This is a genomic window from Bacteroides sp. 3_2_5 (genome assembly GCF_000159855.2).
GTDB lineage: Bacteria > Bacteroidota > Bacteroidia > Bacteroidales > Bacteroidaceae > Bacteroides > Bacteroides fragilis.
The window spans coordinates 1,533,044-1,590,714 of sequence record NZ_JH636044.1; the positions used below are offsets into that span (position 1 = coordinate 1,533,044).

Consider the following 57,671-nt stretch of genomic DNA (forward strand, 5'->3'; position numbering starts at 1 on the left):
CAGTCCAGTTTTCCAGTTCATTGCCGCCGGCATCAAGTGCCACAAAGTTCATTCCGTTCGGATGGAAAGGAAGAAAGATTTTGGGTTGCCATATAATATCTACCGGTGCAGTAGGTTTCAGTGTGTCAATGATGGCTACATCCGTCATGTGTCCTTTTCCTGTCGCCGCCAGGCTTCCGTAGAGGGTCACTTTGAACGATGCTGCTTCAGGATGTCGTGTGAGGAACATTTCTGCTGCCTTGCGAGGTCCCATGGTGTGACTGCTCGAAGGTCCGGTTCCAATGCGATAGAGTTCTTTTATTGATTTCATATTAGCTAATTAGGTTGTTGCGCAAAGGTAATTGTTTTTTCAAAATTTTTGGTAACTTAATACCATTTCTTCTTTCGGAAAAACCAGTATACGGCTCCGCCCACCAGGAGCATCAATATCCAGGCATATACATATCCATATCGCCAGTCTAATTCGGGCATAATCTTGAAGTTCATTCCCCACACTCCGACAAGAAAAGTCAACGGAATAAAGATGGTGGAAACAATGGTGAGGCGCTTCATGATATCATTCATCCGCAAGTCATTGTTGGATATGTAAAGATCAACCAGGGACGATAGGGTTTCCCGGCATATTTCGATGGTTTGCAATACGAATTGCAGATGGTCGTTGACATCATTGAAGAAAGCACGGTTCACTTTGTGCATCAGGGAGTTTTCCGCCCTCAGGAGTTTCACGTATTGTTCCTTTAATGGAAGAATGGCTTTCTTCATCAGCATGTACTGCCGGCGGAGTGCCTGTATCTGGATGCCGATATCGTTACCGTCACTGATGGTGAGCAATTCTTCTTCCAGGTCTTCCAGGGAGTCGTCGATAGTAGATACGGTGGCGATGTAATTCCCCATTATGCTGTTTAGTAAGACACTGAGCAGGTAGTCGCTTTGTCTACCCCGTATTTTTAGTACATCATTGTGAAGGGCGGAGGTGACATCGTCAAAGAAGTCGGTTTCGTTTTCCAGGAAGGTGAGTACAAAGTTGCTTCCTTGGATGATGCATACTTGTTGCTGTTCCAGTTCATCCAGTTCATCTTCCGGGCTTTTCTCTTCTTTGTTGTTGAAGCGGAATAGCTTCATGATAAGCACCGTGTACTTGTCATGCTCCTCTATTTTAGTGGGATGCTCGGCATTCAGAATATCCTGAAGGATAAGAAAGTCTATTTCAAAGTGACTGCATATTTCCCGGATGACTTCGGTGTTCTGAAGTCCGTGCACCTGCAGCCAGTTGATCTGCTCGCGGTTGAGAGAATTGGCGACAGTCTGGAAATTGACACCTGAAACCTCCTGCATCACAAGAGCGTTGTAAGTACATAAATGCAGGTGGGTGGGAGTCTGGCTCTCACCATTATAAACTAATCTTTCACTTAACAGGTTATTCTTCATATTCTTCTTTTTTTATGCCAAATCGACTACCGTGATACCTGCACCTCCCAATTGGATATGTTCGTCGGCAAAATGGCGGACTCCCGGTATGGTTTGCAAATATTGGCGGATAAGGGTACGCAGGATACCCGTACCGGTCCCATGTAGGATGCGTACCCGGCTCATACCGACCAGGATGGCGTCGTCTACAAAGTAGGTTACAGCTTGTAGAGCTTCGTCTCCCCGCATTCCCCGTACATCGATATCTTGCTTGAAGTTCAGCTTTTTTTCGTACATGCTGTCCTGAGTCTGGTTGCTGACAAAAGAACTTTTGGCAGACTCTTGTTTTTGGGGGATTGCGTTGCTGCGTTCCAGCCGCTCCGTCTTTACAGTTGTCTTGATGCTGCCGAAGGCTACCACGGCATTCTTCCCGTTGATTTCAAGTACTTCTCCGACCGAACTTTGTCCTTTGATACGTACCGGACACCCTTCGGTGATGGGAGTTGCTTTGGGAGTTTGTTGAACTGCCGGCTGTTCTTTGGTGCCGTTTTGCTTTTTCTCCTTCTTGCGGTTTTGCTTCTCTTTCAGCTTCTCCATCTTTCGGGCTATCTTATCTTCCTGTTCCTTGGAAGTCAGGTTGTCTATCGATTCACGGAAGTCCGCCAGTTCCTGGCGTACCAGACGTGTTTTTTCTTTTTCAGCCTGTGCCTCTTTTATGGTACGGATGGTGTTCTCGATACGTGCATTTGATTCTTGCAACAACCTCTCCGCCTCCTCTTTTGCCTGACGGATGATCTCTTTTCTCGACTTTTGTAATTCTTCCATCTCAGCCTGATAGCGGGCAATGGTTTCTTCCATATGCTTTTCGCGCTGGCGGATAGTCTGACGCTTTCCTTCCCAATAACGTTTGTCACGTACGATATCCTGCAAATACTTGTCGGCATTGATATATTCACTTCCCACAATCTCAGAAGCATCTGCGATCACATCTTCCGGTAATCCGATTTTACGAGCGATTTCTACAGCGAATGAACTGCCCGGATTACCGATCTGAAGTTGGAAAAGTGCCTGCATCAGATGACGGTCATATAGCATGGCACCGTTTACTACACCTTCGTGATCCTCTGCAAAATGTTTTAGATTCTGGTAGTGTGTAGTTATAACACCGAAAGTACCCTTTATGTTGAATCGTTTCAGTACAGCTTCGGCAATAGCTCCGCCGATCTGGGGTTCTGTACCTCCACCGAATTCGTCAATTAAAATCAGACTTCGTTCGTTGCAGTTCTTCATCATGATTTTCATATTGGTCAAGTGTGAAGAATAGGTACTCAAATCGTCTTCAATGGATTGTTCATCACCGATGTCGATGAAGATACTGCCAAACAGGCCTACATGACTTCGTTCGTGCATGGGTACGAGCATGCCGCATTGCAGCATATATTGTAGTAACCCGACTGTTTTCAGACATACGGATTTACCTCCGGCGTTGGGACCGGATATAATAAGGATACGCTGTTTGAGGTTCAGTTCTATGTCCAATGGCACTACTTTCTTTCCATGTTTGGCAAGCGAAAGTTGTAATAGTGGGTGGACGGCCATTGTCCAGTCCAATAATTGCTCGTTCTCCAGGCTGGGTTTGATACTGTTTGTTTGGATGGCGAAGTGACTTTTGGCACGAATGAAGTCTATCTCGGCAAGAAATTCATACGATTGCAGTATTTCCGGGATAGAAGGACGCAGGGTGTTAGAGAACTCAGTCAGGATACGGATGATCTCCCGGCGTTCATCCCCTTCCAGTTCACGGATACGGTTGTTGGCTTCCACTACTTCCGCTGGTTCGATAAATACAGTTTTTCCGCTGGCCGATTCATCGTGGACGATTCCTTTGATTTTACGTTTTAATCCCGGAGCCACCGGAATAACCAATCGACCGTCGCGCATGGTTGGTGCCACGTCTTTGTCCACATAGCCTTCGGATTGTGCGTTTCGGAGTATGCTGTTAAGCGAACGTGAGATACTTCCCATCGTGTTAGCCAGTTCCCGTCGGATGCGTGACAGTTCGGTCGAAGCATTATCCTTGATTTTGCCATATTTATTTAAAATGCCATCAATCTTGGTGATAAGTTGTGGAAAGACAGTTATGTCACCGGCCAGTTTTTTCAGGCTGGGGTAGGGACAATCCGATTCTTCTTCATCATTGCGCTGCAGGAAACGGATGATGTCCCGGATGGTCTCCAACGAACGTCGTAGATCAAACAATTCTTGTTCGTCCATGTACATTCCTTCTATTCGGATTCGTTTCAAAGAGGGACGGACATCGAAAAAAAATTGGTCGGGAAAGTTATCTTCCTCTTGTATGATGCGAACAAACTCTGCAACCTGATTCAGCAGTTCATCAACTTCTTCAAAGTGATCGGAAAAATTCATTTCATTCACTCTCTCTTCTCCTAATGTGCTGAGACATTTGTCTTTTAATAATTGTCTGATTTGGTCGAATCCTATTTTCTGCTCAAAATTCTGGGGATATATCATGGATTATCTAATTTATCTATATAACAGTTTCAATTGAATTGTTCCGCAAAAATACGATTATTCCACGAAAAAAATGGCAAAATGTTTGTGGATTTAAAAATGATTCGTACCTTTGCATCGCTTTAAGAGAAAAGCACTACTTAACCGTAGTTTTGGAGAGGTGGCAGAGTGGTCGATTGCGGCGGTCTTGAAAACCGTTGTACTGCGAGGTACCCGGGGTTCGAATCCCTGTCTCTCCGCAATAAACGCTGATAATCAGCAATTTACAAGAATGACGCCCGATTTTACACCCTAAAAAGTAGAATTGGGTGTTTTTGCTTTATTTAATACTTTATTCTTTTATTACTTGTTTGGCTTTGCGCTGTCTTTGGTTGCTTAACTATTATTTATTGTATAATTTGAAAAGGGGATATTGTGTTGTTGATGACATTGTTATACTAATATTTATTTAAATCATTTTCTTTTTTTAACTTTTTTAGAGTAGGGAGTCTCCCGAATAATTCTGTCTTTGTTTACAGCTCTTGTATGTTATACTTTTATTTTCATGCTTTGGGCATAATAATGAAATTGAATGGTTATTTGTAATAAAATACCAATTAATTGGTATTTTATTGTACGGGAAAAATCTTTTAATTTGCAAAAAAACTAAACTGTATTAATATGAAAAGAATATTCATTCTTCTATTCGTTTCCTTAGCATTATTTTCCTGTGAAAAAGAAGAAAATAATAAAATTCTTGAATATCAGGTGTTACCAAGTGAGAACGTATCTAAACCATTTAATTGTCTGGGGGAGAAACGTACTATTACTTTTACAATTATTCAAAAAACATTGATAGATGATGTTTTAGATTCAGAGGTTCCGATTATTCCCAAGGATGTTTCGATAGAATTTGATAAAACTCTTTTTTCTGATATAGAGACAAAAGTAAAGGGTGATCAAGTTGTATTAAATATAACCTCAAATATTAATAAGGAAGATAAAATTTTGAATGGTGATTTACAGATTTCTTATTCTACTATTAATGGCATAAAAGTAGAAAAAATTCCACTGATTATAGATAAAGGGGAGTTGACATTTATGTATAAAATCCATTCGGAACAAAATCCCTTTATTCTACCAGCTGAAGGTGGCAAGTTTGAGTTGCCTTTTACGTGTAAAAAACAGACATATTTGAATGGGCAGTTTATAGAGGAAAGGTATTCTGCATTGAAAGGATTAAGATTTAAAACGATAAGTACTGGTAATATCTGGTTTCTTACGGTCAGAAAAGACGGGGAAAAAATCGGTTTCTACAAATTTACTTTTGTGGGAGAAGGGCCATATAACCAAAAGAGAGAACCCGAATGCTATTTTAACATATATATCCATGATGCAGATGTGGTAGCAGATAATCCTCCAGAAATATTCAGACAAGATTTTATGCAGCCCCAAACCCCAGGTGAGGATTATTATATCCCTTCCCGGGCCTCTTATAAGCATGGGACTTTCGATTTCTAACATATTCAGTATTAACCTTAATTATATTAATTATGAAACAGTATGTATGTTGTTGATTTTGCCAATTATGTTTTTAATTTTATGTTCCGATGATACAGTTGAAGAAATAGGAGGCTCTAATCATGTTCTTTTTGAGAGATACCTTCAAGAAGTGATAAATATTTCAATGGATAATCTGGAAAGGGTGCGCTTGGTGGTGCAGGAGTTGGTACTGTCACACTACCTGTTATCGGTACAGTATCGGGAACCGCTTTAGGTGGGTAGAGCGGCGCCTTAGTAGGAGTTGCTACTTTTTGCTAAAACATGAAAAAAAGCACTCTGATAATGATCTTTTGTCTATCAACATTCATTATAATCCCACTGCTTGTTGATTTATTCGAACAGGAATATTATACAAAATGCTTCGTAATAGTTTTTCTGTTTATATTATCTGTTAAAGGATTATGTAAAAAATCGTGCAAAAATCCTGATTGTTCATTTAAATAAATATCGCAGAAATGTAAATTGACAGTGGATTTATTTACAGCCCTTGTGTATGATGCTTTTATTTTCATGCTTTGGGCATAATGATGAAAATCAATATGTATAGAAAGGTGACTACATTAATTAGTTTTGCAGCATTTATTTTGTTTTGGATCATCATGTGTCCTCTTGGGATGTATGGTCAAGAATCGAAGTGGGTTGATATGAATCCTGTGGGAAAACGGTATTTGCGTTTTCACAAAGATTTTGCAGTTGATTCGGTTAAATATCCTATTTGGGAATATCAAAATTCTGTTATTTTTGCAAATTCTGGTGTTACTCTTCAATTCAAGAAGGGTGGGCCGTTTTTTTACACAGACCAAAGTCCTTTACATAAAGGGGAATATAATGTGTCGGGGGTAATAGCCCCATTGTGGAATGGTCACGTTTACGGCATGGGACGCCAAATGAATTTAATTGGTATTGGTGTTTTTAACTATGCTGCTATTGGATATAACAAATCATTGTCAGATAATTTATTTGCTGATGTTGCATTGCATGCAATGAAGTTGAGTACTCCTCGCCATGTGGATGAAACATTTGGTATATCGGGTAAACTTTCTTATTCCTTTAATTCCCGAATGAGTTTGCATGTATTTGGCGGTTTTTTATTTACTCCTGTTACTTCATTCAGCCGTAATGACTACGGAGGCAGTGTTGCTTTCGATATAACGGATTCTTTTGGAACGGAATTAGGTATAAGGGGGTATCGTGAATATCCTTTTGAACGTGGGGGAGTTACTCCTATCTTAATGCCTTACTATAAATTTAAAAAGCATAAAGTGGAAATGGATTTTGGTGGATTGTTACAAGAAATAATATATGGATTGTTTAAATAAAAAATATCATTTATGAAGAAAATAGTATTTGTATTGTTCGGATGTTTGATCATCTTTCAAAGTTGTAGTAATGTGTTTTATAACCATGCTAATAAAACGGAAAAGGTTACTGTTAAGGTAAAGCCTTTTAAATAAAATAATTGTTTAATACAAAATCATACACTATGAAAATTGAAAAGATTTTTGGTTGTATTTTGAGTGCATGCATGATTGTAAGCTTGTTATCTTGCAATAGCGAAAATGAATTTATCGGTTCTGCACAAGAAACCATACCGGATGTTGAGGTTTCGACAATGGATATGTGGGTAAAAGAAACGAGAAGTGTTAGTGAGTACTTGAATATGCCAGTTCTTCATTTTAAAGATGAACAGGTGTATAGCGAGACGCTCCGGCAGCTTAAAAACATGACAGAAAATGAAAGATTTACTTATTTTCAGCAGTTGGGCTTTGAAGGGGCGTATATTTTATGGGAGCAGGCAGATAGGGAGCTCGATAAAATATTTGATATGGAAAGTGATGATTCTCACTTAATACAAGAGATGATAAATACGTACAAGGATAAATATTCAGATATTTTTTCTTTTAATACAGTTGACTTATTCGACGTTACCCCTTATTTTACATTCACTGATAATGATTTGTCCTTACTCGGTAATATAAAAGGTTACGTTGTAATCGGTAATAGTCTAAGAGGGCCTAAATATGATTATCCTACTTATGATTTGGATGAAGTTGTTTCAGCTACACGGGCAGCAGAGCCAACTCCGATTGAGCCAGGTTTTAAGGGATTTAAAGATGCTTCATTAACAATCAAGAATGGAAAATATAAAAGCACAATGACTATTGGGCGTATCGTTAATGGTAATTCTTTTGCTGTGGAATTTAAAACTAAAAAGAAACAACTTTTTTGGAAAAAGAGTGTTAAGGCCGGTTATTCGGCTATGTTAACAATGAAAAGCTCAAAGTTTAATTATAAGAATACAGTCTTTTGTCCTTATGGAAAAGAAGTTTTGATTTTAAATCTACCCATAGAACGAGTTGGAAATGTCTTTGATGCAGTTGTGGAAAACTTTAAATCTTCAAGGGGAGATGCAAAAGGAAACCAATCATTTCATAACATACGTGTAATATAGTCAACAGTAAAGATAGCAATATAATGAGCGTATATAAATCAAAGTTTCAGCCGATAATGGAGCGCTGGTCTCTGGTGTTAAAGATTGTCTTATTAACTACTGGACTTATGTTTCTATTAAGAACTTTTATGCTACAATCTTTGCAGGATCAAATCGCAAGCCTGTTATTGGGTATCATTCTTGTATCTATATACATATACATGCTGATAGTGATTCCTTCATTTATTTGTTTGGAAAAGGATCAACTCGTTATAAAAAGAGTGTTTGGTAAGAAATGTATTCCGTATTCTTGTATTAAGAACGCTTTTGTTTATGACGGTGTTCAAAATGATGTCCGTTATTTTGGAAGTAATGGCTTTTTGGGGTATATAGGTGTAATGGGGAGTACCCATTATGGGAAATATTATTCCTATGTAAAGAATCCCAATCAACAAATTTTTATATTAACAGAAAAAAAGAATTACCTCTTAAGCTGTGAGAACAGAGATATGTTTATAAAAGATTTGTTGATTCACTTATAATATGCTGAATATTAATATGGTCTGTTGGAAAATATAGTTATGATATTACTTGACGGGAAGAATATGTTTTTTATTCTTCCCGTTAGTTTTTTAGAGAACTAATAATTAATACCCCTTCTCTGCTATTAAGTAATTATATTTTCAATCCTTTTCGCTGCTTGTTTTCAACAGGTGTGTTTAGCCCTAACTTTTCTTTAATTTCCTGAAATTTCTTCCTGAACCAATCGAGTATGGGTACTCCGTCAATGCACAGCCTGAATTTTCCTTTCTCCTGCGGGTCCCTCTCCACTGTTGCCGTTGAGTGCTCCGTCCTGAACTTCTCCTTGTACTCCTTTGAATAGAGCCTTCCCTTGAACTCCACGGGTTGCAGGCTGACAATTCGTCTTGTCAGTTCTTCGGTGAAGCCCACTTCCCGGCATTGTTCTGCTATGGGTATCAGTTCCTTTACAATAGGAAAGTAGGTGTCTATCAGTTCCAGCCGATTGTCGTATTCTGCGATTTTCTGCCGGTAGCTCCGGTCAACTCTGTTTATCTCGCTGCTGTGACGGTTTTCCATTTTTGTCTGCTCCCTCTGTTCGGCTTGCACCTGCTTTTGCAGATTCACAATGTTCCGTTTCAAATTTTCATTCTCTGCTTCCAGCTTCTTAACTTTGCTGCCGCCGAAAAGTGAGCTCACCCCGTCCGCTATGGCTGTGGTGGCGTTCACCGCCGCTCCCTTCATTTTCTGCACGTTGATTTCCCCCTTTACCTGCTTCAGCTTTTTCATTGCTTCCTCTTCCAGCCCCAGCAGGTTTTCTATGTTCTCTTGCAGGCTGTCCTGCTGCTCCACCAGCTGCTTGTAGTATTGCATGGTGGAAATATGCCTTGCCAATGAGCCGTCCACGCCTCTCTGCAAGCCGTACTTGTTCATGGCTTGGGCATAAGTGTCCTGATAGTGTTTTAGCCTGTGCCTCGCCATTACATCATCTGCGCAGAGTCTCACGTCCTGCGGGTTCTTCTTTCTGTACTTTTTCTTCCCGTTCTGTTCTTCCTGTCCGGCTTTCCTTCGCTCTCCGGTCACTATCGGTATGACTGTGGCGTGTATGTGCGGTGTCTTCTCGTCCATATGCAGGACTGCCGATACGAGGTTCTGTTCCCCGTATGTTTCCCGGAGCCATTGCAGGCTGTCGTTGCACCAATCGTCAAGTCGTCCGTCCGCCTCTATTTGTTTCATGTCCCTGTTGCTTCCGGTGAGCAGTACCCGGATAGCCCTTACTTGGTTGGTACCTACCTTGCGTCTGATACCTGCCGTTTCCACCCGGTGTGCTATCGCCTGCGTGCGGTTTCTCACCCCTTCGGGAAACTGTACGAGCTCCCGGTTCAGGTGCGTGCGTGTTCTGTCCGCATTCTTCGGGTGAACGGTGCGCTCTATGTGTGCGGACATCCTGCTGTCCGTCCCTTTTGCCTTTTCCAGATGCAAAACTGCATATCCCATAACTGTCAATAATTTCAGGTTAATACTTCCCCTGCCTTGCCTTTATGCCGCATGGCAGACGGGGTTTCCAAAGGGGCGGCGCCCCTATGGCTCGTTGGGGCTTTTTTAGCAATGTGTGCATTGCGTTAAGAAAAAGCCCTAATGAGCTATGGCTTTTTTCAAAGCCTTCCGGTGGCTGTGCGGCTACATCCTGATCCCTTTGCCTTTCTTCTTCGGCTGCTCTGTCTGGCTTTGCCTTTTTTCCGCTTCCGGTTTCTCTTGCTGCCGTTGCGCCTGTCCTGACCTTTTATCCCGCAGGAAGTCGTTCAGATCGTTGTACCCTTCGTATATGTGCGATGCGTCCCGTATGCGCAGTCCGTACTCTTTTTGCAACTCCTGAACGGCCTCCATTCCCGCCTTGTCGTTGTCAAGGAAACAATGGATGCTTTCATAACCGCCCAACGGTCGGATTGCTTTGGAAAGGTCGGAAGTCGAGTTCAGTACGATGTAGTCCTGCCCGTCAAGTTCGGGACGGTCGGGACACCTTTCCAGCCGCAGGGTGAGGAAAGAGAGGTAGTCCATGAATCCCTCGAAGATGTAGCATGCCTCCTTCGACTCCGATTGTCGTATATGGGTGATGTCCTTCGGTGCTATGCATCCCTTGAAATGCTTGTTGCGTATCTCGTATCCTCCCGAACGGTTGGGGAAGCCTATAGCATAGTATGGGGTTTCCCCGGTCAGATAGCGGACCTCCCTGCATTCTCTTTTTGCCAGTTCCGTATTTATTCCCCTTTGCCGCAGGTAGGTATACAGGGCGGGAGAGGAGAGCGGTACTACCTCCAACTGCCGGAAACTCGGCTTTGACAAGGGTTGCTTGCCAAAAGAGAAAGAGACCGGGCGCACGTTTTGTGCCTGCTCCCTTATCCTTTCCAAGAGGTAGGGCAGACTGTCGGATGCGTATAGCTCCTGTGCCAGTGCGATGATATTACCACCTTTGCCTGCGCCAAAATCATACCATAGGTTGCGTTCGGTGTTCACCTTGAAGGAGGGTTCCTGTTCGTCCCTGAACGGTGAGTTGTACCATAGACTACCACCCTGTTGCCTTACCGGACTGTATCCAAGACTGTGCAGATATTCCTCTATGCGTATCTGCTTCGCTTCATTCATATTCATCATATTTCTGTTTTAAGTAGATATTGTTTTTTTGGGGGGGGACCCGTACCCTTTCATGTGTTACGGGCTGCATCCGCTTTACTTTATTTTGCTATATATATGCCCCCAGACTAAAGTAAAGCGGTTTCCGGTCTGTGCCGTCATGGTGGAGGCCTGGTATGAGACCATACCCTTTTCCGTACTGTCATACCGTTGTTCTTGTCAGGTGTGAATATTATTATTTCTTTTCGCCCGTATCTTTTTGTATATTACGGGCTATATCCACTTTACTTTACTTCCGTATATATATGGTACGGGACTAAAGTAAAGTGGTTCCCATACAATACCGCTAATAGTGAAAATCGGGTTTGAAGGTGTATTTCCTGCCGTTCTCCTGTACTATCATCCGTTTGTTTTTCAGTACTGTAATGAGGTCTGTCAGCCTGTTTCCCCCAAGCATGACACCGACAGAGGCGTAGGTTTTCCTCAATTCTTCCGCAAGCTCCTTGTAGCCGTATTCATCTTTGAGTGTGAATGCCGCTTCCAGTGCGATGCGGTGCTGCTTCTCTGTGATGTCCTTGTAGGGGTCGAACTTCTCCTTTTTCCCTTTTCCCGGATCCTTGTGTTTGAACAGGTATTCGTCCAGCAGTTCGGGCAATGCCTCCCCGTTGATGCGGAATGCGAACGGTTCGAAGTTCATCGCCCTGATATGTGCTGCCTTGACCGTACTGATGTCGGGGTCCTTCTCGTCCTTCTCCACTTGCAGCACTGTTTCGGCCTTGTTGCTAAGCTCCGTTCCGATGTGTCCCCTTGCGTTCTCGTCCCCCTTGTTCTGATGCAGTATGGTGTGTATGTGTATGTGTCTTTCCCCCGTCCATGTCATCAGCAGGGAGATTACCTTCGTGGACTCGCTGGGGCTGTTGATGTCGTACACCATATCCCGTATTCCGTCAATGACTACCAGCCCTACATTTTCGGTGCGGTAAATGGCCTCCCTCACGATTGCTATTCGTTCCTCGGGCGTGTACTTCCTTAGGACAAGGAATTCAAGGTCTTTATGGTTCCTGCCTGTCGGCAGTCCCGCCATGCGTAATATTCTTTTTGCCACTTTCGCACAGTGGTAGGAACTTTGTTCGGTATCCACATAGAGTATTTTCCTCCTGTTTTCGGGCAGTTCCGCCGTGTAGCTTAGCACTGTCCCGTTTTTCAGTGCAGCCGCCACGATTGCGGAAACATTGAACGTTTTCTTGCTCTTTGCTTTTCCGATTGATGCGCTGAAGTTCCCCAGCGTGCCTATGACGGAACCGTGTACTTTCAGTATTTCGGGTGCCCTCTCGTAGTCTTCCGAAAGGTCGAGCCGTGAGGCTTGCCACAGTATCACCGCCGCTTCGGGCGTGACTTCTTTTCTTTCTCTGTACTCCATGTCCGTACCTCCTTATCTGCGTCCCCCGCTTTTGTGTCCTGCCAGTTCGAGTGCCATGTCCGCATCTACGATGATTTTGCGTCCTATCTGCGTAATGGCTCTGTCTATCTTCCCACTTTTCTTGATGCGGTTTGCTGTGGGCATACTGCACCCGAACAGGCGTGCTATGCCGCCTATCCCGTACACGTATTTCTTTTCCGTATCGGCTGCGGGCTGTGCTGCTCTCGCTTCCCTTTCCTGCAGGGCGTGTCGGTTCAGTAATATAAATTCCTCTCCCGTCATCTGCCATACGGGCTTTGATAAAAGTTCTCTGATTTCCATGTTGGAATGAATTTAACGTTTGTACTGTAAGCCCTGCGCACGGGCTTTTTTGTTTCGTTCGAACAGTGCAAAGTTAATCCCGGATACGGGTGGTAAGGATGTGGATAGCGTGAATGGGGTATCACGCTATCTCACTAAATATCAGAAGATAATAAAGAGTGGTGAAAAATATTTCGGGTGGTAAAAGTGGTTGTTTCGTGGAATGTCGTGGCGTATCGCTGACTATCGGAATATTGACTGCATTTCCTTCGCAAATATCTGATTGCTGTCACTGGGAAAATCGGAAACGGGTTCTTTGTATTTTGATTTATAGTATGTGTCGTCTATTCCCAGCAGGTTCATGATGTCCTTTCTCCATTTTTCTCTGTCTGGTTTGTGCAGTGTTTCACCCATAAGGAAAATAAGATAACATACACGAGCCTTTTCCCTCGGTCTTATTATCAGTTTGCCTTCGCACGGTTGCAGGTTCATGCTGGCGTAAAAGTCCAGTTCGGAAATGGCTTCGAACTGTTCACCGTTACATTTTTCGTAAACGGCTGACAAGAGTTTCATGGGAAAATAGGTGGGTGAGGGTGTCGGTGTGGCGGCCTCTTTTTCTTCCCCTTCCTTTTTCTTTTGGCCGGTCATGTATTTTTCGAGGATTGCCAGCAGCGATCCGTCCAGCCTGTATATGTCTCCGCAGCGGTTTTTCAGGTATTGTAGGGCTTCCCGCCTTGCCTGTTCCTTCTGTGCATATAGTTCATCCAGCTTGGCTTTCTCCCTGTCGTATTCCCGTTTGCACTGCCCGTATCTTTTTTCCAACCTTTCCTCTTCCTGACGATCATGTTCCCTGAAACCGACTGCCTCCAAAGATCCGTTAGCTTCCATAAGTTCCCGGTAATATTCGTTTGTGATTTGCATTTGTCTTTCGATGTCCCGGTCATGACATCTTTCATGCTGCCGGCAGATATGTTCAATATCGAGACGGTCGAAAAGCTCCTTGCAGGTATTATACATTGAGATATTGTTTTCAATCTCCCGTTTCAGGCTGTTCAGCAATATGGAAAAGTGCGTACCCTCCGTTTCAAGCATGAGGCTGATAAGTGCCTTTTCAAAGGTCTGTGTGTCTTCATACTCTTTGTAAAAGTCATGAATGAACTTCTGCTTCTCAAAAGAGAGGCCGTCACCGGATGTTATTTCCGTATATGTCTTGTTGAGTTTCCCGTAGCGGGGTATCATTGAGGTTATTCTTTCTTCCATGCTATTGTTGTGTTTACAGTTGGTTGAATTTGTTCATCGCATTGGCCTTGATGTCATCGGCAACGTCTATGTATGGTTTCATCGCCTTGTAGTCGCTGTGTCCCGTCCACTTCATCACCACTTGTGCGGGAATACCCAATGCCAAAGCGTTGCAGATGAATGTCCGTCTTCCGGCATGGGTTCCCAGCAGGGCGTATTTGGGTGTGACGGTGTCTATACGTTCATTTCCCTTGTAGTAAGTTTCCCTTACCGGGTCGTTGATTTCCGCAAGTTCCCCCAGTTCTTTCAAATAATCGTTCATCTTTTGGTTGCTGATGACCGGAAGTGCCTTGTGATCTTCAAAGTGTACGCTTTTGTATTTTTCCAGTATCGCCTTGCTGTGGTTGTTTAACTCTATGATAAGGCTGTCCGCTGTCTTTACGGTTGTCACTTCTATATGGTCGGGCTTGATGTCGCTCCGTTTGAGGTTGTACACGTCCGAATAGCGCAGCCCGCTGAAACAGCAGAACAGAAAAACGTCCCTTACCCGTTCGAGATACTGCTTGGTTTGGGGTATCTTGTAGTCTTTCAGTCTGTTCAGTTCCTCCCATGTGAGGAATATCACTTTTTTGGGTGTGTTTTTCAGCTTGGGCTTGAAGCTGTCATAAGCCATGTTCTGATTGTACCCTTTCTTGAAACTCCACCGCAGGAACCATTTCAGGAAGGCTATCTGCTTGCCTATGGTGCTGTTACGCATATCTTTCTTGTTACGCAGGAAGTCCACATAGTCATTCAGTCCGTTCTCGGTGAACGTATCAAAGGAAAGTTCATCCCTGAACTCTTTCAGGTGGTTCTTTACCGCAGCGAATTTTTCGTAGGTTGCGTCTGTCCAGTCGTTCTGTTTCCCGCATTCCCTTACAAACTCCTCGAACGCCTCCCAAAAGCTGATTTTAGGTCCTTCGGCTGTTTCCTGCTCTGTGACTGGTGCATCCTTCATCCTTGCATTGAAGCTGTCCTTTATCTGTGCGGGTGTGGGTAGTACGTTCTGTACTTCAAACTCTTTGAAGATGTTCTGTATCTCCGTATACTGTCTTAGCAGGTCTGCATTGATTTCGGATGCGCTTAGCTTCAGTTTGTTTGTGCATCCGTTCTTTACCCTTTGTTTGTCCGTATCCCATTTGGTAGCGTCGATGCGGTAGCCCGTTGTAAACTCTATACGCTGGCTTGCGAATATCACACGCATACGGATAGGCACATTCTCTGTGATTGGCACACCGTTTTTCTTCCGGCTTTCCAGTGCGAAAATGATGTTTCTTTTGATATTCATAATTGGGTGTGTTTGAAAATTGACACCCAAAAATACACCCAAAAAGTGAGATATGCAAAGATATTAAGAGATATTTTATTTTCTGTTTACTTTGTAATAACTTGGTAATTAACAAGATATTACGAGTTTGTGATATTGTTTGAAATGATAGGTGATAGAACCTATCTCTCCGCTGAGCGTCAAAGATAAATGACGGAAAAGTAAAAGTAAGTCCCGTAAAATCAAGGTTTTACGGGACTTTTTATATTTATGCTTGGACAAGTGAAAAACATGATTAGCCTGTCATCGCAGCCAAGAACATAACAATAATCAAATAACGTTTGCAGGCTGTACAGACGGGCAAAAAGACTATACACTAATTTTGTATTATGAAATCAATAGAATTGTTTGTTGCATGTTGTTTGTCATAAGTTGTTTAGGTAAGTCTCAACCAAAGCAACAATCTGCCGATTTATATAGGTTGCCCTTATGTAATGAATGTGTGAAAAATGAAATTTATTGTGCTTTGACACTAATGGGATCTGTTGAAGTTGATGATTTAAATGAAAATACAAATAAATAGAGATTTGATTAGGCTAATAGAAGAATACGCAGGAAGTTTGAATACGTATTCTGATGTGACATTCATGAGAAGAAAACAAGAATATCAACGATTAACGATACGGGATTTACAGGAAGGAGTTATTAATAAGAAAATCTATTGATTTGCCGACACTGCCCTACCCTAAAAAAAAGATATACAATGAAAGTAAAATTATTGTTTTTGGTCTTCGTTCTGTATGCGTGTGGAACTAAAACGGTTTCGGAAGAGAAATCTTATGATCGAATAACCATGACGACTTATGAAAACAAGTATGATGAAAATAATCGTTTGTCAGAGGTACAATTGACCAGAACATCTCATCATAGGTATGAAGAAGATTCTGAAACAATTGATTTAATTGATGATAAAAGCACGTATTATTATACGTATATCAACAACGAAGAGTTTACGGTAAGAAGAAAGTCAAAGAGGTCGGGAAATATCAAGATTATGAGATATGCTCCCCAAAGGGAGGAGGTGTTAACATTAAATGCTCAAGGGGATACCATTGATTATTTATTGCAGAAATATTATGATAAAAGTAAACTCAAATTAGTGTATGTTAGAAATATAAACAATGACTATGTACTGCATGAAGACAACGACTATGAGGAAAAGAATGAATACGACGGGAATGGTAATCTAACAAAAAGAGTGCAATACTATTTTGACATAGGGAAAAAAAGAACCACTTACTTCTTTCGGGGACTATCTTATGAGGAAGCTAAAAAAAGGATTCCCCGTACAGACGAGGACTATGACATCGTGTGCGATATAGAGAAAATGGCAGGAGACACCCTTATCAGGAAATGTATAAAGAATGGTATTGTCAGTTCTATTAACAAGACGATTGTTGACGAAAAAGGGAAAAAGGAATTTATATTCGACGCTGACATGAAGTTCACAGGTAGTTTCACGGAATTTAAGTCGGATGGTTTTGATATTCACGTTGATCGTATTGTACTGGACGATTGCACGGATGTTGATAGCACTTATTATAAGAATGGGAAAGAGGTAAGATGCGTTTATCTTTCGGATACGTCTAAACGTATTGTACTTTCTAAATATGATAAATGGGGAAATATGGTTGAGAGGGTGGAAAAGACAAAGTATTTTTATTCGCAAGACGGAGAGGAATTGATCAATGAAATGCTGCAAGTAGTGAGAGAGAATGAGAAGAAGAAAGAAAGTAGAAAGCGATTGAAAATATCAAAATAAAAAGGTTGTGAGAAATAAACATTTAATCGGGGTATGAAGGGGGGAGACAGATTCTTAGAAAGAATGACCGTTATTGTGACGATGATTTTCACGATATTCATGATTATCAGAATCGGCTACTTGCGGATCGGTCTCCTGACCCTCGTCATGTGCGCATGATCGGACTTTTCTCGTTTGTCCCCCATAGGTATATTGTATCGCTGAATACAGGAAGGTGCTGGAAGGCGACAGAGATATGCTAATCAGATACCCTCTCTTTCCTTCTAATGACTTTTCATTACGCTTTTAATAAAGATATTGGTAGAAGACAATTGTCTGAGACTAATTGTGAGTTCTATTCCTCAATGTGGCTTAATGATTTTCTGTTCTGTGATTCTCTTCGACTTTTTTTGTTGATCGGCTAATATTACAATGATAACAGACATTAGTATCAGTAATAAACCGATTAATGATTGTAATGTGAAATGTTCCGAAAATACCAATACGCCTACAACCACTGCGACCAAAGGTTCCATTGAACCAAGGATGGCTGTTGTTGTCGAACCGGCATATTTTACCGCTAAAATCAACGTAAGGTCGGAGATGACGGTAGATAGAAATGCCAATGCCAAAATATAAAATCCGGCTTTTGTGCTGGGGATGGAGGATATACCTGCTGTAAATAGACTGTAGATGAAAAAGATTACGCAACCGCCTAAAAGCACATAGAACGTAAGCACTTCAGCAGGTAATTTACCTATATCCAATTGATTCAGAGCAACAATATATATCCCATAGGTTAATATCGTAAGAGCTGCGAGTCCGATACCCATCAATCGGATACTGCCTCCTCCCGACCAACACATAAGTGCAACACCGATTAGTGAGAGTGAGGCTGCTAAGAATAGAGATTTGGATTTTTGTTCTTTAAAGAATACTACCATTAAGAAGCTGACACAGATTGGATAGAGAAAGTGAATGGTTGTAGCCACTCCACTAGTTATATAATGGTAGGAATAAATAAGAAATAGCGCTGTAAGAGCATACAAGGCACCTAAACCGATGATAGAGATCAGATGTTTCATATTTATTTTTAAAGTACTTTTGTGCAAAAGACATACTGCTCCCATCATAAGGGTAGAAAATAGAAATCGATAAAAAAGAATGTTGGATTCATTCATTTCCATATTTCCCATTAATGGAATTGTAAATAATGGAATGAGCCCAAATGTACCTGATGAAATCATTGCATAAATAATACCTTTTAAACTTTTCATATCATACAGAATTAAAATTTGAGCGCAAAGGTAGGTTACAGGGAAGAATGAAAAGTTACCAAAAGGTAATTAATGCATATCGGCCCTGATTCTACTTAAGGATTGTGGAGTTATGTCCAGCCATGCGGAGAGGTCTCTCATTGATAATCTTTGTATCAGTTTGGGCATTTCTTTAAGTAGATATTGATATTGTTCTTTCTTGCTCATCCAGTGGATAGATGAAAAATAGAAAGCAGATGAAGTAAGCCATTCCTGAAGAATCATTCTTCCCCAATTGGATAAATTAAGAGAGTCTTTGAATGAGGTGGCTAAGTCTTTACGGGAGATTCTCCATAAAATACAAGTATCTACTGCCTCTAAAGTATATAGTGATTGTCTGCTCTCTGTCAGGTTGGGTGAACTGAGTGGGGCATCATTTTCTAATGCAAAAAATATGATAAATTCTCTGCCCTCTCTTAGAATCGTACTTTTTACAATCCCTTTCTCAACAAAATAGATATAGTGATCTGTTTGCCCTTCTTGAAGGATAATCTCTCTCTTGGGCACAGAAAATTTTGTGAACTTTTCAAGCAATATTTCTATATCTTTTTCAAAAAGTCCATATTTATCTCTTAATATTTTTTTAATCCCGTTCTCCATACTTTAAAGAAAACAAAAAGACACGATGCAATGTTGGCGTAATTCTGATAAAAATGTACGGCATACCACTTGTAAAAGTATACTTAATTATAGAAAGAAACGGGGAAACAGGCCGATATTGAAGTGGCAATGCTCCTTGGAAGGGTACACAGAAAACATACTCTATCCGGTGAAGTGATGCTATCCATGAGTCAGAAACAGATATTAAAGTATATGTTTTACCGATGAAATCACTATTTTTGCTGCATATATGGATATATTGATTAATCAGGAGGAGATATAATGCTTGCATATACATATGTCGAACATGGGAAGTTTGAACTTTTGGAGAAGTTGAGGCCACAAATAAAAGATGCCCGGGATGCAATCGTACGTGTAACACTTGGCAGTATCTGCACCAGTGATCTTCATATTAAACATGGCAGTGTTCCGCGTGCAGTTCCTGGTATTACAGTCGGCCACGAGATGGTGGGCATTGTGGAGGAAGTAGGCTCCGGCGTCATTTCCGTCAGACCCGGTGATAGAGTGACAGTCAATGTCGAAACCTTTTGTGGAGAATGTTTCTTTTGTCGGCACGGATATGTGAACAACTGTACTGACCCCGACGGAGGATGGGCATTAGGTTGCCGTATTGATGGCGGACAGGCGGAATATGTCAGGGTTCCGTATGCCGAGCAGGGATTGAATCGTATTCCCGATAATGTCAGTGATGAACAAGCTCTGTTTGTAGGTGATGTGCTTGCGACGGGGTTCTGGGCTACCCGCATTTCGGAGATATCCGAAGATGATACGGTTTTGATTATAGGTGCCGGCCCTACCGGAATCTGTACTTTGCTCTGTGTGATGTTAAAGAAGCCACGGCGCATTATTGTTTGTGAACGGTCTGCTGAGAGAATCCGGTTTGTTCGTGAACATTATCCTGACGTGCTGGTGACAGAACCTGAAAACTGTAGGGATTTTGTACTCTGCAACAGCGATCATGGTGGAGCGGATGTCGTGTTGGAAGTGGCGGGTTCCGAAGAAACTTTCCGTCTGGCGTGGGAGTGTGCCCGCCCCAATGCCATCGTTACCATCGTAGCCCTTTATGACAAACCTCAGTTTTTACCTTTGCCCGATATGTATGGCAAGAACTTGATCTTCAAAACAGGTGGGGTAGATGGTTGCGATTGTACTGAGATTCTCAGTCTGATTGAGCAAGGCAGGATAGACACTACTCCTCTTATTACGCATAGGTTTCCGTTGAACGAAATAGAGGAAGCTTATCGTATCTTTGAAAACAAGCTGGAGGGAGTTATCAAGATAGCTATAACGGGAGGCAGGTAGGGGAGTGTTTGTATTGACACTTTCTGCACATATTACAATTGAAAAAGGAAAAATCATAGAGTTAATCAAATCAAAGAGAATGCCTATCATAGAAATATCATCCTTGTCTCATCCCGGAGTAGAGATATTCAGTACCCTTACTGAAGCCCAGTTGCGTAATCGCATCGATTCCGACCGGGGAATTTTTATAGCAGAAAGCCCCAAGGTTATTCAAGTTGCTTTAGACGCCGGTTATGAACCTTTGGCTATTTTATGTGAGCAAAAACATATCATCGGTGACGCTGCCGTTATCATTGAGCGTTGTGGTGATATTCCTGTCTATACAGGCAAGCGTGATATACTTGCTTTACTCACCGGATATACACTTACCCGCGGAGTGCTTTGTGCCATGCGGCGTCCTGAATTAAGAAGTGTGGAGGAAGTATGCCGCGAAGCCAAACGTATCGTGGTAATAGATGGAGTTGTTGACACCACTAACATCGGAGCTATTTTTCGTTCGGCTGCTGCCCTCGGCATAGATGCTGTTTTGCTGACGCGGAACTCTTGTGATCCGCTCAATCGCCGTGCGGTCAGGGTATCTATGGGGTCAATATTTCTTGTATCATGGACTTGGATAGATGGTTCTCTCAGCAGGCTTGGCGATTTGGGATTTCGTACGGTTGCTATGGCACTTACTGATGATTCCATCTCTATCGATGATCCGGTTTTGAAGACTGAGCCCAAGTTGGCTATCATAATGGGTACCGAAGGAGACGGACTGCCGTACGAGACAATTTCCGAAGCCGATTATGTGGTTCGCATCCCTATGTCGCATAGTGTAGATTCACTTAATGTGGCGGCTGCTGCTTCTGTGGCTTTTTGGGAACTTCGTGCTCCAACTTTCAAGGAGTGATATGCCGAAGTCATACTTACAGTTATCCGGTTCTTTTCAAATTAAAGAAAAACATTTTCCCATGGCTTAGATTTAAATTCTTTAGGTCGCTATAGCTTAAATAAATGTTATATCACAAACTTTTCTCTTTGGGCATTGTTTCGGAGTGCAGTAAGTTATTTAAAAACATACCGATATGGAAGAGAAAAAAGAAGCCCGTCAAAAACGGAACAGGGAAAAATTAGCAACTGCTGATTGGGTAATGGCAGAATTTTATGCTACGTGGTGTCCTCATTGCGAACGTATGCAGCCCGTTGTAGAAGAATTCAAGAAACTTATGGAAGGGACTCTCGAGGTAGTACAGATCGATATCGATCAGGAAGATGCTTTGGCTAATTTCTATACGATCGAATCGGTTCCGACATTTATTTTAATGAGAAAGGGAGAACAGCTTTGGAGGCAATCCGGAGAACTGGATTTAGAAAGGCTGAAGAAAGCAGTGAAAGACTTTAAATCCTGAAAAGGCAATACGAATTACACGGATTATCAAGACAAGCACTGCTTTATTTGCTTTCAGTCTGTGATAATCCGTGTAACCCGTGTTGCAAAGATTGTTGCAAGATCCCTGTCTTGGGGATTATTCGGCAACAAATATCGGACTCAATACGTTTTTATCGGCATCTACCGGATAGAGGGCTTGTTCTTTTTCCAGTCTTTGAACCATTAGACGGAAGAGTTCTTTCGCTTTTTGTTGGTTTGTTTTTGACAGATCATTTTTTTCGTAAGGATCTTCTGAGAGGTTAAACAGTTTATAGGTAGGCGCCTCCGGAGTCTGTGGGTTATAATAATAGATGAATTTCCAGTCTCCCTTACGATAAGAGGTGAAATAGCTGCCGCGATGCTCATGTGGGAAATGCATTAAGAAATCATCACGATGCTTTTTATCTCTCTTTCCCTTTAACAGTTTTCTTAAATCGGCTCCGTCTAAGATATGGTTGGGAGCAGGTTTGACACCCGCAACAGAAAGTACGGTTGGATATATATCCATAACCGTTCCCATTTGGGTTTGTATGGCATTCCGGGCTATAGGATATGCCTTTTGGAATTTATTGTTTGGGTTGGGATGTGCCCAGCTGACAATGAAAGGAACACGGACTCCCCCCTCATATTCCGATCCTTTTTTTCCCTTGAATGGGGCAGATGAACCATAATCGGCAGCATCCCCGAGTGGTGCATCACCACCATTATCTCCCAAAAAGATGATCAGAGTATTTTCCGCTATCCCCATATCTTCGAGTTTATCCAGAATGTCTCCCAGCGATTTATCCATACCTTCGATCAGGGTGGCAAAAGCGCGTGCTTGTTGAGATTTGTTTGGATCGGTATAGTGGCTGATGAAGCGTTCATCGGTTTCGAATGGAGAGTGAACGGCATAGTGTGCCATGTTTAGATAGAAAGGCTTTTTTTCTGCAACGGCTTTTTCTATCTCTTTACCGGCTTCTAATGTGAGTGCATCACTTAAGAAGGTGTGAGTTTTGTGATATTGTTCCAAGTCGGGCACGGCTCTTGCTCTTTGACCCTTGATCCAGCCGTATCCGTTTTCTCCATGATAACTACCCGGATGACCGATTGCCGAACCGGCTATGTTGACATCAAAGCCCAGATTCGTAGGGTTTTCTCCTTCGCTTTTCAAACATCCGAAGTGTGCTTTACCCACATGGATCGTTTTGTATCCGGCTTGTTGTAATAAATAGGGATAGATCATATCCTGATGAGTAAGCCCTTTCCAATTCCAATGGAATGGTCCGTATGGAGTGCGGTTGTTGCTTTCCGCATTGATCCAGTTCGTAGTGCGGTGACGGGCCGCATTTTGCCCGGTCATGATGGATGCTCTGGAAGGGGAACTCACGCTTTGTGCATAAAAAGTAGAAAAGCGGATTCCCTGGTTTGCCAGACGCTCCATATTGGGAGTACGATACCAATCGTTTAACGGTTGTCTCTGTGCATTTCCATTTTCGTCCGTAACAAAGGGAACGGAGGTGTCCATTAATCCCATGTCGTCGACTAAAAAAACAATGATATTGGGTCGTTCTTGTGCACTTGCTGTTGTGAAACATGCGCTACAGAGGGCTCCCATCAAACTTCGGCTAACTATTCTATTGCTCATTGTGGTTAGTTAAAAAGGTTATTGAGTAGATTGGAACAGGATAATCATAGATATATTAATGATCCGGGATAAAGATATTAAAAAGATATCGGGTTTACAAGAAAAAAGCTAAGAAATAGGATTGGGAAAAGTCTAGATACTGATAAGAATAAAAGATGGAATACAATTGCCATTTTCTACTCAGATATTGTTTTATTAATTAAATTTATGTTACTTTTGCCTGGATAGAGAATTAACTATGGAATTCATAAATCCTAAATTTAAGTATATTTTTGCCTCCATTCTTTTGTTGGGGGGCTTTTTATGTGGGTATAATTTCAAACAATGGTATGTAACCAACCATCGAAACGAAAAACATATTTCTCTTATCTATTCTTGTTCAAAAAAAGAGGCTGACCGGGGACAATTTGAAGAACTGCTGAAGAAAGAATTTAGGTCGAAGGGTGTAGAACCTATATTTGATAAATACTATCTTGATTGTAACCGTTTCGGCCAAAAAGTCGAAATAGAACACATCAGTAATTATCTTGAAGCTCTGAAAAGTAAGCCGATAGACCTTGTTATGGCAATGGGAGATCAGGCTACCCATTCTTTATTATCGACTCGACATCCTTTGCTCTATTCTGTTCCGGTGGTAGCTTGTAATGTGCATTTTCCTGATGAAGACCTTTTGAAAAAATATGAGTCCAGGAAAGTATATGCTCTAAGAGATACCCCCGACTTTAAGCATAATATGGAATTTATAAGGTCTTTGCAGCCACATGTTGGTCTGGAAATCGTTTATAACATTGACTTGACGCCTCTCGGTCATAAATCTTTTGACTTATTAAATCAGGTGGTTGATAGAAAAGATGTACAGATTCTGGGACATAAATCAGCATTCTCCATGGAGTATGAATATAAAGAAATGAGAGAAATGATTGAGTTTTATAATCTGATGCCTGCCGTAGCAAATAACCGGATAAAAAAGAATGAGCTGACAATAAGCCTTTGCCCCTTCCGGTATATTAAAGGTGCTTCTTTGCTTGTAATGATGGAAAATTCAAAAAGTGAGCAGGGGAAGAAAGCATTTCTGCTTGATAAATTCGATATGGTATCGTTTCCGATAGTGAATGCCTTAAGCATACCTTCATTTAGTTGTGTACATGCCGGATTCGGAGAAGGAAATAAAATTGTTGGCGGCTATATGGCCACCAAAGAGATTTCTGTGCAGGCTGCAGCCGATCTGTCTACCCGGTTGATGAATAAAGAAAAAATAGGTATGCCTAAAATAAGGGATTTGAGAAAAGAATATGTTCTCGATTGGAGCGTTTTTTCTACTTATAATGGTTATGATATTAAAAACGTGGGCAAGAATGTGCGTATTATTAATTATCCTATTTATGATCATTATCGTGAGGAATTTTATTTATTGGGTGTATTATTTGTCTTTGCATTCATTTTTATTTCTGTCAGTTTGTTGCATACTCGGCGGCGTTCGCTGATTGAACGCAAAAACTTGAAAATACTGGAAGAGGCACACAAGCGTTTGACTCTTTCTGCGGATGGAGGACAGATTTCGCTTTGGAATATGCAGGGAAGTGATATTGAGTTTGATGATAATTATGCGCGTCTGACAGGAGTAGAAAAAAGGAAGTTTAAGAGAACTGATTTTTTGGAGTATGTACATCCTGATGACTCGCAGTTATTAAGTTCTTTTTATGAAGCATTGTGCAAATCTCCGGGTGTAGAAATACAACGGGTACGTTTCCGTTTTGATGAAAAGAAAGGTTATCAATGGTATGAATTACGATGCCGCAGTCTGAAGGATATTAAAGGAGAGATGATGCTGGCGGGGATCATGCAGAATATTCAAGAGTCGGTAGAACGTGAGCATCAGTTGATTGTGGCGAAACAAATGGCTGAGAAAGCTGAATTGAAACAATCTTTCCTTAATAATATGAGTCATGAAATCCGTACTCCACTCAATGCCATTGTGGGGTTTACAAATGTATTGTTGGGTGAGGGCTCCGAGGAGATTGATCCGGATGAAAAGGCGAGTATGCTTGAGATTATCAATCATAATAATGAATTGCTCTTGAAGCTCATTAATGATGTATTGGAAATTTCCCGCTTGGATTCCGGAAGTCTGGATTTTGACATGAAGGAATGGAATATGACAGATATTGTCAAAGAGATTTATAAGACGTACCAACCCTTAATCCGGTCTTCTTTACAGTTTCGTCTCGAATTGGATGATACTGTTCCTGTGCCTGTTCATACAGATCGTCTCCGTTTTGCTCAGGTTATTTCAAACTTTTTGAATAATGCTAACAAGTTTACCCAAAATGGATATATCGCTTTGGGGTGTAAAGTAGACAAGAAGCATAGGGAGGTTCGTATATATGTGGAAGATAGTGGTAAGGGAATTGATGAAAAGGAACTTATGATGATTTTTGAGCGTTTCTATAAAACTGACGAGTTTGAACAGGGAAGCGGTCTTGGTCTTGCCATCTCTAAAGTTATTATCGAGCGGTTGTCGGGACGTATAAAAGTACACTCTGAAAAAGGTAAAGGAAGTTGTTTTACAGTGATTTTATCATTGGCGGATGCACCGGAGAATCACATGTTGATTTGAATAGTGTGGTTGTTGTTTCAAGATACCGGTTGTTCTTGCTGTCTTTTTCAGTGGATGTGAATAACCATAGGTTATAAGGGATAAAAAAATTAAGTGTTTGTCTCTCAATTTAAAATGCTTCCTTTGTAGTGTACTAATTAAAGACACTATAAATAAATTCATTTATGTTGAGCGAGAAAAGAAACAGTATGCTTCACGGGGTTTTGTTGATAGCCCTGTTTTCATGTGCGGCCTTTTATATAGGTGACATGGAGTTCATAAAGAAACTCTCTTTCAGTCCGATGATTGTCGGAATTATTTTGGGCATGTTGTATGCTAACAGTCTCCGAAACAATCTTCCTGAGACGTGGGTACCGGGTATACAGTTCTGTTCAAAACGTATTTTACGGATAGGCATTATCCTCTATGGGTTTAAGTTGACTTTTCAGGATGTATTGGCGGTGGGGCTGCCCGCGATATTGATTGATACTATTGTAGTAACCATAACGATTCTTGGAGGTATCTTAATCGGTCGTATGCTTAAAATGGATCGTGGAGTGGCGTTACTTACTTCTATCGGTAGTGGAATTTGTGGTGCAGCGGCTATTTTAGGGGCCGAATCGACCATTCAGACAAAACCATATAAAACGGCGGTTGCTGTTTCTACTGTAGTTATTTTCGGAACTTTGTCCATGTTTATCTATCCTATATTATATAGAAATGGAACTTTTGTGCTTTCACCCAACGAGATGGGGATATTTACCGGTGCTACGTTGCATGAAGTGGCGCACACTGTTGGTGCGGGAAATGCGATGGGGAAGGAGGTTTCGGATGTTGCTATTATCGTGAAGATGATTCGTGTGATGATGTTGGTACCTGTTTTGTTGATAACCAGTTTTATGGTATCCAGGGCTGCCGTGAAAGCTGGTGGACAAGGAGGTAGTATGAAGGACATATCTATTCCGTGGTTTGCTATCGGTTTTTTAGCGGTTATCGGTTTTAATTCCTTTGATCTATTGCCACAAAGTTTAATAGCTTTTATCAATAATCTGGATACTTTCTTGCTGACTATGGCAATGACTGCATTAGGTGCGGAAACCAGTATCGACAAATTTAAGAAAGCTGGTGCCAAGCCATTTGTACTTGCTTCTTTGCTGTATTTATGGCTAATTGTCGGAGGATATTTTTTGGTAAAACTCCTTGCTCCTGTCTTAATGTAAGAAGATGTTTCTTTCGGTCTCTGAATATCCTTGATTCTTTTCCCGATAGAATTTTTGCAACTTTGTTGCACTTGAAAACTACTACCTTTGCATCATAAACCTAATAGTAGATTGGATTATGGGACATTGTAAATGTGAAATGAATGCAAATGTGCGAGTAGAAAGCTGTCAGGAAGCGAATGGCTTCATAAAGGAATATTGGAAGGTAATACTTTCATTATTAATGTTGATAGCGGGTGCAATAATGAATCAGTTGGATGTTGCTTTTTTCAGAGATAATACGATATCTTTGGTTTGGTATATACTGGCTTATCTGCCTGTAGGTTTACCTGTGATAAAAAAAGCATGGGAGAGTATTCTTCAGAAAGACTTCTTTAGTGAGTTTACGTTGATGTCGGTTGCAACGTTAGGTGCTTTTTATATTGGTGAATATCCGGAGGGAGTTGCCGTTATGTTATTTTATTCGGTTGGTGAATTATTTCAGGATAAAGCGATAGACAAGGCTAAGCGTAATATCAGCGCTTTGCTGGATGTTCGACCTGAAAAGGCTGTGGTTGTGAGAAGTAATGAGATTGTTACGGTGGATCCGAGATCGGTTCTTATAAATGAAATTATTGAGATAAAAGCCGGTGAGCGTGTACCGTTGGATGGAGTAATGTTGGATGAAGTGGCGGTATTCAATACGGCAGCTCTTACCGGAGAGAGTGTTCCCCGGGATATTAGTAGGGGAGAAGAGGTACTTGCAGGTATGATTGTCACAGACAAAGTAATTCGGATGAAAGTGACAAAGCCTTTTGATAAAAGTGCATTGGCTCGTATTCTGGAACTTGTAGAGGATGCTTCCGAACGTAAGGCACCTGCAGAATTGTTTATTAGAAAATTTGCACGTGTTTATACTCCTATTGTTATCGGCTTTGCATTTCTGATTGTGTTGATTCCATATATTTATTCATTTATAAATCCGTTGTTTGGGTTTGTTTTTAATGATTGGCTGTATAAAGCATTGGTTTTTCTGGTGATTTCTTGCCCGTGTGCATTGGTTATCAGTATTCCATTAGGGTATTTTGGGGGAATTGGGGCAGCATCCCGATTGGGTATTCTGTTTAAAGGTGGAAATTATCTGGATGCCATAACTCGTGTGAATACAGTCGTATTCGATAAAACAGGTACTCTGACTAAAGGAGTTTTCGAAGTAGAATCTTGTCGGGTTGTTCCCGGGACTTCAGAAGAAGATTTATTGCGTGTAGTGGCTTCCATTGAGAAAAACAGTAACCATCCGATAGCCAGGGCTATTGTAGCTTATGCTCAAGATAAAGGGATTGATCTGATTGTCACTAAGAATATAGAAGAGATTGCAGGTTATGGGTTGATGACTGAGATTGATGGAAAAAGGGTGCTGGTAGGTAATACCAGATTGTTATCGAAATATTCCATTGAGTTTCCGAAGGCTGTGTTTTCAATAACAGAAACAACGGTTGTATGTGCTGTCGGGGATAAATATATAGGTTGTATCATCTTATCGGATGTGTTAAAAGACGATGCGTCAGATACTGTCAAGGCACTTAAAGAGTTAAATATTAAGAATATTCAGATATTGTCGGGCGATAAACAGAGTATTGTTACCATTTTTGCAAATAAGTTGGGAATAACTCAAGCTTATGGTGATCTCCTGCCGGAGGGAAAGGTGGAGCATATTGAGAGATTGAAGGAGGAGAAGGGCAATCAGATTGCTTTTGTTGGTGATGGGATGAATGATGCTCCGGTACTTGCTCTAAGTGATGTGGGTATTGCTATGGGAGGACTGGGTAGCGATGCCGCCATTGAAACGGCGGATGTAGTCATCCAGACCGATCAGCCTTCGAAAGTGGCAACAGCTATTAAGGTTGGGCGTTGTACGCGTCGGATTATCTGGCAAAATGTATTGTTGGCATTTGGTGTGAAGTTGTTGGTGCTGATTTTAGGGGCAAGCGGTATAGCTACTTTGTGGGAAGCTGTCTTTGCGGATGTTGGTGTTACATTGATTGCAATTATGAATGCTGTTCGTATACAGAAAATGATTAAATGATAATGGAAGATTTGTGTTTGAAGATATTGGAGCAGAGAGGCATAAAACCTACAGCCATACGGATGTTGGTTTTAAAGGCCATGATGGAGACGGAGCAGGCTGTTTCACTTCTTGATTTGGAAAATAAGCTGGATACAGTTGATAAGTCGACCATATTTCGTACGATTACTTTGTTTGTCTCTCATCATTTGGCACATAGTGTAGATGATGGTACAGGGTCTTTGAAATATGCGGTTTGTGATAGTGAATGTACTTGTGCGGTAAAGGATCTACATACACATTTTTATTGTGAATATTGTCATAAGACTTTTTGCCTTGAGAATATCCACGTTCCTGTGGTCGATTTACCCGAGGGATTTGCTGTACGAAGTATAAATTATGTCTTGAAAGGCTGTTGTGCTGAATGTGCGGCAGAGCTGAAAAAAGATCATTAAAATAAAAGCGCATTGATATTCTCAATCAATGCGCTTTTTTGAAGGTAATATAATTGTTATTACTTGATCAGCTCTACCACTACTGCGCGGTTCCAGTCATCATTTTCAAACTTAGTGCTGGTACCTTTGAACTCTGTAGTGATACGGTCTTTTGCAATTCCGTATTTGTTGACAAACACTTCAGTTACTGCATTGGCACGTCTTTCAGAAACAATTCTGTTAGCTTGTTCTGAGCCACGTTTGTCAGCATAACCTGTCAGACGAACACGGATTTCTGGATTTGCTTTCAGGAATTCAGCAATATTGAAGATACTAACTTCCTGTGAAAGCTCGATTTTGCTGCTGTTGAATGGGAAAGTAATTGTACTCGGAAGAGCCTTGATTTCAGAATTGTCGATTATTGTTTCTTCTTTGACAATTTCCGGTTTACGTGCTTTCAGTTCTGCTATTTCAGCTTGTTGTGCAGCATTTTCTTTTTTCAAAGTTGCGTAGTTTGCTTCCAGATCAGAGTAGTTACTCTTGATAGCGTTGTACTGACGTGAAGAGTAGCCTTTCTTGAAACCTGTTTTGCCGAAACGGAAAGTAACACCGGCTGTCAGACCGCTGATTCCATCATTCGGAAAACCACCGCGAACCACCATATCGTCATCCAGGATAGCTCCTTGGTATTCAACGTTAATATCGAAACGTTTTGAGATACGGTAACGTGCCTGGATACCTGCATTGATTGTAAACGACTGGTCGCCTTTACGAATAAATGCTCCACCAATACCTGCAAAAGGAACGATGTCAAAACGACGGTTTTCTTTATAAGGAGCAAAGAAGTTGATCAGTCCGAACATAAAGTCTGCGTGAACAGCACCATATTGATAGTGCAACATTGAGTTAGCGCCAGAAGTAAATCCGTGCAGTGAACCGCCTGTACCTTGTAAACGAACTCCCCAGTAAGGATTAAACCATTTACCTACAGAAAGTGTCGGCATGAAAGTGATTGTGTTTCTGAATTTAGCGTCTTTTGAATTTTCTGCGAACAGAGATTGTGCACCAAAGTTTGCTGACATGAACCAGTTGTTCCAAAATCCATTGCCTTCAAAGGTTGTTTTATATCCCGGAAGACGTTTTGCATCATTGTCTTGAGCAAATACACTTGCGCTCATCAATGTTGCCAATGCAAACATAAAAATACTTTTTTTCATTTCTCTAAATTTTAAATTGGTTTGGTTAAACATTAATTGTTATTATTCGCCAATAATTGTTTTTAATAATCCGGCGTTTGATACGCCTAATTCGCAAAACGGTCGCAAAAATATAAATAGTTTTTGTTGGTTGCAAATATTTCTTCATTTATTTTAAGATTGTCTGATTTTGTAAAGATGCAAAGCTTTGTGAAATAGAAGATTATATGCTTATGAATGAAATCCGGACAATTCGTCTGTGAAATCACTTTTCCATTTGTTTGTTTCTCAGTATATTGTCTTTATTAAATAGGTATTCATTATTATGATCTCTTTGTAGCACTAGCAAGGGGGCTGTTAAACAGGAATGTTCTATATTTCATCTTTTGTAACTTCCGTTATGAGAAATAAAGGAGGTCGTTTAATCGATTATGTCTGTAACTTTCGTGAAAAGCCTTTTGTGCCCGTTTGAGGGTGTTTTTAAAATAAACCTTTTCGGCTTTTATGGGTTATTTTATTAAAATAGGATTAGGTATGACTAAAATAAAAATAAAACGTGTATATGAGGATCCTTCTGATACAGATGGGTATCGTGTTTTAGTAGATCGCCTTTGGCCGCGCGGAATGAAAAAAGAACATTTAAAGTATGACTATTGGGCAAAGGAACTGACTCCTTCATCTGATTTAAGAAAATGGTTTCATGACGATGTTCCGGGACACTGGAAAGAGTTTGCAGAGATGTATCGAAAAGAACTTGAAACTTCTGATAAAACGTCCGAGTTTTTATCCCGGATACGATCCTGTGAATCAGTGACTCTTTTGTATGCTTCGAAGGAGCCGGTTTATAATCATGCCCGTATTTTACAAGCTTTTCTGGAGGAACGTTTGAAAAAGTGATTTCTAGGAGAAACCTATGCCAACACGAATCTTTTTTGTACTTTTGCGCCATCTTTTTAAAAACAACATCAAAAAAGAATCATATGGGAGGTTTTTTCGGAACAGTCTCGAAAACGAGCTGTGTGACCGATTTATTCTACGGCACAGACTATAACTCACACCTGGGAACAAAACGGGGAGGACTTGCGACATATAGTGAAGAACAGGGATTTATCCGCTCGATTCATAACCTGCAGAGTTCATATTTCCGTACCAAATTTGAGGAAGAACTGGATAAATTTAAAGGAAATGCCGGTATCGGTATTATCAGTGATACAGACGCCCAACCTATTATTATTAACTCACATCTCGGTAGATTTGCCATTGTTACGGTTGCTAAGGTCACAAACCTTAAAGAACTCGAAGAGGAACTACTTTCACAAAACATGCATTTCGCCGAACTTAGTTCGGGTAGTACCAATCAAACGGAACTTATCGCTTTATTGATTATTCAGGGTAAAAATTTTGTAGAAGGAATAGAGAATGTATATAACCATATAAAAGGTTCGTGTTCTATGCTTCTGTTGACAGAAGATGGAGTGATTGCCGCACGAGATAAATGGGGACGTACTCCTATTGTTATCGGGAAAAAGGAGGGCGCTTATGCAGCCACGAGTGAATCTAACAGTTTTCCGAATCTTGATTTTGAAATAGAACGCTATTTAGGACCCGGTGAAATAGTCCGTATGCATGCTGACCGTCTTGAACAACTTCGCAAGCCTGATGACAAAATGCAAATCTGTTCATTTTTGTGGGTGTATTACGGTTTTCCCAATTCATGTTATGAAGGCCGGAATGTAGAAGAGGTACGCTTTACGAGCGGGTTGAAAATGGGTGAACAAGATGACTGCGATGCTGATTGTGTTTGTGGAATTCCGGATTCGGGTATCGGGCAGGCATTGGGGTATGCAGAAGGGAAAGGCATTCCTTATCATCGTGCTATTACCAAGTATACTCCTACCTGGCCCCGTAGTTTTACTCCGAGCAAGCAGGAATTACGTTCTTTGGTGGCAAAGATGAAGTTGATCCCTAACCGTGCTATGCTCCAAGATAAGCGTATTATTTTTTGTGATGACTCCATTGTGCGTGGTACGCAGTTGCATGATAATGTGAAGATTCTTTTTGATTATGGTGCAAAAGAGGTACATATGCGTATCGGATGCCCACCGCTTATTTATGGCTGTCCGTTTATTGGTTTTACAGCTTCAAAGTCGGATATGGAACTTATCACCAGGCAGATAATAAAAGAACTGGAGGGAGATGAAAATAAGAATCTGGATAAATATGCTACTACAGGTTCGCCGGAATATGAGAAGATGGTAGGCATCATCGCCAAGCGCTTCGGACTTTCGTCTCTCAAATTCAACACGATTGAAACACTGATTGAAGCCATCGGATTGCCAAAGTGTAAAGTTTGTACCCATTGTTTTGACGGATCCAGTTGTTTCTAAGTGGCTATTAGTGACTGAATATAAGATTATGTATAAAAAAAGAGCCGTGAATTGCTTGGCAGTTCACGGCTCTTTTTTTACCTTTACAGGCGTGAAAAATAAGATTTTAGCAAATTATTAAATTTTAAAGATATGAATTTAGTAGAACGTTTTTTGAAGTACGTAAGCTTTGATACACAGTCGGATGAACTGACAAGACTTACCCCCAGCACTCCGGGCCAAATGGTATTTGCGGAATATCTAAAGTCTGAGTTGGAGTCGTTGGGGCTAGAAGATATAACATTGGACGAGAACGGTTATCTTTTTGCTACTTTACCTGCCAATACAGAGAAAGAATTGCCTGTCATCGGCTTTATAGCACATATGGATACGAGTCCCGATATGAGTGGAAAAAATGTCACTCCACGTATTGTAGAAAAATACGATGGTTCGGATATTGTGCTTTGTGCCGAAGAGAATATCGTACTTTCACCGAGTCAGTTTCCTGAGTTGCTCGATCATAAGGGTGAGGATCTGATTGTTACCAATGGTAAAACTCTGTTAGGAGCAGATGATAAGGCAGGTATTGCCGAAATAGTATCAGCTGTTGTCTATCTGCAGGAGCATCCTGAAATTAAGCATGGTAAAATTCGGATCGGTTTCAATCCGGATGAAGAAATAGGTGAGGGTGCTCATAAGTTTGATGTTCAGAAGTTCGGTTGTGAGTGGGCTTATACGATGGACGGAGGAGAAGTTGGAGAGTTGGAATTTGAAAATTTCAATGCTGCCGCTGCCAAGATCACTTTTAAAGGACGTAATGTGCATCCGGGATATGCTAAACATAAAATGATCAATTCGATCCGTATAGCCAATCAGTTTATTACTATGCTTCCCCGGCACGAGACTCCGGAACATACTTCCGGATATGAGGGTTTCTACCACTTAATCGGTATCCAAGGAGATGTGGAACAGAGCACTGTATCCTACATTATTCGTGACCATGACCGTAATAAATTTGAGGATCGTAAAAAAGAGATAGAACATTTGGTGAATAAGATCAATGCAGAGTTTGGTGAAGGCACTGCTACGCTCGAATTGCGTGACCAGTACTATAACATGCGTGAAAAGATAGAACCCGTAATGCATATTATCGACACTGCTTTTGCTGCAATGGAAGCCGTAGGGGTGAAACCGAATGTGAAACCTATTCGTGGAGGAACGGATGGCGCACAATTATCATTCAAGGGGTTGCCTTGTCCCAATATCTTTGCCGGTGGCTTGAATTTTCACGGTCGCTATGAATTTGTTCCCATCCAGAATATGGAAAAGGCAATGAAGGTCATTGTGAAGATCGCTGAACTGGTAGCTTCGAAGTAATCATTATTTATATAATTCTTAAATTCTCATTTCATGAAAACCACTCCATTTACCGAGAAACATATTGCACTTGGTGCTAAGATGCACGAGTTTGCAGGATATAACATGCCTATTGAGTATTCGGGTATCATCGACGAACACCTTACAGTTTGTAACGGTGTCGGTGTTTTTGATGTGTCACACATGGGCGAATTTTGGGTGAAAGGTCCTCATGCGTTGGATTTTTTGCAGAAAGTGACTTCAAATAATGTGGCAGCTTTGGTGCCGGGTAAAATTCAATATACTTGTTTTCCAAATGAAGACGGGGGTATCGTTGATGACTTACTGGTCTATCAATATGAACCGGAAAAATATCTTTTGGTTGTTAATGCTTCGAATATAGAGAAGGACTGGAACTGGTGCATTTCTCACAATACGGAAGGTGCTGAGTTGGAAAACTCTTCAGATAATATGGCACAACTTGCCGTACAAGGTCCGAAAGCCATTCAAGCTCTGCAAAAATTGACGGATATTAATCTTGCCGATATTCCTTATTATACGTTTAAAGTCGGTGAGTTTGCCGGTGAGAAGAATGTGATTATTTCCAATACGGGATATACCGGAGCAGGTGGATTTGAACTATATTTTTATCCGGATGCTGCCATGAAGATTTGGGATGCAGTTTTTGAAGCCGGAGCTGAGTTTGGCATAAAACCGATAGGGCTTGGTGCGCGTGATACTCTTCGTCTTGAAATGGGATTCTGTCTGTACGGTAATGACTTGGACGATACTACGTCTCCTATTGAAGCCGGACTGGGATGGATCACTAAATTTGTGGACGGCAAGAACTTTACAAATCGTTCGATGCTTGAAAAACAAAAAGCTGAAGGCACCGTTCGCAAATTAGTGGGCTTTGAAATGATTGACCGGGGGATTCCTCGTCATGGTTACGAGTTGACAACAGCGGAAGGTGATAAAATCGGGGTAGTAACATCAGGTACAATGTCTCCTATTCGTAAGATTGGTATTGGTATGGGATACGTGAAACCTGAATATAGTAAGATCGGTACAGAAATATGTATTGATATGCGTGGACGTAAGTTGAAAGCTGTAGTAGTAAAACCGCCTTTCCGTAAATAGAATATTGACGAATAAAGCGTTGAAATCCCTCTCTGTCTTTAAAGGCAGAGGGGGATTTTTGTTTAAATGGAAAGTTTACGTTCTTTCGGATATGTTTGGAATATTAGAGGTCTCATTTAACAGATATAAAAGTCTTCCTTAGTCAATTTGTCTCTATACTCAAACATATTATTTCCTTTCTAATATTATTCTTGGTTATGTCTATGAAATATTTTTATTTCAGAATAATCTCTATTTCTGCCTATATAGGCTATTATATTTGCATTATATTCTGATTTCTACTTTTTTTGATTTCTTGGAATTAATATTTATTTGTATTTTTGATCTATATATATAATGCAATAGAAAGAATAATTAGATCAATTAAATGATTGTATTTTGTTTCCTATGAACTGAATGTGTAATATAAAAGTGATAGGCGTATCACTGTTTTCAGTGACAAATGTGTATTAAATATCGTTGTATGATGGTAAATAGTGAGTCTTATAACATGAATTTAGTAAATATTGGAATAATTTTTTTCTTAATCATTGGAAATAATAAATCTAAGCACTATATTTGCTGCAACACTAAAAGATATTAAATAGAAAATTTAAGATATTGAAAGAATGTTAATCGATTGTTCAATGATTATCATTTCTTTCTTAGAAAAGATCTACTAAGTGAAAATTAGGATCTTTGATAATAAGATTTGATAGAGGTATTACACTTACATAACAAATATTTTATTGGTATTAGAAAATCGGATATTAGAAAATGGATTTTGTCGTTGCTTTCTTAATAAAGGTAGTGTAATTCTGGTGATAACGGAAACTACCGACAATGACGAATCTTATCGGTAACCGTAATGTTCTGTTTGCGGAGATGCGGAATATCAGAAGATTTTCATATTTTTCTTTTGTCAGAAGGTTTACTGAATTTGTATGTGTGTTGAAGAACAGCTTTTGTTCTTTGAACTGCATACTAACTTACTATAATTTACATTGTTAATCTTACGGGCTTTTATATGAAAAAGACATCTTTGTTTTTGTCGTTTTTTATTGCTCTCTTTTTGTTTTCGGCTTGTACTGACGATACTGAGCAATGTCTATATTCCCCTAAAGTTTTTGATACGGGTAATCTATTGAGCAATAGAGTGAAAGAAGAATTTCTTAATTTTGATTATCCTGCCGGGATTGTTCCAATTCTTTTTGCCGTAGATAGTATCGAGGCCATCCAAATGGGGGCTTATGCTGATGAATGTTTTAATGATCTTGTAGATTCGATATCCGAGTCAAGAGATTTTAAGCATAGAGGGATGTTGGTGCTTGTTTCGAAAAATCCGAAACTCATTCAAATACGTTTGGGTAATCGATATAGGGTTTATTGCAATATGACAGGAGCAACTTCCGGACTGGATTATTTAGATTTGCAAAAGCAAATACAGGAGAGAGGTGTAGAAGAAACTCTTCCATTGTTTCTACAAAACACTTCAGTTCGTATTCAGGAGTTGAATGAATTACCTTCATATAAAAAATATCGAATCAACTCTGCAATTTCAGTAATTTCTACCTGTTTGGAATACATAGGAACTCCTTCGGAGAACTTTTACGGAAAGTGTGTTTTAACCCCCATTTTAAAAATAACATCATTTGGGTATTATATTTTTAAATCATGGTTGTTGACCTTCATGTTTGTATGTTTGATAATGCTTTTATGCCGTTGGATGATATTTCTGCTAGTGAAGCGTTTATTGGGAGAGAATGTTATAGCCCTTATGTGGACTCAAAAGATCATTAATTGGGGACTTGGTTTATTGTTTTCAATTTCTGCAGCAGCTTCGGCTATTATTTTGTCCAGTGGACGAATGGAAGATGCGATAGCGTTGCAGGCTATTGGAATTCCTTTTATGGAGAATTTTCAGATTGCCGCTGCAGATTATGTTTTGAAAACATCGTTTGTTGCCGCTTTCTTTTTTGTTTTAATGTATGCATTGAAACGAAATATCATATCAGATATCTTTTTAATGAGTCTTTTGGAACCAGCCAAGCAGCAGGAAGTTTATCGTAGTTTGAGCGATGCTCAAAAGACTGCTTTGGTTATAGGACACGAAGCGGATCTCAATGAAGTTGAAACAAGTTCCGAACCATATTCCGAATTGTTCACTTCGCGTGTATCTAAACAGGAAACCGTGACTATTGTTTCATTGGCAATAGCGGCTTTATTTTTGATTCCGCGGCCTTTGATTATAATGGGTATTGCTTTAACCATTTACCCGCTGGTCGGGCAATGTGTGAAGATTTATCATGTGGTGAGTAATCATACGCTTCCGGCACAAATAAAGGGAGATAGAAGAAGGGCATTAATAACCAATTTACTTATCATTTTTGCAATAGCTTTTATAACTGTTCTGATAGGACTGTTTTTTAATCCCATGCCGGATAAAAAAGAAATTGATCGGAATGAAATAAAGATGGAATTGATTGCTCCGGATAGACTGGAAGGAAATTATACTGTTAGTAAATCTATTGTGGGGCAGATCCAAGTATCCAGTGGTATTATAAAAAAGGTGAAAGATGGAACGTTTCAACTTTTGATAACAGGTAAATCTTCTCCTAAAGTGTATAAGTTGGATTTTAATTCTGATAAAATGATATTTGTTTCAGGAGAACTGGGTAATGGAGCAATCCACTATGATAAAGATTTGGATAAAATTAAAATAGTATTTAATATAAATGAACAAACGACATGGACAATTTCAAAGTGATTTATTCTATTCCATTTTTGTTTTTTATTATCGTGTCCTGCAGCAACTCATCAACTGAGATGGTTGCTAAAAGTAAGTATGATGCTAAGATTGCCGAGTATAAGGAGTTGAACGAACAGCAAGCGGCTGTTATTGAAGATAATTTAGAGAAAAGTAAAATTATTAATAATGTGGTGACGGAATTAAATCAGATAGCCGGCAATACACATTCTTTGCGTGTGAATGTAGAGCATGGAGTGGGGGAATTGAGTCAAGCAGAAGAGATCAATCAGAAACTTCAGACTCTGAAAAAGCGCTTAAGTGCAGTTGAAGGTAAGCGTAGTGACGGCAGTAAGAACCTGTTGGCAACGATGGATAAATTGAAAAGTATTATTGAGCAAAAAGAGATTGAAATCAACAATCTCAAACAGGAGATTGCGAACCAACAACAAACAATAGCTAATCAGAAAAATACAATTGCGAGCCAACAGGTGACGATCGATGCTCAGAGCCAGGAGTTAATGAATAAACAACAGGAAATGTGGTATAAATTAGGTACTGAGCTACACTCTGTCGTAGAAGAATTACCAAAAGTAAAAGGAAGAAAAGATAAGCGGAATATTAAAAATACCAGATACTATATTCTGAACAAAGCAAAAGAATGTTTTGAACATGCTGCACAACTGGGACATTCACTTGCCGGTTCGAAAGCCCGACAGGTGGAAGGGGAGATGAGTAGATTATAAAGTATGATTTTATAGTTTTTCTGTTGTTAGTTAACAGAAAACACTAATTTTGCATTCGATTTAAATTCTATTCGAATGTCACAACTTCCAACATTAATAGCCGACCTCGCCCTGATTCTGATTTGTGCCGGTATAATGACTCTGTTATTCAAGAAGTTGAAGCAACCGCTTGTGCTGGGCTATGTGGTTGCCGGATTTCTTGCCAGTCCACATATGCCCTATACACCTTCGGTGATGGATGTAGCCAATATTAAAACCTGGGCTGATATTGGAGTCATCTTCTTGCTTTTTGCTCTTGGATTGGAATTTAGTTTTAAGAAGATAGTCAAGGTGGGAGGTACGGCTGTTATTGCCGCCTGTACCATTATCTTCTGTATGATTCTTCTTGGGATTGCCGTCGGGATGGGGTTCGGCTGGCAACGTATGGATAGCCTGTTCTTGGGAGGTATGATCGCCATGTCTTCTACTACAATTATTTATAAGGCATTTGATGACTTAGGATTGCGGAAGAAACAGTTTACCGGTTTAGTACTCAGTATTCTTATTCTTGAAGATATACTTGCCATTGTTTTAATGGTCATGCTTTCGACGATGGCAGTCAGCAATAACTTTGAAGGGACAGAAATGCTGGGCAGTATCGGTAAGTTACTTTTTTTCCTTATTCTTTGGTTTGTCGTTGGCATTTATGCCATACCCGAGTTCCTGAAGCGCTGTCGGAAACTGATGAGTGAAGAAACGCTGTTAATCGTATCTTTGGCTCTTTGTTTCGGTATGGTGGCTATTGCTGCCAATACCGGTTTCTCGGCTGCTTTTGGTGCTTTCATTATGGGGTCTATCCTGGCCGAGACAATTGAGGCGGAATCTATCGATCGATTGGTAAAGCCTGTGAAAGACTTATTTGGTGCTATCTTTTTTGTATCGGTCGGGATGATGGTAGATCCTGCGATGATTATTGAATATGCGGTTCCTATCATAGTCATTACGTTGGCAGTGATTCTGGGACAGGCCTTTTTCGGAACAATGGGGGTTATGTTGGCAGGACAGCCTTTAAAGACCGCCATGCAGTGTGGCTTTAGCCTGACGCAGATAGGGGAGTTTGCTTTTATTATTGCTTCTCTGGGCTTATCACTGCATGTGACAAGTGATTTCCTATATCCGATTGTAGTAGCTGTTTCCGTGATCACGACATTTCTGACTCCTTATATGATTCGTGTTGCCGAGCCTGCCTCAAACTTCGTCGATCGTAAGTTACCCGAATCCTGGAGACGTTTCCTGATGCGATATACTACCGGTACGCGGACTGTCAATCACGAAAGTTTGTGGCGGAAGCTACTGTTTGCCTTAGCACGTATTCTGGTGGTGTATTCCATTGTCAGTATTTCGGTAATTACCCTTTCGTTCCGTTTTGTAGTACCTTTGCTACGCGAACATTTGCCGGGTATCTGGGGCCCATTGGCAGGAGCTGTTTTTACTATCTTGTGCATATCCCCTTTTTTGCGGGCCATTATGGTGAAGAAGAATCACTCGGTCGAATTTATAACTTTGTGGAATGATAATCGTGTCAATCGCGGACCGCTGGTTTCCACGGTTGTATTTCGTGTCACAGTGTCAGTTCTGTTTGTTATGTTTGTCATTACCCGTTTGTTTAAAGCTTCGGTAGGACTGATGTTCGGAGTGGCTTTGTTACTAGTGATTCTGATGATACTTTCGAGGCAGTTAAAAAAACAATCCATTTTGATAGAACGTAAATTTTTTCAGAATCTTCGTTCACGTGATATACGCGCTGAGTATTTGGGAGAGAAAAAACCGGCTTATGCCGGACGTTTGCTTTCAAGAGACCTGCATTTGACTGATTTTGAAATACCGGGAGAGTCGGCTTGGGCCGGAAAAACCTTGCTTGAACTGAATCTGGGTAAGAAGTATGGAGTGCATGTAGTCTCCATTCTTCGGGGAAAACGTAGGATTAACATTCCGGGTGGTTCTATCCGTCTGTTTCCGATGGACAAAATACAAGTGATCGGTACTGATGACCAGTTGAATACCTTCGCCGAAGAGATGTCGCATGTTGCTGTGATCGATTCGGGAGTGTTTGAGAAGAGTGAAATGACTTTGAAGCAATTGTTGATCGATACAGACTCTGCTTTTCTGGGCAAAACGCTGCGTGAATCGGGCATTCGTGATAAATACCATTGCCTGATTGCCGGCGTGGAGCGGGGAGGAGAAGCTTTGATGACGCCTGACGTGAATGTTCCTTTTGAAGAAGGAGATGTAGTGTGGGTGGTAGGTGAGAATGAAGATGTGTACCGGTTAATAGGACAAAATTGTGATAGAAAACGTTAACAAGATACTGGCATATCATAAAAAAATGCGATATTTGCGGAATGATTCAGATAGAGACTATACTTGATATACTGGTTAAAGGATTCGTTATCGGCATTGTGGTTTCTGCGCCGCTGGGGCCTGTAGGTGTCCTTTGTATTCAGCGTACTTTGAACAAAGGGCGTTGGTATGGATTTGTCACCGGACTGGGGGCTTCGTTGAGTGATATTGCTTATGCTCTTTTGACGGGATATGGCATGAGCTTCGTATTCGATTATATCAATAAAAATATTTTTTATCTGCAACTCCTCGGAAGTATCATGCTATTGGCTTTTGGTATTTATACATTCCGCAGCAATCCTGTGCAATCCATTCGGCCTGTATCGGCCAATAAAGGTTCTTATTTCCACAACTTCATTACCGCCTTTGCGGTTACACTTTCCAATCCGCTTATTATTTTTCTTTTCATCGGTCTGTTTGCCCGTTTTGCTTTTGTACAACCCGGAGTATTGGTCTTTGAAGAGATTACGGGCTATCTGGCCATTGCCCTCGGAGCGCTGGCGTGGTGGTTTGGAATAACTTTCTTTGTTAATAAAGTGCGGACGCGATTCAATTTGCGGGGTATCTGGATTTTGAACCGGGTGATTGGCAGTATCGTGATGGCAGTATCCGTGTTCGGACTCATATTCACTTTGTTGGGAGAATCTATTTATTGATAGGAGAAAAGACAGAAGATGAAAATAGCGCAACAACTCAAGGAGAAGAACATTGCCGAATACCTTATTTATATGTGGCAGATAGAGGATTTGATCCGTGCCAATGATTGTGATGTCGACCGGATTGAGGAGAATATCGTTTCCCGTTATCAAGTGAGCGATGAAGAGCGTCGTGAACTGACAGAATGGTATGCCAATCTGGCTTCGATGATGCGGGAAGAGGGAGTTCGTGAGAAAGGACATCTCCAGATTAACCGGAACGTAATCATCAACCTGACCGAATTGCACGCTGCCCTGTTGGCATCACCTAAATTTCCTTTCTATAGTTCGGCTTATTTCAAAGCATTACCCTTTATTGTAGAATTACGAAATAAAAACGGTCAGAAGGAAGAACCGGAGCTGGAAACCTGTTTCGAAGCTTTGTATGGCATGATGCTGTTGCGCTTGCAAAAGAAGCCGGTCAGTCCGGAGACTACGAAGGCAATGGAAGCTATCAGTAGCTTTTTGTCTATGTTGGCCAACTATTATGATAAGGATAGAAAAGGAGAGTTAAAACTGGAATAAAACGAATCAGACTCACCATAGAGTATACAGGGTTCCATAGAGATGGTTTTTTCTTAATATCCTATAAACAAGAGATTAAAACTCTGTGAGACTCCGTGTTACTCTGTGGTGAATCCAACTAAAAAAATACCGAAATGAATATATTGGTCACCGGAGCCAACGGGCAACTTGGCAATGAAATGCAGGTACTTGCCAGAGAAAACCTGCAGCATACGTATTTTTTTACGGATGTACAGGAGTTGGACATTTGTGATGAACAGGCTGTTTATGCCTATGTGAGTGAACATAAGATTGACATCATCGTGAACTGCGCTGCTTATACAGCGGTAGACAAGGCTGAGGATAATGTCGAACTTTGCGACAAACTGAATAATATAGCACCGGGATATCTGGCACGGGCGGCTCAGGCTAATGGCGCTGCAATGATTCAAGTTTCTACCGATTATGTGTTTGACGGTACAGCGCATATTCCTTATACGGAAGAGGAACCTACTTGTCCGGCTTCGGTTTATGGCTCTACCAAGCTGGCGGGCGAACAGAACGTGATGGATCATTGCGAGAAAGCTATGGTAATTCGTACGGCATGGTTGTACTCCATCTATGGCAATAATTTTGTAAAGACAATGATTCGTCTCGGGCAGGAGCGTGATTCTTTGGGAGTCATTTTCGATCAGATCGGTACACCGACTTATGCTAATGATTTGGCCCAGGCTATTTTTGCAGCGATCAATAAAGGCGTTGTCCGCGGCATTTACCATTTCAGTGACGAAGGTGTTTGTTCCTGGTATGACTTTACCGTAGCCATCCATCGCCTGGCGGGCATTGCTTCGTGTAAGGTAAAACCGTTGCATACCGCCGATTATCCGGCAAAGGCACCCCGTCCACACTATTCCGTACTCGATAAAACAAAGATAAAAGATACATTTGGCATTGAGATCCCGCATTGGGAGGAAAGCCTGAAACGTTGCATTAATCAATTAAGAATGGAGACACTTTGATTCTTCATCCTCAATTCTCGAAATATGGCAGATAATACAGAAATACTAAGACGGCGCACTTTCGCCATTATTGCACACCCGGATGCCGGTAAAACTTCGTTGACTGAGAAGTTACTGTTGTTCGGCGGACAGATTCAGGTGGCAGGAGCAGTAAAAAGTAACAAGATCAAAAAGACGGCAACTTCCGACTGGATGGAGATCGAGAAACAACGTGGTATCTCGGTGACAACTTCGGTGATGGAGTTTGACTATCGGGACTATAAGATTAATATTCTGGATACTCCGGGGCACCAGGACTTTGCCGAAGATACCTATCGTACCTTGACGGCGGTAGACAGTGTCATCATCGTGGTAGATGGAGCGAAGGGTGTGGAAACCCAGACCCGCAAGCTAATGGAAGTCTGCCGGATGCGGAATACGCCGGTAATCATCTTTGTGAACAAAATGGACCGTGAAGGTAAAGATCCGTTTGACTTGCTGGATGAATTGGAAGAAGAACTGATGATTCAGGTACGTCCTCTGTCTTGGCCTATCGAACAGGGACCCCGCTTCAAGGGAGTTTATAATATCTACGAACAGAAACTGGACCTCTATCAACCTTCCAAACAAGTGGTGACGGAGAAAGTGGAAATAGATATTCATTCTGACGAGTTGGATCGGCAGATCGGCGATACGCTGGCAGATAAGTTACGCGGTGATTTGGAATTGATAGAAGGTGTATATCCCGAATTTGATGTAGAAACATATCTGCAGGGAGAGTGTGCACCGGTCTTTTTCGGTTCGGCTTTAAATAATTTTGGTGTGCAGGAACTGCTCAACTGTTTTGTTGAGATTGCTCCCGCCCCCCGTCCCGTACATGCAGAAGAACGTGAGGTGATCCCCGAGGAGCCTAAATTTACCGGTTTTATTTTCAAGATTACGGCTAACATCGACCCCAATCACCGTTCGTGCGTGGCCTTCTGCAAAATCTGTTCAGGTAAGTTTGTACGAAACGCCCCTTATCTGCATGTACGTCATGGTAAGACTATGCGTTTCTCCTCACCCACCCAGTTTATGGCACAACGTAAGACGACTATTGACGAGGCTTGGGCCGGAGATATTATCGGTTTGCCGGATAACGGAACATTTAAGATTGGCGATACGCTTACCGAAGGAGAACAACTTCATTTCCGTGGTTTGCCGAGCTTCTCACCGGAGATGTTCAAGTACATAGAGAATGCCGATCCGATGAAGCAGAAACAGCTTGCCAAGGGCATCGACCAGTTGATGGACGAAGGTGTGGCCCAGTTGTTTGTCAATCAGTTCAACGGTCGCAAGATTATCGGTACGGTAGGTCAGTTGCAGTTTGAGGTTATTCAATATCGTTTGCTGAACGAATACAATGCTTCTTGCCGTTGGGAGCCGTTGAGTTTGTACAAAGCATGCTGGATTGAAAGCGATGACCTGGAAGAGTTGGAAGCATTCAAGAAACGTAAATATCAGTATATGGCCAAGGATCGTGAAGGACGCGATGTTTTCCTGGCCGATTCGAACTATGTGCTTCAGATGGCACAGATGGATTTCAAAAATATCCGGTTCCACTTTACAAGCGAATTCTGATTCGCTTCATAAAAAAGACCGGATCAAGACGGTGGACGAGTTGCAGTGCAGTGCTATTTGTCCACCGTTTGTCGTATATGGCATTGGGTCGGCGAGCTTTCCCCCGATACATTCCACCCTAACCCTTTTATCCTTTAAACCAACGTTGTCCGACACCCCCATGTCGGGCATGCTGACACCCCCATGTCGGATGTGTCGACACCCCCATGTCGGATATCCTTTCTTTAAGGCTTAGTTCCGGTTGGTAGGTAAGAGAGGGCATCGATCTTTCTGTCCATACAAAAACACCTTCTTAATGAAAATTTCGGCTTGGCAGTCGTTGCGAAAGGCTGGATGTACTGACCGGACTTTTATCCTTAAGAGTAACAGCCCGGTACGTTTGTTTACAGACCTGAAGCGTGGTGCTTTCATTCTGTCCGGTTGTCGGGTGAAACGATGATTCCCGCATCTTCTGTGAGTCCGGACGCAGGTTTCTTTCTGTACCTTATGGTATAATTTTCCCTAAAGAAACAGGGATGTTGCCTTAAATATTTTACCTTTGTAATCTAAACAAAAAACTCGAGGTCATGAAGTATAAACTGTTAGTCCTTGATGTAGACGGGACATTGCTCAATGATGAGAAGGAGATTACTCCTCGTACCCTTGCCACTTTGTTAAAAGTACAGCAGATGGGAGTACATATTGTTTTGGCCTCCGGTCGGCCCACTTATGGGATTCTGCCTTTGGCAAAGAAACTGGAGCTGGGTAACTATGGCGGATACATCCTGTCCTATAACGGCGCACAGGTCATTAATGCCAAAAATGGGGAAGTATTGCTCGAACGGCGTATTAACCCCGAAATGTTGCCTTATCTGGAGAAGAAAGCCCGTAAAAACGGATTTGCAATCTTTACTTACACCGAAGACCGAATGATTGCTGATCAGGCAGATAATGAACACATTCTTCAGGAAGCATTCCTCAATCGGATGGAGTTGATTGAAGAACCCGAATTTTCGGTTGCCGTTGATTTTGCTCCTTCCAAATGTATGTTGGTCAGTGATGACGAAGAGGCGCTTATCGGATTGGAAGAACATTGGAAAAAACGTTTGAACGGAGCGCTCGATGTATTCCGGTCGGAACCCTATTTCCTGGAAGTCCTGCCATGTGGCATTGACAAATCAACTTCGTTGGGAGCCTTGCTTTCCCATTTGGATATCACTCCGGAAGAAATCATTGTTATCGGTGATGGCGTTTGCGATGTTTCCATGATCCAGTTTGCCGGATTGGGTATCGCCATGGGCAATGCTCAGGATTCGGTAAAGGTATGTGCCGATGTGGTGACGGCTTCGAATGAAGAAGACGGAGTTGCTCTTGCCGTAGAAAAAGCGATTCTTTCTGAGATTCGTCCGGCAGAGATTCCTCTCGACCAATTGAACGAGCGTGCACGTCATGCCTTGATGGGAAATCTGGGCATTCAATATACCTATGCTTCCGAAGACCGGGTAGAGGCTACTATGCCGGTAGACGAGCGGACCCGTCAGCCTTTCGGCATTCTGCACGGAGGTGCCACGTTGGCACTGGCCGAGACTGTTGCCGGACTGGGTTCGATGATTCTCTGCCAGCCCGACGAGATTGTGGTTGGTATGCAGGTCAGCGGTAACCACATGTCATCTGCCCACGAGGGAGATACCGTACGTGCCGTCGGTACCATTATCCACAAAGGACGTTCATCACATGTCTGGAATGTAGACGTATTTACGTCGACGGACAAGTTGGTGTCTTCCATACGGGTAGTGAATAGTATATTAAAGAAGAGATGACGTTAGAAGAAACAAATAATTGTGAGATTATAGATGAATTGATCCGTCAGGGAAGGAGCTTCGCAATGTATCGTAATCCGGGCGAAGAGGAACCTCACTTTCTGATGCAGACTTGCGGAGAAGTACACCTTATCCGGAAAATGGAAGATTTGAATGGTCGGACAGGCTTTGTCATCGCCCCTTTCCGGGTCACTCCGCAATGTCCTATCATATTGATCCGGCCGGATTGTCATGAGATTCCTTCCTGCGCCGGAAACTTGCATACCCCTGCACAGGGGGACGATGCGGCATCGTACGGGCAACAGCTCCGAAGCGACCGGTCACTCGGGGCGAAGAAAGCCTATGAGGCTTGTTTCGATGTCTTTATCAGGGCTTTGAGGGAACGTACTTTTGATAAGTTGGTACTATCCCGCAGAATGACGGTGAGGAGAGAGCCGGGATTCTCTCCCGCAGCGGCTTTCTACCGGGCTTGCAGGCGTTACATCTATTCGTATGTCTATCTTTGTTATACTCCGCAAACCGGGGTGTGGATGGGCAGTACTCCGGAAATCATTTTATCGGGTGAGAAAGGAGAATGGAATACGGTAGCGTTGGCAGGAACCCAGTCTTTACAGAATGGTGAGCTTCCGCAACAATGGGATGAAAAGAACCGGGAGGAGCAGGAGTATGTGGCGGCATATATTCGTAAACAACTCCGCTCGTTGGGGATTTCTCCGACAGAGAAAGGACCTTATCCGGCTTTTGCCGGGGCATTGTCTCACCTGAAAACGGATTTCCACTTCTCGCTGAACGACAGTCAGAGGTTGGGAGATTTATTGAAGCTGTTGCATCCCACTCCCGCCGTATGCGGATTGCCAAAAGAAGAAGCTTACCGGTTTATCCTTGACAATGAAGGCTATGACCGCAGCTATTATTCCGGATTTATAGGCTGGTTGAGGCCGGAAGGGAGAACGGACCTGTATGTCAACTTACGCTGTATGAATGTGAAAGAAGATTCGTTGACATTGTATGCCGGAGGCGGCCTGCTGGCCTCTTCCGAGTTGGATGATGAGTTTCAGGAGACGGAAAAGAAGATGCAGACCATGCAGAACTTGAACTCCTAAATAAAATAATATATAAAGCGATGTATTCAGATAAGAAAAACATATTGCAGTTGGTAGCGTTGCTCCGTGCACATGGGGTGACGAAAGTCGTTTTATGTCCCGGAAGCCGGAATGCACCGATTGTACATACACTTGCCGGACATCCCGACTTCACTTGTTACTCGGTAACAGACGAGCGGAGTGCCGGCTTTTTTGCTATCGGGCTTGCTTTACAGGGCGGAACTCCTGCCGCTGTTTGTTGCACATCGGGCACGGCTTTGTTGAATTTGCATCCTGCCATAGCAGAGGCCTACTACCAGAAAGTATCTTTAGTAGTTATTTCCGCCGATCGTCCTGCCGCCTGGATCAACCAGATGGACGGACAGACTTTACCTCAGCCGGGTGTTTTCCGGTCATTGGTGAAGAAGTCTGTCGATCTGCCCGAAATACATACGGACGAGGATGAATGGTACTGCAACCGCTTGCTGAACGAAGCATTGCTTGAACTGAATCATCATGGTAAAGGCCCTGTGCACATCAACGTGCCGGTTTCCGAACCCCTGTTCCAGTTTACGGCAGAGTCACTTCCCGAAGTACGTGTCATCACACGTTATCAAGGACTGAATGTTTATGATCGCGACTATGACGGCTTGATCGACCGCCTCAATAAATACAACCGCCGTATGATGATCGTCGGCCAGATGAACCTGATTTATCTGTTCGAAAAGAAATATTCAAAGATGCTCTACAAGCAGTTTGCCTGGTTCACGGAGCATTTAGGCAATCAGACCGTTCCGGGCATCCCGATCCGGAACTTCGATGCAGCCCTCTATGCCATGTCACCCGAGATGCAAGAGAAGATGATTCCCGAATTGGTGATCACTTACGGGGGGCATATCGTCTCTAAACGAATGAAAAAGTATCTTCGCCAGCATCCGCCCAAAGAGCATTGGCATGTGTCGCCGGATGGTGAAGTGATCGATCTGTTCCAAGGGGCATTGACTACGATTATCGAGATGGACCCATTTGAATTTATGGAGAAGATAGCTTTTCTGCTGGATAACCGTACACCGGAATATCCCCGGCAATGGGAGAACTTCTGCAAGGAGCTTCCCCGACCGGAGTTGCCTTATTCCGAAATGTCTGCTATCGGATCACTCATTCAGGCGTTGCCTGCTTCGTGTGCTTTGCATCTGGCCAATAGTTCCGCCGTGCGTTATGCCCAGCTTTATTCGCTTCCCGATACGGTAGAGGTTTGTTGCAACCGGGGTACGAGCGGCATTGAAGGTTCCCTTTCCACAGCGATCGGTTATGCTGCCGCTTCGAAGAAGTTGAACTTTGTGGTCATTGGTGATCTGAGCTTTTTCTATGATATGAATGCCCTGTGGAACAATCATTTTGGAAGTAACCTCCGTATTCTGCTTTTGAATAATGGGGGAGGGGAGATTTTTCATACTTTGCCGGGACTTGAAATGTCCGGTACTTCCCATCGCTTTGTGACTGCCGTGCATAAGACGTCTGCCAAGGGATGGGCCGAAGAACGGGGATTCCTCTATCAGGAAGTGCAGGATGAAAAACAGTTGGACGAAGCCATGAAAACTTTCACTCAACCCGAGTTACTGACTCAACCTGTCATTATGGAGGTTTTCACCAATAAAAATAAAGATGCACGGATATTGAAAGACTACTATCACCAACTAAAAAACTAATATGATGACTAAGCACAAGATGAACCTATTTTGTGGGATGCTACTTTTGTCAGCTTCCCTGTTTGTGGAGAAAGCTCAAGCCATGTTTCCCGAGAGATACGTATCGGAGGAATCGGCAGCCAGGGCAGATACAATCAATTTTCGGTTGGCTTCTGCCGGAGAAGCAAAACGCCTGATAGCGGCCAAAGATTCTTATACGGCTAATTGGAGTCCGTTTGACATCGCTGCCCGACTTGAAAATCCTGAAGGCAAAAGAGAAGACCTCGTCAGCCTGGCCGTTCGTGAAGTGCGTGAATGGACAGCGGAAGAAGCGCAGCAGATCGAGCAGATCAGGAAGAACCTGAATGATACGATTCGTAAATACGGCTATCGGATTCCATTTCCGAAAGAGATTGTGCTGGTAAAGACAACAATGAAAGACGAAGGAGGGGCGGGAGGATACACACGCAGTAACTGGATCGCATTGACGGACGCTACTTTTCAGCGGGGGACCGAAGCTTCTCACACACGCCTGCTGGTGCATGAAACTTTCCACATCCTGACACGTCTCAATCCCGGGTTCAAAGAGAAACTGTACAGAGCTATCGACTTCAACATCCTGCCCAAAGAGATTGAGTTCCCCGAAGATATACGGAAAAGCCGTATCTCCAATCCTGATGTCAGTCGTTGCGATAGTTATGCGACTTTTACCATTGACGGTAAGCCACAGAACTGCACTATGATTATCTATACCAACAGACCCTATACCACGGGTAAGTTCTATCAGTATATCAATGTGGGGCTGATTCCGTTGGACGAGTCGTTCAAGCCTCTCCGGGAGAGTGGGAAGACAGTTATTTATCCATTACAGAAAGCGACCGACTTCTTTGATAAAGTAGGGCGGAACACCGGATATGTCATAGATCCGGAAGAGGTGCTGGCGGATAATTTTGCAATTGCTTTATTGAACACGCCCAATGTACATACACCCGAACTGCAAAAGAAAGTACAGGAATTACTGAAATAATAATCATCAAAATAAATAGAAATGGAAACTAAAAGAGAATGGACTTCTATTAAAGAATACGAAGATATTCTGTTTGATTACTATAATGGCATTGCCCGTATTACGATCAATCGCGAACGTTACCGGAATGCTTTCACCCCTACTACAACAGGCGAAATGAGCGATGCGCTGCGCATCTGTCGTGAAGAGCCCGATATCAATGTTGTGGTATTGACCGGTGCAGGCGATAAGGCCTTCTGTTCGGGAGGCGACCAGAACGTAAAGGGCCGTGGCGGATACATCGGTAAAGACGGAGTGCCCCGCCTGAGTGTACTGGATGTGCAAAAACAAATCCGTTCGATTCCGAAACCGGTTATTGCTGCCGTTAACGGATTTGCCATCGGAGGCGGACACGTGTTGCATGTCGTATGCGATCTCTCTATTGCTTCCGAAAATGCGATCTTCGGACAGACAGGTCCTCGTGTAGGTAGTTTCGATGCCGGCTTCGGATCATCTTATCTTGCCCGCGTTGTGGGACAGAAGAAGGCCCGTGAGATCTGGTTCCTTTGTCGCAAGTATAATGCGCAGGAGGCTCTGGATATGGGGCTGGTCAATAAAGTGGTACCGCTGGATAAACTGGAAGACGAGTATGTTCAGTGGGCGGAGGAGATGATGCAGCTTAGTCCGTTGGCACTCCGCATGATTAAAGCCGGTCTGAATGCCGAACTCGACGGTCAAGCCGGTATTCAGGAACTGGCAGGTGATGCCACTCTGCTTTATTACCTTACCGATGAAGCACAGGAAGGCAAGAATGCTTTTCTGGAGAAGCGTAAACCGGACTTTAAACAATATCCTAAATTTCCATAAGCAGACAGAGGCCTTCTTGATGGGAGGCCTTTTCTTTATATCATTTTTATGTATACAATAAACATTATTCCACGCGTTCTTCATTTCAAGCAACCTGCGGGAACTTCGCGTGGTTCTTATACTACCCGGAATGTCTGGTATATCCATCTTTCTTCCATAGAGTGTCCGGGACGTGTCGGAGTAGGAGAGTGTGCTCCGTTACCCAAACTGAGTTGTGATGACTTGCCGGATTATGAACAGGTGCTTCGGAGTGCCTGTCAGCGACTGGAACAAACGGGAGAACTGGATATAGAATCTTTACGTGGGTATCCTTCTATTCTGTTCGGACTCGAGACAGCACTGCGCCATTACGAAACACAGAGCTGGGCATTATGGGATACTCCTTTTTCGCGCGGAGAAGCCGGTATACCTATTAACGGACTTATCTGGATGGGAAGTTTTGACAGAATGCTGCAACAGATCGAAGTCAAGATGCAGGCGGGATATCGCTGTATCAAACTAAAAATCGGTGCGATAAACTTTGAAGAAGAATTAGCCCTGTTGAGACATATCCGTGCTCACTATTCCGCCAGAGAAATAGAGTTGAGAGTGGATGCCAATGGAGCTTTCTCACCTGCCGATGCTATGGATAAACTGAATCGGTTGGCCGAATTGGACCTACATTCCATAGAGCAGCCTATCCGGGCCGGGCAGTGGGAGGAAATGGCCCGTCTGGCGGCTGAGTCCCCGCTTCCTATTGCTTTGGACGAAGAACTGATAGGTTGCAATGCCATTGAAAGAAAACGGGAATTGCTGGCGGCTATCCACCCCCGGTATATCATACTGAAACCATCTCTGCATGGCGGGATCAGTGGTGGCAACGAATGGATTGCAGAAGCGGAAAAGCAACATATCGGTTGGTGGATCACATCTGCGCTGGAGTCGAATATCGGTCTGAATGCCATAGCCCAATGGTGTGCGACTTTCCGGAATCCGTTGCCACAAGGATTAGGTACCGGGCTACTGTTTACGGACAATGTCGAGATGCCCCTCGAGATTCGAAAAGATTGTTTATGGTTTTGCAAATAAGAGGAGTCGGCACATGATATTTAATAGAGAAGAACAACACCTAATGTTGGAAGGCAGTGTGCTTTCCAAGGAGGACGTGAAAAGGCTGGTGGCTTGTTACACGGAGGAGGCATCGGGATTTTTGTACGAACTTTACCGGTTTCTGGAAGAGTGGTTCAGTGATTCTCCTTATCTGACAGTGAAAACTTCCGGTTCTACCGGGACTCCCAAACTGCTGAAGGTCCGTAAGGAGCAGATGATGCAAAGTGCCCGGCTGACTTGTGAGTTTTTGGGACTTCGACAAGGAGATAGCGTATTGTTGTGTATGCCTTTGCAATATATTGCCGGGAAGATGGTGGTGGTCCGGGCATTGGTGGCAGGGTTGAATCTGGTTATCCGGACTCCTTCCGGGCATCCGATGGCGGACGTGGACATACCGCTTCGCTTTGCCGCTATGGTGCCGTTGCAGGTTTACAACACACTGCAGGTATCGGCAGAAAAAGAGAGGCTCTGCCGGACCGATATTCTTATTATAGGCGGAGGGGCAATAGATGCAGGGTTGGAAGCTGAGATACGGCAATTACCGGTTAAGGTTTATTCTACGTATGGCATGACAGAAACCCTTTCACATATTGCTTTAAGACAGTTGAACGGACCGGATGCGAGTATGTTGTACCGGCCTTTTCCTTCGGTGCGGCTTTCTCTTTCGTCCGAACATACATTGGTGATCGATGCTCCATTGGTTTGTGATACCACTTTGGTGACAAATGATGTTGCGGAGATCTATTCCGATGGCAGCTTCTCTATTTTGGGCAGGAAGGATAATACCATCAATACCGGAGGTATCAAAGTACAGGCAGAGCAGATAGAAGAGATACTTCGTCCCTGGATGAGAGTTCCTTTTGCAATCACTTCTGTACCCGATGCCAGATTAGGAGAGGCGGTTGTGCTTTTGGTAGAGAAGGGGGCAGATGCAGAGTTACCGGAAACAAAGATGAAGGAGCTTCTGTCTAAATATCAGTTACCCAAGATGATTTTGTCAGTCGGGGCTATACCCTTGACGGAAACGGGAAAGATCAATCGTGCCGCTTGCCGGCAACTTGCCCTCACTTATCGGACAGATCGCTAAGTGTTTTTTCTTCTTTAGTTGTATCATATACGAAATAGCTTTAAATTTAATAACCAACACATATAAACTAATGAATAAGATTTGCTTTTTTATCGGAGTTTTTATTACCCTGCTTTTGGCGGGTTGCAGTTCTAATCCGATTTCCCATGTTCGTGTGGCGACCTTTAATATCCGCTATGATAATCTGGGCGACAGTTTGAATTCCTGGAAGTATCGTAAAGAGAAGGTCTGTGAATTTATCCGTGAGAAACATCCCGATGTGCTGGGAATGCAGGAAGTACTGAATCATCAGTTGAAAGACCTGTTGTCCGGCCTGCCCGATTATGCCTATGTAGGTGTGGGACGCGAGGATGGAAAGACTCAGGGGGAATATGCTCCTGTATTCTATCGGAAAGATAAATATGATTTGTTAGACAGTAATACATTCTGGCTTTCCGAACATCCGGATAGTATCGGCAAACTTGGTTGGGATGCCGCGTGTACCCGCGTGGCTACTTGGGCTAAATTAAAGGATAAAACTACCGGAAAAGAGTTTCTGATGTTAAACACCCATTTTGACCACGTTGGTACGGAAGCTCGTCGTAACAGTGCCCTGCTTATTATTGATAAGATAAAAGAAATAGCCGGTACACATCCTGCTATGATGACCGGAGACTTTAATGTTTCTGAAGAGTGGGAAGCTTACAAAACGATCACATCCAATGAGTTTGTCTTGAAAGATGCATGGAAGATAGCCGGGAAACAGTCCGGTGAGAACTATACTTTCCATGATTTCGGAAGAGTACCTGTGGCCGAACGGGAAAAGATCGATTTCATTTTCGTAACTCCGCAAATCAAGGTGGCAGATGCAGAGATTATTTCTTCTGCGATTACAGATTCCACCTATTTGTCCGATCATAATGCACATCTGGCTGATTTGGAATTCTAAACCGTATAAACGAATTGTAACCATGAAACAGATTTTGCATATATTACTCATCGCCTTGATGCTGATGGGCTTTTATAGTTGTGTTCCGAAGACGGAATTAGCCTCTCCGGACGGACATATCAAAGTGGCTTTTACTGCGGATACCGATGGAAAGATGATGTATCGGGTGACTGTCAACGATACCCTTTTATTGGATAACTCTCCGCTCGGTTTCGAAGCGAAAGACGGAATCGATCTTAATCGGGGATTTCGTGTGGTGAACACTGTCTTTACCGATAAAGACGAGATCTGGACGCAGCCTTGGGGAGAGAATAAAACGAACCGGAATCATTATAATGAAATGGCGGTTCTTCTGAAAAATGCCGCTAATGTGGAATTGACTCTTCGTTTTCGTGCATTTGATGATGGTGTAGCCTTTCGTTACGAGTATGAGGTGCCCGGTGTCGACTCTTTGTTGATCACCGATGAACTGACTGCTTTCCGCTTTCATGAAGACGGGACCTCTTGGTCTATTCCTGCCAGTTTCGAGACTTATGAATTGCTGTACTCGAAACAGAAGATCAGTGAAGTGGAGAATGCCAATACTCCTTTCACTTTCAAAACATCCGGAGGGGTGTATGGCAGCATTCATGAAGCTGCTCTTTATGATTTTCCGGAAATGACTTTGAAGAAGGATGGTGAAAATACTCTGAAATCCGAACTTGCCTCATGGCCTGATGGAATTAAAGCTCGTAAAGAGAATCGTTTTACCACTGCATGGCGTACCATTCAGATCGCTCCGCAAGCTGTCGGACTGATTAATTCGTCGTTGATCCTTAACCTGAATGAACCTTGTAAACTGGATACCACCGACTGGATCAAGCCGATGAAATATGTCGGTGTCTGGTGGGGGATGCATCTGGGAGTGGAAACCTGGAAGATGGACGATCGGCATGGCGCTACAACCGCCAATGCCAAGAAATACATTGATTTTGCTCATGCCAATAACATCGAAGGTGTGTTGTTTGAGGGGTGGAACGAAGGATGGGAAAGTTGGGGAGGTATGCAGAGTTTTGACTTTACTAAACCTTATGCCGACTTTGATATGGATGAAATAACTCGTTATGCACGTGAAAAGAATGTTCAGATCATCGGACATCATGAAACCGGTGGAAACATTCCCAACTACGAGCGCCAGATGGAGAAGGCAATCAAGTGGTATACCGATAAGGGCATTCATATTCTGAAAACAGGTTATGCCGGTGCTTTTCCTGACGGACATTCACATCATGGACAATATGGAGTGAACCATTATCAAAAAGTGGTTGAGACGGCTGCCCGTTATCGTATGACTCTTGATGCGCACGAACCTATCAAAGATACCGGTATACGACGTACCTGGCCCAATATGATGACACGTGAAGGCGCCCGCGGTATGGAGTGGAATGCCTGGAGCGAAGGTAATCCTCCTTCACATCATGAAATGTTGCCGTTTACCCGCTTATTGGGTGGTCCGATGGACTATACTCCGGGTACTTTTGATATTTTGTTTACACAGACGAAAGATTCTCCTAAACGTCAGAAGTGGAATGATCAGGATAAGGGCAATAGTCGCGTCAATACAACATTGGCCAAGCAGTTGGCTAATTGGGTGATTTTATATTCTCCGTTACAAATGGCATCTGATATGATCGAGCACTATGAAGGGCATCCTGCCTTCCGGTTCTTCCGTGATTTCGATCCTGATTGTGACGAATCGAGGGCATTGGCCGGTGAGCCGGGAGAGTTTGTAGCAGTGGTACGGAAGGCTAAACAGAATTATTTCCTGGGTGCCTCTACGAATGAAGAACCGCGGGTCTTGCCTGTCAGTCTTGATTTTTTAGAGAAGGGGAAGATTTATAAAGCAATCATCTATGCTGATGGTGAGAAAGCTGATTGGAAAACCAATCCGACAGAGTATCAGATTACGGAACAGGAGGTGACTGCAGACGATACGTTGAATATCCGAATGGCAGCCGGTGGCGGACAAGCTATTTCATTTATGCCCTTGCAGAAATAAAAACAACATGATCAGCGGGAGATAATCCTTTAGTTCGGACCGTAATATTTTCAGGGCTTGCCCTATGCGATAATTGATTGTTTGCGGAGAGACGTTCAGTTTCTCCGCAATTTCTTTATGAGTCATTTGAAGACTTCGATTCATTTCGTATGCCTGGCGAAATTCGGCCGGTAGTTTTCTTAAAGCCTCTTCGTACAATCTGAATAGTTCGTTTTCCAGGTAAAAGTCAGGTGAAGAGAACTCCGTTTCATATTTTTCCGCAATTTCCTGATGCACCTTGCGTTTTATTTCAAAATGAGAGATTTTATTAAGCGCTTTGTTCTTGACGATAGTAAAGAGAAGAGTCTTTAAAGTAAGTTCCGGTATAAGGGTTTTTCTGTTTTCCCATAGCCACATCATAGTATCCTGCACGATTTCTTCCGATTCGCTCAGAGTGACATATTGAGAGCAAAAGGCGCATAATCCACGAAAATAGTAACGGTAGATATGATCAAACACCTCTTCATCCCCTTCTCGCAGGGCTGATATAACGGCATTATTATCATTTATGTTTAGGTTAGTCAGAGTCTGTGCCATTCTTCTCTCCATTGTTATTAGCGAACAAACGTAGCTAAATTTTTGCTACCTACAAAATGATTTTCTGAAGAAAAAAAAGTTTGTGTT

At 42.2% G+C, this 57,671-nt stretch carries 47 protein-coding genes and 1 tRNA gene (1 of these 48 cut by a window edge); 34 read left to right on the plus strand and 14 right to left on the minus strand.

Translation table 11 applies throughout. The features are described from left to right. The 3 genes in view from BSHG_RS11755 to BSHG_RS11745 are tightly spaced (at most 56 nt apart) and all read right to left on the minus strand, a layout consistent with a single transcriptional unit that may run on beyond the window. On the minus strand, positions 1 to 310 hold the 5' portion of the coding sequence (locus BSHG_RS11755) for an L-serine ammonia-lyase (RefSeq protein WP_008659034.1). Its footprint begins 899 nt before the window's first position; only the first 310 of its 1,209 coding nucleotides appear in the window; the start codon lies at positions 308 to 310; its stop codon lies off the left edge, out of view. Positions 311 to 366: 56 nt separating this feature from the next. Further along, positions 367 to 1,428 carry a magnesium/cobalt transporter CorA gene (gene corA / locus BSHG_RS11750; protein WP_005785927.1) on the minus strand — a complete coding sequence of 354 codons (1,062 nt, stop codon included), beginning with the start codon at positions 1,426 to 1,428 and terminating at the stop codon, positions 367 to 369. 12 nt (positions 1,429 to 1,440) lie between these two features. Beyond that, positions 1,441 to 3,939, minus strand: a complete 2,499-nt coding sequence (locus tag BSHG_RS11745; protein ID WP_008659035.1) for an endonuclease MutS2 — start codon at positions 3,937 to 3,939, stop codon at positions 1,441 to 1,443. Between the two features lie 154 nt (positions 3,940 to 4,093). Between BSHG_RS11745 and BSHG_RS11740 the strand changes: the two genes are divergently transcribed. The 5 genes from BSHG_RS11740 (at position 4,094) to BSHG_RS11715 (ending at position 8,454) form a co-directional block, all read left to right on the plus strand. After that, a tRNA-Ser gene (locus BSHG_RS11740) sits at positions 4,094 to 4,178 on the plus strand. Between the two features lie 421 nt (positions 4,179 to 4,599). Continuing rightward, positions 4,600 to 5,439: a hypothetical protein gene (locus BSHG_RS11735; protein ID WP_008659036.1), complete on the plus strand. Its 840-nt coding sequence runs from the start codon at positions 4,600 to 4,602 to the stop codon at positions 5,437 to 5,439. Between the two features lie 566 nt (positions 5,440 to 6,005). Then, on the plus strand, positions 6,006 to 6,800 hold the full coding sequence (locus BSHG_RS11725) for a hypothetical protein (RefSeq protein WP_032497375.1): 795 nt from the start codon (positions 6,006 to 6,008) through the stop codon (positions 6,798 to 6,800). A 164-nt stretch (positions 6,801 to 6,964) separates the two neighbouring features. Further along, on the plus strand, positions 6,965 to 7,933 hold the full coding sequence (locus BSHG_RS11720; protein WP_008659043.1) for a DUF4848 domain-containing protein: 969 nt from the start codon (positions 6,965 to 6,967) through the stop codon (positions 7,931 to 7,933). Between the two features lie 23 nt (positions 7,934 to 7,956). After that, on the plus strand, positions 7,957 to 8,454 hold the full coding sequence (locus BSHG_RS11715) for a PH domain-containing protein (RefSeq protein WP_008659045.1): 498 nt from the start codon (positions 7,957 to 7,959) through the stop codon (positions 8,452 to 8,454). Positions 8,455 to 8,587: 133 nt separating this feature from the next. Here BSHG_RS11715 and mobV read toward each other — a convergent pair whose 3' ends face one another. From mobV to BSHG_RS11685, 6 genes are all read right to left on the minus strand, one after another. Next, positions 8,588 to 9,928 (minus strand): MobV family relaxase, encoded by a 1,341-nt coding sequence (mobV, locus tag BSHG_RS11710; protein WP_008659048.1) that lies wholly within the window; start codon positions 9,926 to 9,928, stop codon positions 8,588 to 8,590. A gap of 183 nt (positions 9,929 to 10,111) precedes the next feature. Beyond that, positions 10,112 to 11,080, minus strand: coding sequence for a toprim domain-containing protein (locus BSHG_RS11705; protein WP_008659049.1), 969 nt, complete (start codon positions 11,078 to 11,080; stop codon positions 10,112 to 10,114). Between the two features lie 328 nt (positions 11,081 to 11,408). After that, positions 11,409 to 12,482: an AAA family ATPase gene (locus BSHG_RS11700; protein ID WP_005677638.1), complete on the minus strand. Its 1,074-nt coding sequence runs from the start codon at positions 12,480 to 12,482 to the stop codon at positions 11,409 to 11,411. Between the two features lie 12 nt (positions 12,483 to 12,494). Next, positions 12,495 to 12,803, minus strand: coding sequence for a DUF3853 family protein (locus tag BSHG_RS11695; RefSeq protein ID WP_005809723.1), 309 nt, complete (start codon positions 12,801 to 12,803; stop codon positions 12,495 to 12,497). A 222-nt stretch (positions 12,804 to 13,025) separates the two neighbouring features. Next, on the minus strand, positions 13,026 to 14,042 hold the full coding sequence (locus BSHG_RS11690) for a hypothetical protein (protein WP_008659055.1): 1,017 nt from the start codon (positions 14,040 to 14,042) through the stop codon (positions 13,026 to 13,028). Between the two features lie 13 nt (positions 14,043 to 14,055). Then, complete coding sequence (locus BSHG_RS11685) at positions 14,056 to 15,348, minus strand: site-specific integrase (protein ID WP_005677642.1); 1,293 nt, start codon at positions 15,346 to 15,348, stop codon at positions 14,056 to 14,058. A 742-nt stretch (positions 15,349 to 16,090) separates the two neighbouring features. On the opposite strand from BSHG_RS11685, the gene BSHG_RS11680 reads away from it, so the two are divergent. Beyond that, complete coding sequence (locus BSHG_RS11680) at positions 16,091 to 17,149, plus strand: hypothetical protein (protein ID WP_008659056.1); 1,059 nt, start codon at positions 16,091 to 16,093, stop codon at positions 17,147 to 17,149. Between the two features lie 341 nt (positions 17,150 to 17,490). On the opposite strand, the gene BSHG_RS11675 is transcribed toward BSHG_RS11680, so the two are convergent. Together BSHG_RS11675 and BSHG_RS11670 are read right to left on the minus strand one after the other, a co-directional pair. Beyond that, entirely contained in the window at positions 17,491 to 18,405 is a 915-nt protein-coding gene (locus BSHG_RS11675; protein WP_005785992.1) for a DMT family transporter, read from the minus strand. A 69-nt stretch (positions 18,406 to 18,474) separates the two neighbouring features. Beyond that, positions 18,475 to 19,044, minus strand: a complete 570-nt coding sequence (locus BSHG_RS11670; protein ID WP_005795589.1) for a Crp/Fnr family transcriptional regulator — start codon at positions 19,042 to 19,044, stop codon at positions 18,475 to 18,477. A 282-nt stretch (positions 19,045 to 19,326) separates the two neighbouring features. On the opposite strand from BSHG_RS11670, the gene BSHG_RS11665 reads away from it, so the two are divergent. From BSHG_RS11665 to BSHG_RS11655, 3 genes are all read left to right on the plus strand, one after another. Continuing rightward, complete coding sequence (locus tag BSHG_RS11665) at positions 19,327 to 20,367, plus strand: alcohol dehydrogenase (protein WP_008659059.1); 1,041 nt, start codon at positions 19,327 to 19,329, stop codon at positions 20,365 to 20,367. Between the two features lie 79 nt (positions 20,368 to 20,446). Beyond that, complete coding sequence (locus BSHG_RS11660; RefSeq protein ID WP_008659060.1) at positions 20,447 to 21,259, plus strand: TrmH family RNA methyltransferase; 813 nt, start codon at positions 20,447 to 20,449, stop codon at positions 21,257 to 21,259. A gap of 175 nt (positions 21,260 to 21,434) precedes the next feature. Continuing rightward, on the plus strand, positions 21,435 to 21,758 hold the full coding sequence (locus tag BSHG_RS11655; protein WP_005785996.1) for a thioredoxin family protein: 324 nt from the start codon (positions 21,435 to 21,437) through the stop codon (positions 21,756 to 21,758). Between the two features lie 117 nt (positions 21,759 to 21,875). On the opposite strand, the gene BSHG_RS11650 is transcribed toward BSHG_RS11655, so the two are convergent. Further along, entirely contained in the window at positions 21,876 to 23,405 is a 1,530-nt protein-coding gene (locus tag BSHG_RS11650) for a sulfatase (protein WP_008659061.1), read from the minus strand. A 238-nt stretch (positions 23,406 to 23,643) separates the two neighbouring features. Here BSHG_RS11650 and BSHG_RS11645 point away from each other — a divergent pair, with 238 nt between their 5' ends. The 4 genes from BSHG_RS11645 (at position 23,644) to BSHG_RS11630 (ending at position 29,720) form a co-directional block, all read left to right on the plus strand. Beyond that, entirely contained in the window at positions 23,644 to 26,022 is a 2,379-nt protein-coding gene (locus BSHG_RS11645; RefSeq protein WP_008659063.1) for a PAS domain-containing sensor histidine kinase, read from the plus strand. A 164-nt stretch (positions 26,023 to 26,186) separates the two neighbouring features. Further along, positions 26,187 to 27,221, plus strand: coding sequence for a YeiH family protein (locus BSHG_RS11640; RefSeq protein ID WP_008659065.1), 1,035 nt, complete (start codon positions 26,187 to 26,189; stop codon positions 27,219 to 27,221). A gap of 118 nt (positions 27,222 to 27,339) precedes the next feature. Further along, the gene (locus BSHG_RS11635) at positions 27,340 to 29,286 is read left to right on the plus strand and encodes a heavy metal translocating P-type ATPase (protein WP_008659066.1); all 1,947 of its coding nucleotides are present in this window, start codon (positions 27,340 to 27,342) and stop codon (positions 29,284 to 29,286) included. 2 nt (positions 29,287 to 29,288) lie between these two features. Then, positions 29,289 to 29,720, plus strand: a complete 432-nt coding sequence (locus tag BSHG_RS11630; RefSeq protein WP_005786001.1) for a Fur family transcriptional regulator — start codon at positions 29,289 to 29,291, stop codon at positions 29,718 to 29,720. A 59-nt stretch (positions 29,721 to 29,779) separates the two neighbouring features. Here the strand turns inward: BSHG_RS11630 and BSHG_RS11625 are convergent, their stop codons facing one another. Then, positions 29,780 to 30,916 carry an OmpA family protein gene (locus BSHG_RS11625; RefSeq protein WP_008659068.1) on the minus strand — a complete coding sequence of 379 codons (1,137 nt, stop codon included), beginning with the start codon at positions 30,914 to 30,916 and terminating at the stop codon, positions 29,780 to 29,782. Positions 30,917 to 31,429: 513 nt separating this feature from the next. On the opposite strand from BSHG_RS11625, the gene BSHG_RS11620 reads away from it, so the two are divergent. From BSHG_RS11620 to BSHG_RS11520, 21 genes are all read left to right on the plus strand, one after another. Continuing rightward, positions 31,430 to 31,792, plus strand: coding sequence for a DUF488 domain-containing protein (locus BSHG_RS11620; RefSeq protein ID WP_008768120.1), 363 nt, complete (start codon positions 31,430 to 31,432; stop codon positions 31,790 to 31,792). An 83-nt stretch (positions 31,793 to 31,875) separates the two neighbouring features. Further along, entirely contained in the window at positions 31,876 to 33,282 is a 1,407-nt protein-coding gene (locus tag BSHG_RS11615) for an amidophosphoribosyltransferase (RefSeq protein ID WP_005795565.1), read from the plus strand. 132 nt (positions 33,283 to 33,414) lie between these two features. Continuing rightward, a complete protein-coding gene (gene pepT, locus BSHG_RS11610; protein WP_005786005.1) occupies positions 33,415 to 34,638 on the plus strand; it encodes a peptidase T in 1,224 nt (407 codons plus the stop codon). Between the two features lie 33 nt (positions 34,639 to 34,671). Then, a complete protein-coding gene (gcvT, locus tag BSHG_RS11605; RefSeq protein WP_005795559.1) occupies positions 34,672 to 35,757 on the plus strand; it encodes a glycine cleavage system aminomethyltransferase GcvT in 1,086 nt (361 codons plus the stop codon). 1,006 nt (positions 35,758 to 36,763) lie between these two features. After that, complete coding sequence (locus BSHG_RS11595) at positions 36,764 to 38,503, plus strand: hypothetical protein (RefSeq protein ID WP_008659073.1); 1,740 nt, start codon at positions 36,764 to 36,766, stop codon at positions 38,501 to 38,503. Then, complete coding sequence (locus BSHG_RS11590) at positions 38,485 to 39,228, plus strand: hypothetical protein (protein ID WP_005786010.1); 744 nt, start codon at positions 38,485 to 38,487, stop codon at positions 39,226 to 39,228. Before BSHG_RS11595 ends, BSHG_RS11590 begins: the two co-directional genes overlap by 19 nt. A 75-nt stretch (positions 39,229 to 39,303) precedes the next feature. Next, positions 39,304 to 41,568 carry a cation:proton antiporter gene (locus BSHG_RS11585; protein WP_008659075.1) on the plus strand — a complete coding sequence of 755 codons (2,265 nt, stop codon included), beginning with the start codon at positions 39,304 to 39,306 and terminating at the stop codon, positions 41,566 to 41,568. Positions 41,569 to 41,609: 41 nt separating this feature from the next. Then, entirely contained in the window at positions 41,610 to 42,263 is a 654-nt protein-coding gene (locus BSHG_RS11580) for a LysE family translocator (RefSeq protein WP_005786014.1), read from the plus strand. A gap of 18 nt (positions 42,264 to 42,281) precedes the next feature. Next, on the plus strand, positions 42,282 to 42,827 hold the full coding sequence (locus BSHG_RS11575) for a DUF4924 family protein (protein WP_005786016.1): 546 nt from the start codon (positions 42,282 to 42,284) through the stop codon (positions 42,825 to 42,827). A gap of 134 nt (positions 42,828 to 42,961) precedes the next feature. Further along, positions 42,962 to 43,825: a dTDP-4-dehydrorhamnose reductase gene (rfbD, locus tag BSHG_RS11570; protein ID WP_008659077.1), complete on the plus strand. Its 864-nt coding sequence runs from the start codon at positions 42,962 to 42,964 to the stop codon at positions 43,823 to 43,825. Positions 43,826 to 43,849: 24 nt separating this feature from the next. Further along, positions 43,850 to 45,424 (plus strand): peptide chain release factor 3, encoded by a 1,575-nt coding sequence (locus BSHG_RS11565; protein ID WP_005786020.1) that lies wholly within the window; start codon positions 43,850 to 43,852, stop codon positions 45,422 to 45,424. A 295-nt stretch (positions 45,425 to 45,719) separates the two neighbouring features. Then, on the plus strand, positions 45,720 to 45,863 hold the full coding sequence (locus BSHG_RS23245; RefSeq protein ID WP_005786021.1) for a hypothetical protein: 144 nt from the start codon (positions 45,720 to 45,722) through the stop codon (positions 45,861 to 45,863). 127 nt (positions 45,864 to 45,990) lie between these two features. After that, positions 45,991 to 47,223 carry a Cof-type HAD-IIB family hydrolase gene (locus BSHG_RS11560; protein WP_005786023.1) on the plus strand — a complete coding sequence of 411 codons (1,233 nt, stop codon included), beginning with the start codon at positions 45,991 to 45,993 and terminating at the stop codon, positions 47,221 to 47,223. Continuing rightward, positions 47,220 to 48,326: an isochorismate synthase gene (locus BSHG_RS11555; RefSeq protein WP_005800924.1), complete on the plus strand. Its 1,107-nt coding sequence runs from the start codon at positions 47,220 to 47,222 to the stop codon at positions 48,324 to 48,326. Before BSHG_RS11560 ends, BSHG_RS11555 begins: the two co-directional genes overlap by 4 nt. A gap of 20 nt (positions 48,327 to 48,346) precedes the next feature. Then, the gene (gene menD, locus BSHG_RS11550; protein WP_005786027.1) at positions 48,347 to 50,014 is read left to right on the plus strand and encodes a 2-succinyl-5-enolpyruvyl-6-hydroxy-3-cyclohexene-1-carboxylic-acid synthase; all 1,668 of its coding nucleotides are present in this window, start codon (positions 48,347 to 48,349) and stop codon (positions 50,012 to 50,014) included. 1 nt (position 50,015) lies between these two features. Continuing rightward, positions 50,016 to 51,020, plus strand: a complete 1,005-nt coding sequence (locus BSHG_RS11545; protein WP_025814274.1) for a hypothetical protein — start codon at positions 50,016 to 50,018, stop codon at positions 51,018 to 51,020. 21 nt (positions 51,021 to 51,041) lie between these two features. Then, entirely contained in the window at positions 51,042 to 51,866 is an 825-nt protein-coding gene (gene menB / locus BSHG_RS11540; RefSeq protein WP_008659084.1) for a 1,4-dihydroxy-2-naphthoyl-CoA synthase, read from the plus strand. Positions 51,867 to 51,914: 48 nt separating this feature from the next. After that, positions 51,915 to 52,934: an o-succinylbenzoate synthase gene (locus BSHG_RS11535; protein WP_008659086.1), complete on the plus strand. Its 1,020-nt coding sequence runs from the start codon at positions 51,915 to 51,917 to the stop codon at positions 52,932 to 52,934. Between the two features lie 13 nt (positions 52,935 to 52,947). Next, positions 52,948 to 54,042, plus strand: coding sequence for an AMP-binding protein (locus BSHG_RS11530; RefSeq protein WP_008659088.1), 1,095 nt, complete (start codon positions 52,948 to 52,950; stop codon positions 54,040 to 54,042). A 70-nt stretch (positions 54,043 to 54,112) separates the two neighbouring features. After that, on the plus strand, positions 54,113 to 54,970 hold the full coding sequence (locus BSHG_RS11525; RefSeq protein WP_008659091.1) for an endonuclease/exonuclease/phosphatase family protein: 858 nt from the start codon (positions 54,113 to 54,115) through the stop codon (positions 54,968 to 54,970). A gap of 22 nt (positions 54,971 to 54,992) precedes the next feature. After that, the gene (locus BSHG_RS11520) at positions 54,993 to 57,008 is read left to right on the plus strand and encodes a glycoside hydrolase family 97 protein (protein WP_008659093.1); all 2,016 of its coding nucleotides are present in this window, start codon (positions 54,993 to 54,995) and stop codon (positions 57,006 to 57,008) included. Here BSHG_RS11520 and BSHG_RS11515 read toward each other — a convergent pair. Then, positions 56,985 to 57,584: an RNA polymerase sigma-70 factor gene (locus BSHG_RS11515; RefSeq protein ID WP_005786040.1), complete on the minus strand. Its 600-nt coding sequence runs from the start codon at positions 57,582 to 57,584 to the stop codon at positions 56,985 to 56,987. The genes BSHG_RS11520 and BSHG_RS11515 overlap by 24 nt on opposite strands. Positions 57,585 to 57,671: the final 87 nt, after the last annotated feature.

Excerpts from the sequence above, each read along its gene's own strand:
- corA (WP_005785927.1), bottom strand. The coding sequence starts at position 1,428 with ATGAAGAATAACCTGTTAAGTGAAAGATTAGTTTATAATGGTGAGAGC.
- BSHG_RS11745 (WP_008659035.1), bottom strand. The coding sequence starts at position 3,939 with ATGATATATCCCCAGAATTTTGAGCAGAAAATAGGATTCGACCAAATC.
- BSHG_RS11735 (WP_008659036.1), top strand. The coding sequence starts at position 4,600 with ATGAAAAGAATATTCATTCTTCTATTCGTTTCCTTAGCATTATTTTCC.
- BSHG_RS11725 (WP_032497375.1), top strand. The coding sequence starts at position 6,006 with ATGATGAAAATCAATATGTATAGAAAGGTGACTACATTAATTAGTTTT.
- BSHG_RS11720 (WP_008659043.1), top strand. The coding sequence starts at position 6,965 with ATGAAAATTGAAAAGATTTTTGGTTGTATTTTGAGTGCATGCATGATT.
- BSHG_RS11715 (WP_008659045.1), top strand. The coding sequence starts at position 7,957 with ATGAGCGTATATAAATCAAAGTTTCAGCCGATAATGGAGCGCTGGTCT.
- mobV (WP_008659048.1), bottom strand. The coding sequence starts at position 9,928 with ATGGGATATGCAGTTTTGCATCTGGAAAAGGCAAAAGGGACGGACAGC.
- BSHG_RS11705 (WP_008659049.1), bottom strand. The coding sequence starts at position 11,080 with ATGAATATGAATGAAGCGAAGCAGATACGCATAGAGGAATATCTGCAC.
- BSHG_RS11700 (WP_005677638.1), bottom strand. The coding sequence starts at position 12,482 with ATGGAGTACAGAGAAAGAAAAGAAGTCACGCCCGAAGCGGCGGTGATA.
- BSHG_RS11695 (WP_005809723.1), bottom strand. The coding sequence starts at position 12,803 with ATGGAAATCAGAGAACTTTTATCAAAGCCCGTATGGCAGATGACGGGA.
- BSHG_RS11690 (WP_008659055.1), bottom strand. The coding sequence starts at position 14,042 with ATGGAAGAAAGAATAACCTCAATGATACCCCGCTACGGGAAACTCAAC.
- BSHG_RS11685 (WP_005677642.1), bottom strand. The coding sequence starts at position 15,348 with ATGAATATCAAAAGAAACATCATTTTCGCACTGGAAAGCCGGAAGAAA.
- BSHG_RS11680 (WP_008659056.1), top strand. The coding sequence starts at position 16,091 with ATGAAAGTAAAATTATTGTTTTTGGTCTTCGTTCTGTATGCGTGTGGA.
- BSHG_RS11675 (WP_005785992.1), bottom strand. The coding sequence starts at position 18,405 with ATGAAAAGTTTAAAAGGTATTATTTATGCAATGATTTCATCAGGTACA.
- BSHG_RS11670 (WP_005795589.1), bottom strand. The coding sequence starts at position 19,044 with ATGGAGAACGGGATTAAAAAAATATTAAGAGATAAATATGGACTTTTT.
- BSHG_RS11665 (WP_008659059.1), top strand. The coding sequence starts at position 19,327 with ATGCTTGCATATACATATGTCGAACATGGGAAGTTTGAACTTTTGGAG.
- BSHG_RS11660 (WP_008659060.1), top strand. The coding sequence starts at position 20,447 with ATGCCTATCATAGAAATATCATCCTTGTCTCATCCCGGAGTAGAGATA.
- BSHG_RS11655 (WP_005785996.1), top strand. The coding sequence starts at position 21,435 with ATGGAAGAGAAAAAAGAAGCCCGTCAAAAACGGAACAGGGAAAAATTA.
- BSHG_RS11650 (WP_008659061.1), bottom strand. The coding sequence starts at position 23,405 with ATGAGCAATAGAATAGTTAGCCGAAGTTTGATGGGAGCCCTCTGTAGC.
- BSHG_RS11645 (WP_008659063.1), top strand. The coding sequence starts at position 23,644 with ATGGAATTCATAAATCCTAAATTTAAGTATATTTTTGCCTCCATTCTT.
- BSHG_RS11640 (WP_008659065.1), top strand. The coding sequence starts at position 26,187 with ATGTTGAGCGAGAAAAGAAACAGTATGCTTCACGGGGTTTTGTTGATA.
- BSHG_RS11635 (WP_008659066.1), top strand. The coding sequence starts at position 27,340 with ATGGGACATTGTAAATGTGAAATGAATGCAAATGTGCGAGTAGAAAGC.
- BSHG_RS11630 (WP_005786001.1), top strand. The coding sequence starts at position 29,289 with ATGGAAGATTTGTGTTTGAAGATATTGGAGCAGAGAGGCATAAAACCT.
- BSHG_RS11625 (WP_008659068.1), bottom strand. The coding sequence starts at position 30,916 with ATGAAAAAAAGTATTTTTATGTTTGCATTGGCAACATTGATGAGCGCA.
- BSHG_RS11620 (WP_008768120.1), top strand. The coding sequence starts at position 31,430 with ATGACTAAAATAAAAATAAAACGTGTATATGAGGATCCTTCTGATACA.
- BSHG_RS11615 (WP_005795565.1), top strand. The coding sequence starts at position 31,876 with ATGGGAGGTTTTTTCGGAACAGTCTCGAAAACGAGCTGTGTGACCGAT.
- pepT (WP_005786005.1), top strand. The coding sequence starts at position 33,415 with ATGAATTTAGTAGAACGTTTTTTGAAGTACGTAAGCTTTGATACACAG.
- gcvT (WP_005795559.1), top strand. The coding sequence starts at position 34,672 with ATGAAAACCACTCCATTTACCGAGAAACATATTGCACTTGGTGCTAAG.
- BSHG_RS11595 (WP_008659073.1), top strand. The coding sequence starts at position 36,764 with ATGAAAAAGACATCTTTGTTTTTGTCGTTTTTTATTGCTCTCTTTTTG.
- BSHG_RS11590 (WP_005786010.1), top strand. The coding sequence starts at position 38,485 with ATGGACAATTTCAAAGTGATTTATTCTATTCCATTTTTGTTTTTTATT.
- BSHG_RS11585 (WP_008659075.1), top strand. The coding sequence starts at position 39,304 with ATGTCACAACTTCCAACATTAATAGCCGACCTCGCCCTGATTCTGATT.
- BSHG_RS11580 (WP_005786014.1), top strand. The coding sequence starts at position 41,610 with ATGATTCAGATAGAGACTATACTTGATATACTGGTTAAAGGATTCGTT.
- BSHG_RS11575 (WP_005786016.1), top strand. The coding sequence starts at position 42,282 with ATGAAAATAGCGCAACAACTCAAGGAGAAGAACATTGCCGAATACCTT.
- rfbD (WP_008659077.1), top strand. The coding sequence starts at position 42,962 with ATGAATATATTGGTCACCGGAGCCAACGGGCAACTTGGCAATGAAATG.
- BSHG_RS11565 (WP_005786020.1), top strand. The coding sequence starts at position 43,850 with ATGGCAGATAATACAGAAATACTAAGACGGCGCACTTTCGCCATTATT.
- BSHG_RS23245 (WP_005786021.1), top strand. The coding sequence starts at position 45,720 with ATGAAAATTTCGGCTTGGCAGTCGTTGCGAAAGGCTGGATGTACTGAC.
- BSHG_RS11560 (WP_005786023.1), top strand. The coding sequence starts at position 45,991 with ATGAAGTATAAACTGTTAGTCCTTGATGTAGACGGGACATTGCTCAAT.
- BSHG_RS11555 (WP_005800924.1), top strand. The coding sequence starts at position 47,220 with ATGACGTTAGAAGAAACAAATAATTGTGAGATTATAGATGAATTGATC.
- menD (WP_005786027.1), top strand. The coding sequence starts at position 48,347 with ATGTATTCAGATAAGAAAAACATATTGCAGTTGGTAGCGTTGCTCCGT.
- BSHG_RS11545 (WP_025814274.1), top strand. The coding sequence starts at position 50,016 with ATGATGACTAAGCACAAGATGAACCTATTTTGTGGGATGCTACTTTTG.
- menB (WP_008659084.1), top strand. The coding sequence starts at position 51,042 with ATGGAAACTAAAAGAGAATGGACTTCTATTAAAGAATACGAAGATATT.
- BSHG_RS11535 (WP_008659086.1), top strand. The coding sequence starts at position 51,915 with ATGTATACAATAAACATTATTCCACGCGTTCTTCATTTCAAGCAACCT.
- BSHG_RS11530 (WP_008659088.1), top strand. The coding sequence starts at position 52,948 with ATGATATTTAATAGAGAAGAACAACACCTAATGTTGGAAGGCAGTGTG.
- BSHG_RS11525 (WP_008659091.1), top strand. The coding sequence starts at position 54,113 with ATGAATAAGATTTGCTTTTTTATCGGAGTTTTTATTACCCTGCTTTTG.
- BSHG_RS11520 (WP_008659093.1), top strand. The coding sequence starts at position 54,993 with ATGAAACAGATTTTGCATATATTACTCATCGCCTTGATGCTGATGGGC.
- BSHG_RS11515 (WP_005786040.1), bottom strand. The coding sequence starts at position 57,584 with ATGGCACAGACTCTGACTAACCTAAACATAAATGATAATAATGCCGTT.